Origin of the sequence: Tabrizicola sp., from assembly GCF_022842145.1 — a bacterium.
Taxonomy (GTDB): domain Bacteria; phylum Pseudomonadota; class Alphaproteobacteria; order Rhodobacterales; family Rhodobacteraceae; genus Tabrizicola.
This window is the reverse complement of sequence record NZ_JALHQD010000001.1, coordinates 556,269-611,329: the sequence shown is the minus strand read 5'-3', so window position 1 is coordinate 611,329 and position 55,061 is coordinate 556,269. Positions and strand designations below refer to the sequence as shown.

Annotated in this window: 56 protein-coding genes (2 of these 56 cut by a window edge); 35 read left to right on the top strand and 21 right to left on the bottom strand. The window is 65.1% G+C overall.

The genetic code is table 11. The annotated features are described in order from the left end of the window. The first annotated feature begins 109 nt into the window (after window positions 1–109). The 11 genes from Q0C42_RS03170 (at window position 110) to Q0C42_RS03120 (ending at window position 11,010) form a co-directional block, all read left to right on the top strand. The gene (locus Q0C42_RS03170) at window positions 110–844 is read left to right on the top strand and encodes a FadR/GntR family transcriptional regulator (protein ID WP_295071839.1); all 735 of its coding nucleotides are present in this window, start codon (window positions 110–112) and stop codon (window positions 842–844) included. A 118-nt stretch (window positions 845–962) separates the two neighbouring features. Then, window positions 963–1,931, top strand: a complete 969-nt coding sequence (locus tag Q0C42_RS03165; protein WP_295071836.1) for a substrate-binding domain-containing protein — start codon at window positions 963–965, stop codon at window positions 1,929–1,931. 63 nt (window positions 1,932–1,994) lie between these two features. After that, window positions 1,995–3,524, top strand: coding sequence for a sugar ABC transporter ATP-binding protein (locus Q0C42_RS03160; RefSeq protein WP_295071833.1), 1,530 nt, complete (start codon window positions 1,995–1,997; stop codon window positions 3,522–3,524). Further along, a complete protein-coding gene (locus Q0C42_RS03155) occupies window positions 3,521–4,510 on the top strand; it encodes an ABC transporter permease (protein ID WP_295071830.1) in 990 nt (329 codons plus the stop codon). Before Q0C42_RS03160 ends, Q0C42_RS03155 begins: the two co-directional genes overlap by 4 nt. A gap of 16 nt (window positions 4,511–4,526) precedes the next feature. Beyond that, window positions 4,527–5,303: an SDR family NAD(P)-dependent oxidoreductase gene (locus Q0C42_RS03150; RefSeq protein ID WP_295071827.1), complete on the top strand. Its 777-nt coding sequence runs from the start codon at window positions 4,527–4,529 to the stop codon at window positions 5,301–5,303. After that, window positions 5,303–6,403, top strand: a complete 1,101-nt coding sequence (locus Q0C42_RS03145) for a mannonate dehydratase (RefSeq protein ID WP_295071825.1) — start codon at window positions 5,303–5,305, stop codon at window positions 6,401–6,403. The genes Q0C42_RS03150 and Q0C42_RS03145 overlap by 1 nt, the downstream gene beginning before the upstream one ends. Beyond that, complete coding sequence (locus tag Q0C42_RS03140) at window positions 6,400–7,281, top strand: SMP-30/gluconolactonase/LRE family protein (protein ID WP_295071822.1); 882 nt, start codon at window positions 6,400–6,402, stop codon at window positions 7,279–7,281. The genes Q0C42_RS03145 and Q0C42_RS03140 overlap by 4 nt, the downstream gene beginning before the upstream one ends. Further along, window positions 7,278–8,273 carry a hypothetical protein gene (locus Q0C42_RS03135; RefSeq protein WP_295071819.1) on the top strand — a complete coding sequence of 332 codons (996 nt, stop codon included), beginning with the start codon at window positions 7,278–7,280 and terminating at the stop codon, window positions 8,271–8,273. Before Q0C42_RS03140 ends, Q0C42_RS03135 begins: the two co-directional genes overlap by 4 nt. Continuing rightward, window positions 8,270–9,115: a 3-methyl-2-oxobutanoate hydroxymethyltransferase gene (locus tag Q0C42_RS03130; protein WP_295071816.1), complete on the top strand. Its 846-nt coding sequence runs from the start codon at window positions 8,270–8,272 to the stop codon at window positions 9,113–9,115. Before Q0C42_RS03135 ends, Q0C42_RS03130 begins: the two co-directional genes overlap by 4 nt. A 3-nt stretch (window positions 9,116–9,118) precedes the next feature. Then, window positions 9,119–10,108: a sterol desaturase family protein gene (locus tag Q0C42_RS03125; protein WP_295071813.1), complete on the top strand. Its 990-nt coding sequence runs from the start codon at window positions 9,119–9,121 to the stop codon at window positions 10,106–10,108. Between the two features lie 65 nt (window positions 10,109–10,173). Beyond that, window positions 10,174–11,010, top strand: a complete 837-nt coding sequence (locus tag Q0C42_RS03120; protein WP_295071810.1) for a ParB N-terminal domain-containing protein — start codon at window positions 10,174–10,176, stop codon at window positions 11,008–11,010. A gap of 3 nt (window positions 11,011–11,013) precedes the next feature. Here Q0C42_RS03120 and Q0C42_RS03115 read toward each other — a convergent pair whose 3' ends face one another. Both Q0C42_RS03115 and Q0C42_RS03110 read right to left on the bottom strand, forming a co-directional pair. After that, window positions 11,014–12,954, bottom strand: coding sequence for an ATP-binding protein (locus Q0C42_RS03115; RefSeq protein ID WP_295071807.1), 1,941 nt, complete (start codon window positions 12,952–12,954; stop codon window positions 11,014–11,016). Window positions 12,955–13,178: 224 nt separating this feature from the next. After that, window positions 13,179–13,379 (bottom strand): SlyX family protein, encoded by a 201-nt coding sequence (locus Q0C42_RS03110; protein WP_295071804.1) that lies wholly within the window; start codon window positions 13,377–13,379, stop codon window positions 13,179–13,181. Between the two features lie 70 nt (window positions 13,380–13,449). On the opposite strand from Q0C42_RS03110, the gene hisS reads away from it, so the two are divergent. Genes hisS through hisG form a run of 3 tightly spaced genes read left to right on the top strand, consistent with a single transcriptional unit; the run spans window position 13,450 to window position 16,708 of the window. Further along, window positions 13,450–14,919: a histidine--tRNA ligase gene (gene hisS, locus Q0C42_RS03105; protein ID WP_295071802.1), complete on the top strand. Its 1,470-nt coding sequence runs from the start codon at window positions 13,450–13,452 to the stop codon at window positions 14,917–14,919. Further along, entirely contained in the window at window positions 14,916–16,013 is a 1,098-nt protein-coding gene (locus Q0C42_RS03100) for an ATP phosphoribosyltransferase regulatory subunit (protein WP_295071799.1), read from the top strand. The genes hisS and Q0C42_RS03100 overlap by 4 nt, the downstream gene beginning before the upstream one ends. Continuing rightward, on the top strand, window positions 16,010–16,708 hold the full coding sequence (gene hisG / locus Q0C42_RS03095; protein WP_295071796.1) for an ATP phosphoribosyltransferase: 699 nt from the start codon (window positions 16,010–16,012) through the stop codon (window positions 16,706–16,708). The genes Q0C42_RS03100 and hisG overlap by 4 nt, the downstream gene beginning before the upstream one ends. Window positions 16,709–16,771: 63 nt before the next feature. Here the strand turns inward: hisG and Q0C42_RS03090 are convergent, their stop codons facing one another. Next, window positions 16,772–17,629, bottom strand: coding sequence for a DMT family transporter (locus Q0C42_RS03090; RefSeq protein WP_295071793.1), 858 nt, complete (start codon window positions 17,627–17,629; stop codon window positions 16,772–16,774). Window positions 17,630–17,728: 99 nt separating this feature from the next. On the opposite strand from Q0C42_RS03090, the gene Q0C42_RS03085 reads away from it, so the two are divergent. Then, the gene (locus tag Q0C42_RS03085) at window positions 17,729–18,085 is read left to right on the top strand and encodes a hypothetical protein (RefSeq protein WP_295071789.1); all 357 of its coding nucleotides are present in this window, start codon (window positions 17,729–17,731) and stop codon (window positions 18,083–18,085) included. Here Q0C42_RS03085 and Q0C42_RS03080 read toward each other — a convergent pair. Next, window positions 18,082–18,504, bottom strand: coding sequence for a DUF1489 domain-containing protein (locus tag Q0C42_RS03080; protein ID WP_295071786.1), 423 nt, complete (start codon window positions 18,502–18,504; stop codon window positions 18,082–18,084). The genes Q0C42_RS03085 and Q0C42_RS03080 overlap by 4 nt on opposite strands. Before the next feature lie 110 nt (window positions 18,505–18,614). Between Q0C42_RS03080 and Q0C42_RS03075 the strand changes: the two genes are divergently transcribed. After that, complete coding sequence (locus tag Q0C42_RS03075) at window positions 18,615–20,885, top strand: adenosylcobalamin-dependent ribonucleoside-diphosphate reductase (RefSeq protein WP_295071783.1); 2,271 nt, start codon at window positions 18,615–18,617, stop codon at window positions 20,883–20,885. 30 nt (window positions 20,886–20,915) lie between these two features. Further along, window positions 20,916–21,707, top strand: coding sequence for a hypothetical protein (locus Q0C42_RS03070; RefSeq protein WP_295071781.1), 792 nt, complete (start codon window positions 20,916–20,918; stop codon window positions 21,705–21,707). A gap of 92 nt (window positions 21,708–21,799) precedes the next feature. Here the strand turns inward: Q0C42_RS03070 and Q0C42_RS03065 are convergent, their stop codons facing one another. Beyond that, on the bottom strand, window positions 21,800–22,684 hold the full coding sequence (locus Q0C42_RS03065; protein WP_295071778.1) for an NAD(P)-dependent oxidoreductase: 885 nt from the start codon (window positions 22,682–22,684) through the stop codon (window positions 21,800–21,802). A 96-nt stretch (window positions 22,685–22,780) separates the two neighbouring features. On the opposite strand from Q0C42_RS03065, the gene Q0C42_RS03060 reads away from it, so the two are divergent. Next, a complete protein-coding gene (locus Q0C42_RS03060; protein ID WP_295071775.1) occupies window positions 22,781–23,770 on the top strand; it encodes an MDR family oxidoreductase in 990 nt (329 codons plus the stop codon). Window positions 23,771–23,916: 146 nt separating this feature from the next. Here Q0C42_RS03060 and Q0C42_RS03055 read toward each other — a convergent pair whose 3' ends face one another. Continuing rightward, window positions 23,917–24,549: a hypothetical protein gene (locus Q0C42_RS03055; protein WP_295071772.1), complete on the bottom strand. Its 633-nt coding sequence runs from the start codon at window positions 24,547–24,549 to the stop codon at window positions 23,917–23,919. 532 nt (window positions 24,550–25,081) lie between these two features. Here Q0C42_RS03055 and rpsD point away from each other — a divergent pair. The 6 genes from rpsD to Q0C42_RS03025 all read left to right on the top strand — a co-directional run bounded on the left by rpsD (window position 25,082) and on the right by Q0C42_RS03025 (window position 30,930). Further along, entirely contained in the window at window positions 25,082–25,702 is a 621-nt protein-coding gene (gene rpsD / locus Q0C42_RS03050) for a 30S ribosomal protein S4 (protein WP_295071769.1), read from the top strand. A 69-nt stretch (window positions 25,703–25,771) separates the two neighbouring features. Further along, the gene (locus Q0C42_RS03045) at window positions 25,772–26,305 is read left to right on the top strand and encodes a TIGR00645 family protein (RefSeq protein ID WP_295071766.1); all 534 of its coding nucleotides are present in this window, start codon (window positions 25,772–25,774) and stop codon (window positions 26,303–26,305) included. 10 nt (window positions 26,306–26,315) lie between these two features. Further along, entirely contained in the window at window positions 26,316–27,731 is a 1,416-nt protein-coding gene (locus Q0C42_RS03040) for a saccharopine dehydrogenase C-terminal domain-containing protein (protein ID WP_295071763.1), read from the top strand. A 309-nt stretch (window positions 27,732–28,040) separates the two neighbouring features. Then, entirely contained in the window at window positions 28,041–29,126 is a 1,086-nt protein-coding gene (gene hisC, locus Q0C42_RS03035) for a histidinol-phosphate transaminase (RefSeq protein ID WP_295071760.1), read from the top strand. Continuing rightward, window positions 29,123–30,043, top strand: coding sequence for a prephenate/arogenate dehydrogenase family protein (locus tag Q0C42_RS03030; protein WP_295071757.1), 921 nt, complete (start codon window positions 29,123–29,125; stop codon window positions 30,041–30,043). The genes hisC and Q0C42_RS03030 overlap by 4 nt, the downstream gene beginning before the upstream one ends. A gap of 5 nt (window positions 30,044–30,048) precedes the next feature. Then, window positions 30,049–30,930: an extensin family protein gene (locus Q0C42_RS03025; protein WP_295071754.1), complete on the top strand. Its 882-nt coding sequence runs from the start codon at window positions 30,049–30,051 to the stop codon at window positions 30,928–30,930. Between the two features lie 8 nt (window positions 30,931–30,938). Here Q0C42_RS03025 and Q0C42_RS03020 read toward each other — a convergent pair whose 3' ends face one another. After that, a complete protein-coding gene (locus Q0C42_RS03020; RefSeq protein ID WP_295071751.1) occupies window positions 30,939–31,967 on the bottom strand; it encodes a DUF2125 domain-containing protein in 1,029 nt (342 codons plus the stop codon). Window positions 31,968–32,030: 63 nt separating this feature from the next. Here Q0C42_RS03020 and Q0C42_RS03015 point away from each other — a divergent pair, with 63 nt between their 5' ends. From Q0C42_RS03015 to Q0C42_RS03005, 3 genes are all read left to right on the top strand, one after another. Further along, complete coding sequence (locus tag Q0C42_RS03015) at window positions 32,031–32,558, top strand: gamma-glutamylcyclotransferase (protein WP_295071748.1); 528 nt, start codon at window positions 32,031–32,033, stop codon at window positions 32,556–32,558. A gap of 69 nt (window positions 32,559–32,627) precedes the next feature. Continuing rightward, complete coding sequence (locus tag Q0C42_RS03010) at window positions 32,628–33,803, top strand: biopolymer transporter ExbB (RefSeq protein ID WP_295071745.1); 1,176 nt, start codon at window positions 32,628–32,630, stop codon at window positions 33,801–33,803. A gap of 1 nt (window position 33,804) precedes the next feature. Then, window positions 33,805–35,412 carry a peptidoglycan -binding protein gene (locus Q0C42_RS03005; protein ID WP_295071742.1) on the top strand — a complete coding sequence of 536 codons (1,608 nt, stop codon included), beginning with the start codon at window positions 33,805–33,807 and terminating at the stop codon, window positions 35,410–35,412. Window positions 35,413–35,669: 257 nt separating this feature from the next. Here the strand turns inward: Q0C42_RS03005 and clpA are convergent, their stop codons facing one another. From clpA to Q0C42_RS02990, 3 genes are all read right to left on the bottom strand, one after another. Then, window positions 35,670–37,988: an ATP-dependent Clp protease ATP-binding subunit ClpA gene (clpA, locus tag Q0C42_RS03000; protein ID WP_295071739.1), complete on the bottom strand. Its 2,319-nt coding sequence runs from the start codon at window positions 37,986–37,988 to the stop codon at window positions 35,670–35,672. A 159-nt stretch (window positions 37,989–38,147) separates the two neighbouring features. Further along, window positions 38,148–38,912 (bottom strand): hydroxyacylglutathione hydrolase, encoded by a 765-nt coding sequence (gloB, locus tag Q0C42_RS02995; RefSeq protein ID WP_295071737.1) that lies wholly within the window; start codon window positions 38,910–38,912, stop codon window positions 38,148–38,150. Further along, window positions 38,913–39,335 carry a GFA family protein gene (locus Q0C42_RS02990; RefSeq protein ID WP_295071734.1) on the bottom strand — a complete coding sequence of 141 codons (423 nt, stop codon included), beginning with the start codon at window positions 39,333–39,335 and terminating at the stop codon, window positions 38,913–38,915. A gap of 61 nt (window positions 39,336–39,396) precedes the next feature. Here Q0C42_RS02990 and Q0C42_RS02985 point away from each other — a divergent pair, with 61 nt between their 5' ends. After that, window positions 39,397–40,167 carry a methyltransferase domain-containing protein gene (locus Q0C42_RS02985; protein ID WP_295071732.1) on the top strand — a complete coding sequence of 257 codons (771 nt, stop codon included), beginning with the start codon at window positions 39,397–39,399 and terminating at the stop codon, window positions 40,165–40,167. 152 nt (window positions 40,168–40,319) lie between these two features. Here the strand turns inward: Q0C42_RS02985 and Q0C42_RS02980 are convergent, their stop codons facing one another. Further along, window positions 40,320–40,865, bottom strand: a complete 546-nt coding sequence (locus Q0C42_RS02980; protein ID WP_295071729.1) for a L,D-transpeptidase — start codon at window positions 40,863–40,865, stop codon at window positions 40,320–40,322. Between the two features lie 410 nt (window positions 40,866–41,275). On the opposite strand from Q0C42_RS02980, the gene Q0C42_RS02975 reads away from it, so the two are divergent. The 6 genes from Q0C42_RS02975 to Q0C42_RS02950 all read left to right on the top strand — a co-directional run bounded on the left by Q0C42_RS02975 (window position 41,276) and on the right by Q0C42_RS02950 (window position 46,593). Next, window positions 41,276–41,836 (top strand): F0F1 ATP synthase subunit delta, encoded by a 561-nt coding sequence (locus Q0C42_RS02975; protein ID WP_295071727.1) that lies wholly within the window; start codon window positions 41,276–41,278, stop codon window positions 41,834–41,836. Then, window positions 41,836–43,374: a F0F1 ATP synthase subunit alpha gene (gene atpA / locus Q0C42_RS02970; RefSeq protein WP_295071724.1), complete on the top strand. Its 1,539-nt coding sequence runs from the start codon at window positions 41,836–41,838 to the stop codon at window positions 43,372–43,374. The genes Q0C42_RS02975 and atpA overlap by 1 nt, the downstream gene beginning before the upstream one ends. An 18-nt stretch (window positions 43,375–43,392) precedes the next feature. Continuing rightward, window positions 43,393–44,259, top strand: coding sequence for a F0F1 ATP synthase subunit gamma (locus Q0C42_RS02965; protein WP_295071722.1), 867 nt, complete (start codon window positions 43,393–43,395; stop codon window positions 44,257–44,259). A 20-nt stretch (window positions 44,260–44,279) separates the two neighbouring features. Next, window positions 44,280–45,722 carry a F0F1 ATP synthase subunit beta gene (atpD, locus tag Q0C42_RS02960; protein ID WP_295071720.1) on the top strand — a complete coding sequence of 481 codons (1,443 nt, stop codon included), beginning with the start codon at window positions 44,280–44,282 and terminating at the stop codon, window positions 45,720–45,722. A gap of 9 nt (window positions 45,723–45,731) precedes the next feature. Beyond that, the gene (locus Q0C42_RS02955; RefSeq protein WP_295071717.1) at window positions 45,732–46,124 is read left to right on the top strand and encodes a F0F1 ATP synthase subunit epsilon; all 393 of its coding nucleotides are present in this window, start codon (window positions 45,732–45,734) and stop codon (window positions 46,122–46,124) included. Between the two features lie 121 nt (window positions 46,125–46,245). Then, a complete protein-coding gene (locus Q0C42_RS02950) occupies window positions 46,246–46,593 on the top strand; it encodes an H-type lectin domain-containing protein (RefSeq protein WP_295071715.1) in 348 nt (115 codons plus the stop codon). Here the strand turns inward: Q0C42_RS02950 and Q0C42_RS02945 are convergent. The 8 genes from Q0C42_RS02945 to Q0C42_RS02910 all read right to left on the bottom strand — a co-directional run bounded on the left by Q0C42_RS02945 (window position 46,590) and on the right by Q0C42_RS02910 (window position 53,687). Continuing rightward, window positions 46,590–47,459: a phosphatase PAP2 family protein gene (locus Q0C42_RS02945; protein ID WP_295071713.1), complete on the bottom strand. Its 870-nt coding sequence runs from the start codon at window positions 47,457–47,459 to the stop codon at window positions 46,590–46,592. The two genes, Q0C42_RS02950 and Q0C42_RS02945, sit on opposite strands and share 4 nt — an antisense overlap. A gap of 151 nt (window positions 47,460–47,610) precedes the next feature. After that, the gene (locus tag Q0C42_RS02940; RefSeq protein WP_295071711.1) at window positions 47,611–48,630 is read right to left on the bottom strand and encodes a ribose-phosphate pyrophosphokinase; all 1,020 of its coding nucleotides are present in this window, start codon (window positions 48,628–48,630) and stop codon (window positions 47,611–47,613) included. Window positions 48,631–48,743: 113 nt separating this feature from the next. Continuing rightward, window positions 48,744–49,760 (bottom strand): low specificity L-threonine aldolase, encoded by a 1,017-nt coding sequence (locus Q0C42_RS02935; protein WP_295071708.1) that lies wholly within the window; start codon window positions 49,758–49,760, stop codon window positions 48,744–48,746. Beyond that, window positions 49,760–50,212: a YcgN family cysteine cluster protein gene (locus Q0C42_RS02930; protein ID WP_295071705.1), complete on the bottom strand. Its 453-nt coding sequence runs from the start codon at window positions 50,210–50,212 to the stop codon at window positions 49,760–49,762. Before Q0C42_RS02930 ends, Q0C42_RS02935 begins: the two co-directional genes overlap by 1 nt. 39 nt (window positions 50,213–50,251) lie before the next feature. Further along, window positions 50,252–51,175: a bifunctional riboflavin kinase/FAD synthetase gene (locus Q0C42_RS02925; RefSeq protein WP_295071703.1), complete on the bottom strand. Its 924-nt coding sequence runs from the start codon at window positions 51,173–51,175 to the stop codon at window positions 50,252–50,254. 36 nt (window positions 51,176–51,211) lie between these two features. After that, window positions 51,212–51,655, bottom strand: coding sequence for a MaoC family dehydratase (locus Q0C42_RS02920; protein ID WP_295072816.1), 444 nt, complete (start codon window positions 51,653–51,655; stop codon window positions 51,212–51,214). A 118-nt stretch (window positions 51,656–51,773) separates the two neighbouring features. Then, window positions 51,774–52,664, bottom strand: coding sequence for a TIGR01459 family HAD-type hydrolase (locus Q0C42_RS02915; protein WP_295071701.1), 891 nt, complete (start codon window positions 52,662–52,664; stop codon window positions 51,774–51,776). Between the two features lie 105 nt (window positions 52,665–52,769). Then, the gene (locus tag Q0C42_RS02910) at window positions 52,770–53,687 is read right to left on the bottom strand and encodes a manganese-dependent inorganic pyrophosphatase (RefSeq protein ID WP_295071699.1); all 918 of its coding nucleotides are present in this window, start codon (window positions 53,685–53,687) and stop codon (window positions 52,770–52,772) included. Between the two features lie 294 nt (window positions 53,688–53,981). Between Q0C42_RS02910 and Q0C42_RS02905 the strand changes: the two genes are divergently transcribed. After that, window positions 53,982–54,143 carry a hypothetical protein gene (locus Q0C42_RS02905; RefSeq protein WP_295071697.1) on the top strand — a complete coding sequence of 54 codons (162 nt, stop codon included), beginning with the start codon at window positions 53,982–53,984 and terminating at the stop codon, window positions 54,141–54,143. Between the two features lie 39 nt (window positions 54,144–54,182). On the opposite strand, the gene Q0C42_RS02900 is transcribed toward Q0C42_RS02905, so the two are convergent. After that, a protein-coding gene (locus tag Q0C42_RS02900) for a DMT family transporter (RefSeq protein WP_295071695.1) crosses the window boundary here: on the bottom strand, window positions 54,183–55,061 show its 3' portion. Its footprint extends 12 nt past the window's final position; the window shows 879 of its 891 coding nt (coding positions 13–891); the start codon falls outside the window, past its right edge — the gene reads right to left on this strand; the stop codon is at window positions 54,183–54,185. Beyond that, a protein-coding gene (locus tag Q0C42_RS02895) for an MBL fold metallo-hydrolase (protein ID WP_295071692.1) crosses the window boundary here: on the bottom strand, window positions 55,037–55,061 show its 3' end. It continues 713 nt past the right edge of the window; 25 of the gene's 738 nt are visible here — the last part of the coding sequence; its start codon lies beyond the right edge, outside the window — the gene reads right to left on this strand; its stop codon occupies window positions 55,037–55,039. The genes Q0C42_RS02900 and Q0C42_RS02895 overlap by 37 nt, the downstream gene beginning before the upstream one ends.

Sequence of the window (55,061 nt, the reverse complement as noted above, 5' to 3'; positions counted from 1 at the left end):
AACGGCTTTTCGGGCACGCCTCAACTGTTTCCGCACACTAGCGCGAACCGGATTGACAGAATCCGAATCCTGGACCAACAAATAGAAAAGTGAAACGGAAGGGCTCATCGTGCTGGCCGACGACAGCAACACACAGGTTGGACCTCCGGGGGCAGACGTCCCCCGCGTCTCCGCCGTGGACCGCCTTGTCGAACAGATCCGCGAGATGCTGACCGACCGCGGCCTGCGGATCGGCGATCCCGTCCCCACCGAACGCGACCTGGGCGAGATGTTCCAGGCCTCCCGCAACACCGTCCGCGAGGCGCTGGTCGTCCTGCGCGCCTACGGGCTGATCGAGACTCGCCCCAAGGTTGGTGCCGTGGTCGCCGCCGGGCATGGCGAGGCGATCAAGCGGCTTTTCTCCGTCCACAACGGCATCTCGCCGGACAGCTTCCGCGATCTGCAAGGCTACCGCCGGATCATTGAACTGGGCGTCGGCGACGAGGTGATCCTGAAAGCCTCCGACGCGGACATCGCCGCCCTCTCCCAGGTCAACGACCGCCTCATCACCGCCAGCACCGTCCCCGAGGCCGCCCAGGCCGACTATGATTTCCACGAGGCGATCATCGCGCTGGGCGGCAACCGCACCACGCTAGCCGCCTACCGGATGCTGTCCCCCGTGATCGTCGAGGTCATGCAGATCGGCAAATCCGCCCGCCCGGTGCAGACCGACACCCACGCCGCCCATGCCGAAGTCGTCGCCGCCCTTCTGGCCCGCGACCGCATCGCCTACGCCTACCTGATGAGCCGCCACCTGGAATTCGGCCTGCGCTTCGTCGCCGGCGCCAGTGACCGACGGACCTGAACCGCCGCGCAGCCCGCCCCTGTGGACTGCGCATCCAAGGCCGGAACGAAGCTCTCGCGCCCCGGCATCCAAGGAAGAGAGCGCAACGAACAACAGACCATTCGGGAGGAGTTCAATCATGATTACCAGACGGGGTATCCTGCTGTCGTCCGTGGGCGCAGCAGCCGCAGCCACCATCGGCCTGCCCAAAGCCGTGTTTGCCCAGGACCGCGCCATCGCCGGCATCGTCTTCCAGCAGGACCAGTACATGCGGACCGTGCTCATGGGCATGGCCGCCGCGGCCGAGGCTTCGGGGGTCGAGCTTCTGGAAGCCAACAGCGACAACAAGCTGGAAAAGGAAAGCCAGCTGATCGACACCTACATCGCCCGTGGCGTGCAGGCCATCGCGCTGACGCCCCTCTCGGCTGACGGCTCGATCCCGGCGATCCAGAAGGCGGTCGATGCCGGCATCACCGTCATCACCTTCGGCACCACGGTCAACAGCGACCTGCCCAAGGCCTCGATCACCTCGTCGAACATCGACCTCGGCAATGCCACCGGCGACGCCGCCAGCGCCTTCCTCAAGACCCTCGCCCCCGACCGCAAGGTCAAGATCGCCACGGTGGCCTTCAAGTCGCTTCTGCCCGAGCAAAGCGATGATCGCGTCAACGGCTTCCTCGACAAGGTGAAGGACCAGGTCGAAGTCGTCGCCCAACAGGACGCCTGGCTGGCCGAAAAGGCCGTCGCAGTCGCCTCGGACATCCTGACCGCGAACCCCGATATCGAGATCATCTACGCCGCCAACGAAGGCGGCACCATCGGCGCGGCCCAGGCCGTGAAGAAGGCCGGTCTCGAAGGCAAGGTCTTCGTCTTCGGCATCGACGGGACCGAGCAGCTTGCGAACATGCTGCTCGACCCCGACAACGTCCTGCAGGCCGTCACCGCCCAGCAGCCGTTCGAGGTTGGCCGCCTCGCGCTGGAGGCCGCCAACGCTGTCCTCGACGGCAAGGAAGTCGAAGCCAACCAGTCCGTCCCGGTGCTGCCGCTGACGCGCGGCAATCCCGACGGGGTCAAGGCCTTCCTCGAACAGCTGAAGACCCTCGGCTGACCTGAACCGGACCGGCCCGCGCTCCCCGGGCCGGTCCACCCTTACCCCAAGGCCGCATGACCCATGCTTGACGCTTCCCTCCCCACCGACCGGGGCCGGCTGGAATTCAACGCCGTGTCCAAGGCCTACGGCCCGACGCTGGCGCTGGCGCGGTTCAGCCATGACTTCACGCCGGGGAAGGTCCATGCCCTGATGGGCAAGAACGGGTCCGGCAAGTCCACCCTCGTGAAAATCCTGGCCGGAGTGATCCAGCCCTCCGAAGGCACCCTCCGCGTCAACGGCACCGATACCACCTTCGCCTCGCCGCACGATGCTTTCGGCGCGGGGGTGGTGACCGTCCATCAGGAACTGTCACTGATCCCCTCGCTGACCATCGGCGAGAACATCTTCCTCGGCCGCCTGCCGATGACCCGTCGCCTTGGCGTTCGCGTGATTGACTGGGCCCGGATGCACCGCGAGGCCGCGACCCTGCTCGCGGAGATGGGCCTCGACCTCGACACCCACGCCACCGTCTCCACCCTGTCGGTCGGCCAGCAGCAGGTGATCGAGATCGCGAAGGCCATGTCCTTCCGACCCTCGATCCTGCTCCTCGACGAACCCACCTCGGCCCTTGCCACGCGTGAGGTCGACCTGCTTTTCACCCTCGTCCGCCGCCTGCGCGACCGCGGGGTGACAATCCTCTACATCACCCACCGGATGAACGAGCTCTTCCAGATCGCCGACACCTGCACCGTCCTGCGCGACGGCAACTTCGCGGGCTCCATCGACATGGCCGGGGCCACCCCCGACCGCATCGTCGAGATGATGTTCGGCGAAACTGCCAAGGCCAAACGCCCGGCCCGCCAGGTGATCGACCGTAGCGGTTCGCCGCTTCTGGACGTCAAGGGTCTGACCCGACACGGCGTCTTTGCCGACATCAGCTTTCAGGTCCACCCCGGCGAAATCCTTGGCATCGCGGGCCTCCTCGGCGCGGGCCGGACCGAAGTGATGCGCGCCGTCTTTGGTGCCGACCCGGTGGATGCAGGCTCCGTGACAGTCGCCGGTCGCAGCTTCCAGCGCCCAGACCTCCAGACGATGAAGAACGCCGGCCTCGGCTACACGCCGGAAAACCGCAAGGAAGCCGGCCTCGTTCAGATTCTCTCCACCCATGACAACCTCTGCCTTGCCAGCCTCGCGCGCATCTCCTCGGCCGGGATCGTCAGCCGGGCGGGGGAGCAAGGCTTCGTCGACCGCCAGATCAAGGACCTTGCGATCAAGGTCCCCGACCCCTTGCTGCCGGTGTCGTCCCTGTCGGGCGGCAACCAGCAGAAGGTCGTCATCGGCAAGTGGATGAACACCGCTCCCAAAGTCATGTTCTTCGACGAACCCTCGCGCGGTGTCGATGTCCAGGCCAAGCGGCAGATCTTCGACATCATCTGGCAGAAGGCCTCCGAAGGCTTGGGCGCGGTCTTCGTCTCCACCGAACTGGAAGAAGTCCTGGAAGTCGCCGACCGCATCCTCGTGATGCGCCAAGGCCGCATCGTGGCCGAGGTGGACCCGACCGAGATCACCCTGAACGACCTCTACGCCCTCTGCATGAAGGATCAGACATGAGCGACGCGCCTACCACCGCGCAACGGGCGAACGGGGGGCTGATGCCCTTCGTGCGCACCTACACGATGGAACTGATCCTCTTGGCGCTGGTCGTCTTCCTGATCTTCACCGCACCGGGCTTTGCCTCCTTGGCGAACACCCTGAACGTCTTGCGCACCGTCGCCATGCTGGGGATCATCGCCTTCGGCATGACCGCCGTCATCATCGCGGGGGAGATCGACCTGTCCGTCGGGGCAGGGGCCGCCCTTGCCGGCTGCATCGTCGCCTGGTTCGGCGTGACCTACGCCGAAGCCTGGGGTGGCACGGCTGCTTTGGGGATCGGCTTCCTCGCCGCCCTGATCGTCGGCTTCTTCACCGGCTTCATGACCGGCAAGTTCCGCCAGTGGTTCAACGTGCCCAGCTTCATCACCACGCTGGCCCTCTTCACCGCCCTGCGCGGGGCGGCGAACCTGATCACCGGCGGCTTTCCCCTGTCGAACCTGCCCTCAAGCTTCGGCTTCTTCGGCGGCGGCTATCTCTTCGGCATCCCCTTCCCGGTCTACCTCTTCGCGCTGACTTTCGTCGCCATGCACTTCCTGATGAACCACACCAGCTTTGGCCGCTCGGTCTACGCCGTCGGTGGCAACATGGAGGCCGCGCGGCTTTCCGGCATCGACGTCTGGAAGGTCAAAAGCCTGACCCTCGCCCTGACCGGGGTCCTCACCGCCGTTTCCGGTACCCTCATCGCCTCGCAGATCGGCTCCGGCACCGGCACCACCGCCACGGGGATGGAGCTTGACGTCATCGCCGCCGTCATCATCGGGGGTACCTCCCTTTTCGGTGGCAAGGGGCGCATCTGGGGCACCTTCGTTGGCGTCATCTTCCTCGGCTGCATCTCGAACGGGATGACCCTGCTGAACGTCTCGGAATACTGGCAATACGTGGTGCGGGGGGCGATCATCCTGGGCGCCGTTCTCCTGAACCAGATGCTCGACCGCAGCCGCTGAAGGAAAGGGCGGAAAGATGGAATTCGCAGGCAAAATCGCACTCGTCACCGGCACCTCCGGCATCGGCCGCGCCTCGGCGCGACGGCTGGCGCAGGGCGGCGCCAAGGTCCTCGCCCTCGGCATCGACCCCGAGGTCAACGCCGAGTTCGACGCCCTCGCCAAGGCTGAAAACCTGCCAATGGAAACCCGCCTCTGCGACGTTTCCAACGACACCCAGGTCGCCGCCGCCGTCGCCGACTGCATCGCCCGCCACGGCCGTCTCGACATCATCGTTAACGCCGCCGCGATCCACCCGTTCGGCACCGTCCTCACCACCGACCCCGCCACCTGGGACCGCTGCATGGCCGTCAACGTCGGCTCGATCTACCTCACCGCCCGCCACGGCCTCCCGCACATGACCGGGGGTGGAGCGATCGTGAACATCTCCTCGGTCCAGGGCCATAACTGCCAGCAGAACGTCGCCGTCTACGTCGCCACCAAGGGCGCCATCCACGCCCTGACCCGCGCGATGGCGCTGGACCACGCCGACCAGCGCATCCGCGTCAACTCCGTCTCCCCCGGCTCGGTCCGCACACCGCTCCTGTCACTCGCCGCCCGCACCTACGGCGGCGAGGGTGTGACCGAGGCTGAGGCCTTCGCCCGCTTCGGCGCCGCCCACCCCATCGGCCGCATCGGCGAACCCGAGGAGGTGGCCGAACTGGTCGCCTACCTCGCCTCCGACAAGGCCGGTTTCATCACCGGATCGGATTTCCGCATCGACGGCGGCCTCACCGCAGGGATTGGAGTGAAGTGATGAAGATCGGACTGGGCCTCTACCGCGAAATGCTGACCCCCGACAATTTCCGCTTCGCCGTCCAGGCGGGTGCCACCCATGTCGTCGCCCACCTGACCAACTACTTCGCCGGCCGCGACCCCAAGATCCACGGCGGCGATCCCCGGCAAGGCTGGGGCGACTGCTCCACCGACACGCTCTGGACCTACGAGGAACTCTCCGCCCTCGTGGCCGCCCTGAAAGCCGAGGGCCTCGAACTCGCCGCCCTCGAAAACTTCTCGCCCCGCTTCTGGTACGACGTCCTCCTCGACGGCCCCGAACGCCCCGCCCAGATCGAGGGCCTCAAACGGCTGATCCGCGACGCGGGCCGCGCGGGCGTCCCCTGCATCGGCTACAACTTCTCCATCGCTGGAGTCTACGGCTGGACCCGTGGCCCCTACGCCCGCGGCCGCGCCAATTCCGTCGCCCTCGGCATGGCCCCTTCGGAACTGGATGCCCCCATCCCCGACGGCATGGTCTGGAACATGCGCTACCGCCCCGAACGGCCCGGCGCACCCCCCGTCTCCCTGACCGAAACCGAACTCTGGGACCGCCTGCAACACTTCCTCGCCGAAATGGTCCCCGTCGCCGAAGAGGCCGGCGTCACGCTCGCCGCCCACCCAGACGACCCACCGCTGGACCTCCTCCGCAACACCCCGCGCCTCGTCAACCGGCCCGAGAAATACGACCGCCTGATGTCCCTCGTGGACAGCCCAAGGAACGGCCTCGAACTCTGCCTCGGCAGCTTGCAGGAAATGCCCGGCGCCGACATCTACGCCCACGTCCGCCGCTTCGCCCGCTCTGGCCGGATCGGCTACATCCACTTCCGCAACGTGCGCGGGAAGGTCCCCCGCTACGTCGAGACCTTCGTCGACGACGGCGACATCGACATGGCCGAGATCGTCCGCATCCTGCGGGACGAGAACTACCAGGGCGTGATGATCCCCGACCACACGCCCGAAATGACCTGCGACGCCTCCTGGCACGCCGGGAAGGCCTTCGCGCTCGGCTACATGAAGGCCCTCGTGCAGAACGCCCACGCCCTTGGCCCGGCGCGCAGCTTGATGGCGGCGGCGGAATGAGCGTCGAGGTCGCAACCCCCATCGGCGACCGCTGCGGCGAGGGCGCGGTCTGGTCCGCCCCCGACCGCGCGGTCTACTGGACCGACATCAACCGCTTCCTGATCCACCGCTTTGACGAGGCCTCCTCCGCCACCCGCTCCTGGCTCTTCGACGAACCCGTCGTGGCCCTGTCCCTCACCACCGACCCCGGCCGGATGCTGGTCTGCCTCGCCTCCAAACTCATCTGGTGGTGGCCCGCCACCGACCGCCGCCAGGACCACGGCTTCCGGCTGGAGGGCTTCCCGAGGGTCCGCCTCAACGACGGCCGCACCGACCCCTTGGGCAACTTCTGGGTCGGCTCGATGAAGAACAACGTCCTCCCCGACGGCGAACTCGGCGACCCCGGTCCGGGCGAGGGCAAGCTGTTCCGCATCGCCCCCGATGGCAGCGTCACCATTTTCGTGGAAGGCCTCGGCATCTCCAATACGCTCTGCTGGTCCCCCGACCGCCGCACCTTCTACTTCGGTGATACGCTCGACAACGTCCTCTGGGCCTACGACTACGACGCAGGCCAGATCACCAACCGCCGCGACCACTTTCGCGGCTTTGACCGGGGCCTGCCAGACGGCTCGGCCATCGACTCCGCCGGTGACCTCTGGAACTGCCGCTTTGGCGGCGGCTGCATCGCCCGCGTCGGCCCAGATGGCGCACTCAAAGGGACAGTCGACATCGGCGTTCCCAACGTCACCACATGCGTCTTCGGCGGCGCTGACCTCAAGACGCTTTACATCACCACCGCCTCCATCGTGACACCCCCCGGACACCGCCTTGCAGGCAGCCTCTTCCGCACCCGCGTCGACACCCCCGGCATGGCCGAAAACCTGATGGCCGTCCGATGACCCAGCGCCACGCCATCGCCTGGGCGCATGGCATGGCCTCGGTCCAGGCCCTTGGCGGGATGCTCGGCCCCGTCACCTTCCTCCTGCCCGACGGCCGACAGGTCTCCCCCCTCCACGTTGCCCCCTGGTTCGACGACCCGACCCGCAAGGACCAACCGCCCATCCTGCAGGACCTGCGCGGCGAATGGCCCTGCGTCCCCTTCGGCACCGACGCCCCCCGCAGCCTGTCCGAAGGCTGGTCCGCCACCGGCGAAACCTTCGACGGGGCAGGGGTCCCGCACGGCCATTCCTCCAACGCCGAGTGGGTCTTCACCGAAACCGCCCCCGACCGCATCACCCTCACCTGCGACTACGCCAACACCCACCCCATCCGCCGCCTCACCCGCACCATTGCCGCCGACCCGCAGGCCCCCGCCCTGAACATCACCCTCACCGTCGAGGCCCGCCGCCCCTGCCGCCTGCCCATCGGCCTCCACCCGACGCTCCGCCTGCCGACCACTGCCCAAGCCCGACTCGATCCGCCCGCCTTCCGCCAGGGCCGCGTCTTCCCCCTCGACGTCGAGCCCAGTCAGGGTCTCCTGCAACCCGGCTCCACCTTCGCCTCTCTCACGGCAGTCCCAACCCGCACGGAGACCACCCTCTCTCTCGCCGCCCTCCCCCTGACCGAGAACACCGAAGAACTCGTCCAGCTTACCGGCGTCTCGGGAGGCTTTCGCCTCCACCACCCCGACAACTGGACCGTGACCCTCGACTGGGACACCGCCCACTTCCCCTCGCTCCTCCTCTGGATCTCCAACCGGGGCCGCGCCTACGCCCCCTGGAACAGCCGACACGTCGCCCTGGGCGTGGAACCCGTGAGCGCCGCTTTCGACCTCGGCCCCGCCGTCTCCACCGCCCCGAACCCGATCAGCTCCATGGGCATCCCCACCGCGCAAGCCTTCTACCCGGGCGAACCCTTCATCACCCACTACCGCATCGGGGTAGGCACATGACCCCGATCTACACCTTCGGCGGTCAGCCCGCCCGACGGAACCTGACGCTCCGCGACATCCGCAAGGCGAAAGCCGAACACCGGAAGCTGACCCAAGCCAACGCCACCCGCGACATCGCCGAGGAAGCCGCCGCCGTCGCCGCCTCGGGCATCGACCTCCTGAGCGTCACGTCCCTGCGCTACGACGAGGCCCGTGCCGCCGCCCCCGACCAGTACATCATCGCCACCATCGGAGCGGCGCACCTCGTCACCCCCGACGAGGTCCTGCGCGAAGCCTTCCGCGTCGCCACCGCCGGGGCCGACTGCATCTACACCATCCGTAGCCTGCAGATCATCGAGATGCTCGCCCGCGAGGGCCTATCAATCCAGGGCCACGCCGGCCTGATCCCCCGCAAGTCCATCGCCACCGGCGGCCTCCGCGCCATGGGCCGCACCGCCGACGAGGCCCTATCGATCCTTGAAGACGTCCGCCGCCTGGAAGACGCCGGGGCCATCGCCGTAGAACTGGAATGCGTCGCCGAGGACGCCGCCGCCGCCATCAGCCAGCGCACAAAACTCATCACCCACGGCATCGGCTCCGGCCAGGGCACCGACGTCGTCTTTCTCTTCACCGCCGACATCTGCGGCGACACCCCGAAACTCCCCCGCCACGCCAGACCGTTCGGAGACCTCAAACCCCTCCGCGCCGCCCTCGACACCGAACGCCGCCGCGCCCTCACCGCCTTCGCCGACGCCGTCCGCACCAGCCAGTTCCCCGACGCCGCCACCTCCATCCCCATGCCGCCCGAGGAGCGCGAAAAACTCGCCGAAGCCCTCGACCGCCTCCGCCCCCTCCACGGATAACCCATGCCCGACGAGCCCCCCCGCCGCGAGATCTGGAACCACCACCCGCAGTTCCCCATCCCGGACTCCGCCCTCTTCCACTGGCCCCCGAACCCCCGCGCCGCCCTCTGGTGGTTGACCAAACGCTGGGTCCAGCTGACCTCCGGCACCCTCTTCCTCGCCACCGCGGTCCTGGTCTACACCCTCCTCCAACCAAGCCCCGAAACCATGCAGACCCTCGCCCCCGGCTGGGTCCTCGCCATCTGGGCCCGCAACCTCCTCCTCCTCACCCTCTACGCCGGCACCCTCCACCTCTGGCTCTTCACCTTCACCCTCCAGGGCGACCGCCTGAAATACGACGCCCGCCCCCTGATGCGCGACAACGGCTCCTTCGCCTTCCGCGACCAGATCCTCGACAACATGTTCCACAGCCTCACCTCCGGCGTCGCCGCCTGGACGCTGTTCGAGGTCCTCTACTGGTGGGGCACCGCAAACAACGTCATCCCCACCTTCGCCTTCACCGGCAACGAACTCTGGTTCCTCGCCTGGCTCCTCGCCGTCCCCATCTTCACCTCCGCCCACTTCTACTTCGTCCACCGCCTCCTGCACTGGCCGCCGCTCTACGCCCGCGTCCACGCGCTCCACCACCGTTCCATCAACATCGGCCCCTGGTCCGGCCTCTCCATGCACCCCGTCGAAAGCCTCCTCTACGCCTCCGCCGTCCTCATCCACTTCATCGTCCCCTCCCACCCGGTGATCTTCCTCGTCCACATCTACATCAAGATGATCGGCCCCTCCTTCTCCCACGCCGGCTTCGAGGGCCTCCTCGCAAAGGACACCCGCCTCATCAACGCCGGCGACTTCCACCACCAGCTCCACCACCGCTTCTTCGAATGCAACTACGGCACCGCCGAGGTCCCCTGGGACCGCTGGTTCGGCTCCTTCCACGACGGCACCGACGCCGCCACGGACCGCATAAAGGACCGCCGTCGCCGCATGACGCGCAAACCCTGACCGCCCGCCCGCCTCACGCCGCCTTAACCCCCATGCGCTTCCCTCCTGCCAAAGGAGCATCACGCATGGACCCCCTCCACCACCTTCCCCTCACCTCAATCGACCCCCACGCCCTCCTCCGCGACCGCACCACGCTGGACCCCGCAGCCCTCGCCCAACTCCAGCACTCCATCGCGACCGAGGGCCTCCGCACCCCGATCGAGGTCTGGGCCCTCTCCACCCCCCGCCCCCATGCGGCCGGAACCCACACCTACGGCCTCATCTCCGGCCTCCGCCGCCTCACCGCCGCCGGGCACCTCGGCCTCCCCACCATCCCCGCCTTCCTCCGCTCCCCCCAATCCGTCGCCCAGGCCCTCACCGCCATGGTGACCGAGAACGAGGTGCGCGAGCCCGTCTCGCCTTGGGAAAAAGCCGCCCTCATCCTGAACGCGGTCACCGAGTCCCACTTCGACACCCCCGACGCCGCCATCGCCGCCCTCTTCCCCTCGCTCCCCCGCTCCTCCCGCCAACGCCTCCGCGCCCATGCGACAGTGGTCGAGGCGCTCGGCCCCCTCCTCACCGCCCCCGAAACCCTGACCATCCGCCAACTCGACACCCTCGCCAGCGCCGTGATGGGCGGGCATGAGGACCTCCTCACCGCCACCCTCCACCCGCACGCGGGCAGGGGACCCGAGACCCAATGGTCCGCCCTCCGCCCCGTCCTGATGGATATCGCGCGCGAGCCCGTGGACCCCACCACCCGCCGCCCCCGCAGGCTGCTGCGCCTCCGCCAAGGCCTGACGATCACCCGAGAGCCCACCCCCACCGGCTGGCTCCTCCGCTTCACCGGCCCCCAGGCGAGGTCCCCCGGCCTGATCGACGACGTGCTGGACAAGGTGGAGGAGTGGTTTGGGAGGGGGTGATTGCTACTGAAGCGTCGGGTCCAGTAGAAGGTCCGCTTGGACTGGTTCGGCAGCCTTCAGCGCTTCAATCATAAATGGCGCATCCATCAGCTTTGCATGCAAGTTAAGCATTCGCTTTTCGGCCTGTCCGATAAAGGTATTGTACAGCATTGGACGAATAATTGTCCGATCCCCCACTCGCAAAGGCTCAGACTCTTGTTTTTCGATTGAATCACCAAGTAAGTATCCCGTTACGTAAGTGTCTGAAGAAATGAGCCCCTTATTTCTCAGCTCTTTAACGTAATCCCAAACTTGGTTCTTTTCCCGCGATCCAAGTGGAACGCCCGGCCGCTTGAGTTCAACAATGATTAGCGTATCGACTCCGCTCTGATTGTGTTCATGGTCAAAGCTTGGCCGGTCGTAGAAGCCAACCGTGCTATCTGGAAGAACAACAAAATCGGGTCTCCGAAGCGAACCCTCTTCACTCAATCCGAAAAGCTGATTTACAACCCGGGTCATTCCCTTATTCGACGTAAACTCTATACTCTCGAACTGCGGACCAAATATCCATAGTGATTGCCCGAATAGTGGCTGCAGGTCTTGGACTTCTCTAGTTAAGGTGGACGCAGTCTTCTGGCGAATCTCCTCAATCAGCTTGAGCCGCCGAGCAATCTCGTCCAAAGCCTCTTTCGCTGCCTTGATTGTCCACTCCTCAAGAAGACTGTTCCAGGAGTCCAGATCATTTGGGGACAGACCATGCAGCTTATCGAGCAAACTGTACTGTGATTGTGCCAACTCCATGTTCGCTAGAATGTCCATAACTTGGGCAATCTGTGTGTCTCCAAGACTTGGACACCGCTCAATGAGGGCATCCAGCATCCCTGTCCATCTGTCTTGGCTTAACTTTGGTAAAGCTTGGACCTTAGTCGCTTGGCTTTGAAGAATCTGGTTGCGAGTAATGCTGCGCTTTGCACTAAGTAGCTCCGCCAGCTCAGCGCGAATCCTCTCATGGATCGCTGGTTTAGCAATTTTCCAGTTTGCGCTCTCATCTCGGAACGCCGACCAGTCGGGAAGGACGTCTTCTGGTTTGAGAAAGGTCGCTTCGACAACGAAAGAGTATCGCTTTGCTTCTTCTTTCCTGCCGTCAATGACTTTGTCAACAAAGGCTGCCCAACTTGCCTCTCCCACAAGTCGGTTGTTGACCCACCACGCAATGCCATGTTGCTTAGAGGTGCGGTCTGCCCGACTGGAGTCGAGCACCCGAACTATGGCGATGCCAAGGCCTTTGACATCAACTTTCAGTTCCTGAATTTGATCCTGTGGTACATCCGAGAATGTCACTGAAATGCCATCAACAGTGACTTTAAACTGAGGATCAAGCAGGAATCTTGTGCTGAGGATACTGCGAACCTCCTCGGGAGCAAGAGAACTTCCAATAGGGCTCAAACCAAGTATCTCTGTTCCGCTGTCGAAATCTCCCGCAGTCTCTTCTTCCAAGTCAATCTCAATTGGGTTGAGTGTTCCCTGTGAGACGGAAAACGTGCAGCGCGTGCCTTCCTTGGTCGTGATTACTTTATAGGGAGAGGAAAAATGGAAAGCGGCATGGCGGCCTCTTCCGTTGTTTCCGTAAACTCGTCTCGGTCGCGCACCCGGCAATCCCGAAGGTGGTTCTGCCATGTTCCCCTGATGGGTAACCCTGTCGTAGTCGAGCGTTCTCCAACGCTTGGAGAACTCGCTCTTAGTCATTCCGCATCCGTTATCCCGGATTGAGAAAAAGGCCTTCTTGCCGCGCTCTGGCCAAGAAATATGAACTTCTGTGGCGTAAGCGTCCCAAGCATTTGCAACAAGCTCAACAAGCGCAGTCGTTGGGTCCGACATGATGGAACCAGCGTACTTTCCAAGAAATCGCTCATCGAAAAGAGTGCCTTGCAACTCACTCAAATTCTTAACCCTCAGCTCTTCCATTGGATCACACCGTATATCAGAGGGAACTCAACTCCAAGATGTTTGCGAGGAGGCAAGTGCCGCACAGTATCACAATGTTCGCGTAAAGTTCCAAGACCGTTTGTGTCGAATAATCAGTTTTGATCTCTGTAAGGACAGCGCCAAACCCTTAACAAACCCCTAACGCCCACAGCTAACCCCTTGGAATCCTTTGCGGCCTCCACCTGCCCACGCGTGGGCACCCCTCACCAGTGCGGCGGGCGGACGTTCGCCTCCACAGAGCCCCCTCCCGAAGCCTCCTCTGCCGCCGCCCGCTCCATCAGAAGCCGGACCCGCCGCTCCAGCCCCGCGATCTCCCCCGCCTGACGGGCCACCACGTCCGACAGGTCCTCCACCGCCCGCATCAGATGGGCCACCCGTTCCTCCAGCTCATCAACCCGGTCCATCACACCCCCCGCTTGCCCGTTCCTCACCCACGGGATACACGGACCCCGATCAAAAGCGAAGGTCCCGCCCATGGCCGACAAACCCCGCCGCCCCCGCGCCGAGACCCCGAAGGGATTCCGCGACTATTTCGGGGCCGAGGTCACCGAACGGAAAGCCATGCTCGACCGCATCGCCGCCGTCTACCACCGGTACGGGTTCGACCCGCTGGAGACCTCGGCCGTCGAAACCGTGGAGGCCCTCGGCAAGTTCCTCCCCGACGTCGACCGCCCCAACGAGGGCGTCTTCGCCTGGCAGGATGAGGACGCGGACTGGCTGGCCCTGAGGTACGACCTCACCGCCCCTCTCGCGCGCGTCGCCGCCCAGTACCGCAACGACCTCCCCTCCCCCTACCGCCGGTACGCGATGGGCCCCGTCTGGCGGAACGAGAAACCCGGCCCCGGCCGCTTCCGCCAGTTCTACCAGTGCGACGCGGATACGGTCGGCTCTGCCTCTGTCGCCGCCGACGCCGAAATCTGCGCCATGCTGGCCGACGCCCTGGAAGAAGTCGGCATCCCCCGCGGCGACTACGTGGTGAAGGTGAACAACCGCAAGGTCCTGAACGGCGTGATGGAAGTGGCGGGCCTTGCCGGGGACGACAAGGACGCCGAACGCGGCATCGTTCTGCGAGCCATCGACAAGATCGACCGCCTGGGGCCAGACGGCGTCCGCGCCCTCTTGGGAGAGGGCCGCAAGGACGACAGCGGAGACTTCACCAAAGGTGCAGGTCTTTCAGCTGAACAGGCCGAAATCGTGATGGGCTTCACCACCGCCAGGCGCGACACGGGTGCTGCAACGGTCGCCCGGCTGCGCGAGCTGGTGGGGGCCTCGGTCATCGGGTCAGAGGGTGTCGATGAACTGGAAGGGATCGCCGCCCTTCTGGATGCGCAGGGCTACGGGCCGGACCGGATCGTGCTGGACCCCGGCGTCGTGCGGGGGCTCGGCTACTATACCGGGCCGGTCTACGAGGCCGAGCTGACCTTCGAGATCCTGGATGAAAAGGGCCGCAAGCGCCAGTTCGGCTCGGTCGCCGGGGGTGGGCGGTATGACGGGCTGGTCAAGCGCTTCACCGGGCAGGATGTGCCGGCGACCGGGGTTTCCATCGGGGTGGACCGGCTGCTGGCCGCGCTTCGGGCCAAGGGGCGCAGCACGGCCGAAAGCGCGGGCCCGGTGGTTGTAACCGTGATGGACCGAGACCGGATGGCCGATTACATGGGCATGGTCGGCGAGTTGCGGCAGGCCGGGATCCGGGCCGAGGCCTATCTGGGCAACCCGAAGAATTTCGGCAACCAGCTCAAGTATGCCGACAAGCGGCAGTCTCCCGTCGCGGTGATCCAGGGCGGGAATGAGGCCGAGAAGGGCACGGTCATCCTCAAGGACCTGATCCTTGGCGCGAAGATCGCCGAAAGCGCGACGCTGGAGGAATGGAAGGACCGCCCGGCACAGGTCGAGGTGCCGCGGACTGAATTGGTGGCGGCCGTCCGAAAGATGCTGGGCCAATGACCCAGAAGGCGGCGATCCGCGCAGAAGGCGAGCGGCTGCTCGCGGCGTTCGTCGCCGCGGGTGCAGTGCCCGTCGAAGCGGATATCCTGCTGCCAGCGGGGACGCTGCTGGACCTTTACGGCGAGGATATTCGGGCGCGGGCCTATGTGACGGACGATCCGGTTCGCGGCGAGATGATGCTGCGGCCGGACTTCACGGTGCCCGTCGTTCAGGCGCACATGGCGCATGGAGCGGAGCCGGCCCGCTATGCCTATCTGGGCGAGGTCTTCCGCAAGCAGATGCGCGGTTCGGGTCGCGCCAGCGAGTACCTGCAGGTGGGGTATGAGGTCTTCGACCGGGCCGCACCGGAGGCGGCGGATGCCGAGGTGTTCGCGCTGTTCCGTGACCTGCTGGCGGGTTTGAACCTGCGCCCGGTCACCGGGGATATCGGCATCCTGATGGCCGCCGTCCGGGGGCTGGAGACGACCGAACGGCGCAAGGCTGCCTTGCTGCGGCACGTCTGGCGGCCGGTGCGGTTCAGGGCGCTGCTGGACAGGTTTGCCGGGCGGGCTCCAGTTCCTGCGGATCGGGTCAGGCTGCTGGAGCGGTTGAAGGCGGGCAGTCCGTCGCAACTGATCGAAGAGGCAGGCACCTTCGTCGGACTGCGTTCGGCGGAGGAGATCGCTGCGCGGGCCGAGGCGCTGGTGGCCGATGCGGAAACTCCGCCGATCAAGGCGACCGAAGCGGCTTTGCTGTACGATCTGCTCAGCTTGGAGGCCCCTGCCGCCCATGCGCTTAGCCACCTGCGCGGGATTACCGCGATGCTGCCGGCCATTGGCCCGGCCGTGGACCGGTTCGCGGCGCGACTGGACGCTTTGGCAGAGCGGGGCGTCGACGTGGCAACCCTGGCGTTTGAGGCCAGCCACGGCCGAACGGCGCTGGAGTACTACGACGGCTTCGTCTTCAGCTTCCTGGCTGACGGACTGCCTCCGGTCGGCTCGGGCGGGCGATATGACGCCCTGACGGCCGTGCTGGGTGCAGGTGCCTTCATTCCCGCGGTGGGCGGAGTGATCCGGCCCGGTCTGGTCGCGCGGCTGAAGGGGGCGGTGCAATGATCCGGATCGGGGTGCCGTCCAAGGGGCGGCTGATGCAGGACTGCTTCGACTGGTTCAGCGCGCGCGGCGTGGCAATGCGGCGAGCGGGTTCGGACCGGGAGTATTCCGGGATCGTCGAGGGGGTGGAGGGCGTGGTCCCGGTGCTGCTCTCGGCCGGCGAAATCCCGCGTGAACTCGCTGCGGGGCGGATCCATCTGGGTGTCACCGGGTCGGACCTGGTGCGCGAGCAGTTGGGCGAGGATGAGGTGGCCGAGATCGCGAAGCTGGGCTTCGGACAGGCGGACCTGATCATCGCGGTGCCGAACGTCTGGATCGATGTCGAGACGGTGGACGACCTGGACGCGGCGGCGGCGGGGTTCCGCCGCGCGCATGGTCACCGGCTGCGGATCGCGACCAAGTATCACCGGCTGGTGCGGGATTTCCTGCAGTCGCAAGGGGTTGCGGATTACCAGCTGGTCGACAGTCAGGGCGCGACCGAGGGCACGGTTTTGAACGGAACCGCTGAGGCGATCGCCGACATCACCTCGTCGGGTGAGACGCTGCGGGCAAACCACCTGCGCATCCTGTCGGATGGGCTGATCCATTCCAGCCAGGCGCTTCTCTGGGCCAGCCGGGTGGCAGAGTGGTCAGCAGCGGACCGTGCCACTTATGCCGGTCTTGCGGCGAAGCTGGGCGTTCCGGCGCAGCCCTACTGACCGCTCTTCGAAGACTTCGTCACTCCTCGCTCCGGTGGCGAGGAGACGAAGTCGAACGAGGAGCTACCGTCGCGCCAGCATGACCCCGACCCCGGCAAGCGCCATCCCGGCCCAGGCAAAGGGCGGCATCGCCTCTCCCAGCAGGGGCCAGGCGAACAAGGCGGACAGCGGCGGGACAAGGTAGAAAAGGGCAGAGACCCGGGCGACCTCTCCCGCGCGGATCATTGCGAGCAGCAGCGTGATCGAGATCAGCGAGTTGCCGACCACCAGATAGCCGAGGACCGCCCAAAGCTCGGGCGTCCAGTCGGCCTGCATCCCCTCGGTGCCAAGGGCCAGCGGCAGGGTGAAGGCCGCGCCCACGGCGTACTGGATCAGATTGGCGGGCACCGGATGCGTCGTGATGCCGAAGCGCTTTTCGTAAAGTGTGGCGGCGGTCATGCCGATCAGGCCCCCGACAGCCGCCAGCAGGCCCAGTGGCGGCTCATGCGCGATGCCGGACCGGGCGAGGATCACCGTGACCGCTCCACCCAGACCCAAGGCAAGGCCGATCCAGCGCAGGCGGCTGACGGCCTCACCGACCATCCAGGGCGCGATCAGGCTGACGAGGATGGGTTGCAGGCAGACGATGATCGCGACCCCGCCCGCCGAGACGCCGGATTTGAAGGCGATGTAGCACAGGCCGAAATAGCCGACCTGGATCAGGAAGCCGACGACCGCGATGTCCCAGGCGGCGCGGCCTTTCGGGAACTGCGGCTTCAGGATCGGGATGAGGGGAAGGAGCACGAGGACGGCGATGCAATAACGCAGGGCCAGTAGCGTGAAGGGCCCGGCGTGCAGGAGGCCGATCTTGGCAATAGCAAAGCCGGCCGACCAGAGCAGGAGGAAGATGAATGGCGCGGCAAGGAGAAGCGGACGGGACATGGCGCCAGTCATGATCCCTGTTCGGGGGAATGAAAAGGCCGGTTGACGTTGCGTGAGGCCGCCTAGTTACTGCGCTGCACCCAACCTGGAGATGGCCTTATGATCCCCCGTTCCTGTCTGACCCTGTCCCTGTTTCTCGCCGTGATCGCCGGCGCGGGCCAGGCAGAGACCCTTGCCACCACTGACCAGATCAACGCCGCGATTGCGGGCAACACGGTGCAGGGCAGCATGTCCGCCTCCGGTGCCTATACCGAGTTCTATGCCAAGGACGGCACGATCAAGGGCGACGGCTACACCGGAAAGTGGATGGCCGAAGGTGAGGGGATGTGCTTTTTCTACGGCGAGAACTGGGATTGCTGGGACGTGCGGCTGGACGGGACCTCGGTCACATGGGTGCAGGACGGCAAGGACGGCGGCACCGGCACCATCGTCGCGGGGAATCCGAACAACTTCTAGTGCAGGCCCAGTTCGGCCAGCGCCTGTGCCAGGGCGGGCGGCAAGGGATCATCCTTGCCGCGCCCCTTGGGCAGGTCCCGGGGGGAATCCTTCGGGTCAAGATAGCGCCAGCCCTGGAACGGGCGGCGCGGCGCTGCCTCTGTGCGGACGACCTCGGCGTCCAGCACCAGGGCGCAGCGGGGAATGCCGTCGCCCAAGTTGACCTCTTGCAGGTCTGTGATCCGCTGGCGGGCGAGGATGACTCCCTTGATCACCCAATAGAGTGACCCGCCCTCCAGCACCTCGGCCTCACGCTTGGGCCACATGCGGGTGACGTGGATCGCCTGGCCGGGCGGCCAGTTCCGTCGCTGGGAGGATTGCCAGTCGAGCAGGTCCTCGACGGAATCAGCGCCGACGCAGAGTTTCAGGATGTTGATCATGCCCCGATCATAGGGCCTGGCGCGGGGGCTTCAAGTTGACCCGAGGGGGGGAGGGGCGTATCTTGGGCCCTTCGTCCACCTTATCCACAACTTCAAGGAAGATTCGCCCCATGTCGCGTTTCCACGCCCCCATTGCCGAGTCGATCTGGGACATGAAGTACCGCTTCAAGGAGGCGGACGGGACGCCCATCGACGGCAGTGTCGAGGACACCTGGCGGCGGATCGCACGGGCCTTGGCCGAGGTCGAGGCAGACCCGGCGAAGTGGGAAGCGGAGTTCTACGCGGCGCTGGAGGGGTTCAAGTTCCTTCCCGCCGGCCGGATCACCGCGGGGGCCGGGACGGGGCGCAGCGTCACCCTCTTCAACTGCTTTGTCATGGGCACGATCCCGGACACGATGGAGGGGATCTTCACGGGCCTCAAGGAAGCCGCGCTGACCATGCAGCAGGGCGGCGGAATCGGCTATGACTTCTCGACCATCCGTCCCAAGGGGGCGGAGGTGAAGGGCGTGGCGGCGGATGCCTCCGGTCCCCTCAGCTTCATGGACGTCTGGGACGCGATGTGCCGGACGATCATGTCGGCGGGCTCCCGTCGCGGCGCGATGATGGCGACGATGCGCTGCGACCACCCCGATATCGAGGCCTTCATCGAAGCCAAGCGCGACCCGGCCCGGCTGCGGATGTTCAACCTGTCGGTGCTGGTGACCGATGCCTTCATGGCGGCGGTCAAGGCTGACGGCCCGTGGGAGCTGGTCTTCGCTGGCAGCGTCTACCGGACGGTCGAGGCGCGCGATCTTTGGAACAAGATCATGCGGTCCACCTTCGACTATGCCGAGCCCGGCGTGATCTTCATCGACCGCATCAACGCGATGAACAACCTTGGCTATGTCGAGACCATCGCCGCCACCAACCCCTGCGGCGAGCAGCCCCTGCCGCCCTATGGCGCTTGCCTCCTCGGCTCGATCAATCTGGCGACGCTGGTCTGGTATCCGTTCGAAGACAAGGCGCATGTCTGCAAGACCGAGCTTGGCAAGCTGGTGCGTACAGCGGTCCGGATGATGGACAACGTGGTCGACGCCTCGCGCTTCCCCTTGCCGGAGCAGGCGGCAGAGGCGCAGGCCAAGCGGCGGATCGGGCTGGGGGTCACCGGGCTTGCGGATGCGCTTCTGATGTGCGGCCTTCGTTACGGCTCGGACGAAGCGGTGGCCGCGACCGAAGACTGGATGCATGCCATTGCGCGTGAGGCCTATCTGGCTTCGGTCGATCTGGCGAAGGAGAAGGGCGCGTTCCCGCTGTTTGACGCTGAAGGCTTCCTCGCCAGCGGCAACATGGCCCAGATGGACAAGGACGTCCGCGAGGCCATCGCCCAGCACGGCATCCGCAACGCGCTCCTCACCTCCGTCGCGCCCACCGGGACGATCAGCCTTTACGCCGGCAACGTCAGTTCCGGGATCGAGCCGGTCTTCGCCTATGCCTACACCCGCAAGGTCCTGCAGAAGGATGGCTCCCGCACCGAGGAGGAGGTCGTCGACTACGCCGTCCGCCTCTGGCGTCAAAAGCATGGCGACGCACCCCTGCCCGACCATTTCGTGAACGCCCAGACCCTGCCGCCCCTCGACCACGTCCGCATGCAGGCGGCAGCGCAGAAGTGGGTGGATTCCTCGATCTCCAAGACCATCAACTGCCCGGTCGACATCAGCTTTGACGACTTCAAGGAGGTCTACATGGCCGCTTGGGATCAGGGCTGCAAAGGCTGCACCACCTACCGCCCGAACGACGTGACCGGCTCCGTCCTGACCGTCAGCGAGAAGCAGACCGCCCCCGTGGCCTCGCAGCCGGTGACGGGGGGCGAGGTGGTGTATCTCTCCGACCCGCTGGACCGCCCCGCCGCGCTGGAAGGCCAGACCTACAAGGTCAAATGGCCGGGCTCGGAACACGCGCTTTACATCACCATCAACGACATCGTCATCGCCGGCCACCGCCGCCCGTTCGAGGTCTTCATCAACTCCAAGAACATGGAGCATTTCGCCTGGACCGTGGCCCTGACCCGGATGATCTCGGCCGTGTTCCGGCGCGGCGGCGATATCTCCTTCGTCGTGGAGGAATTGAAAGCCGTCTTCGACCCCCGCGGCGGGGCCTGGATGGAGGGGCGCTACATCCCCTCGATCCTCGCCGCCATCGGCGGAGTGATCGAGCGCCACCTGATCGACATCGGCTTCATCGAGGGCGAGGGGCTGGGCCTGAAATCCGACCCCAAGGCGGAGCTGATGGTGGTGGGAGAGGCCCCACGCGGCAAGGCCTGCCCGTCCTGCGGCAGCTATGACTTGCGCATGGTGGAGGGGTGTTTGACCTGCGGGTCGTGCGGGCATTCGAAGTGTGGGTGAGGGTTAAGCGATTGCGGAGAGTTTGCTGAAATGTTTGGTGGCAGCGGGCGGAACGGCTTTGCGCTTGGCCTAGTGATTGGAGTTGGTCTGACATTTGCTCTTTGTGTTTGGCTTATAGGACCCGACTATCAAACATGGTTGGATCACAATGGTGTACTGGTTGAAACTAAGGACACCCTCGCACAATGGGTGATGGCTCTCATTGGGCTAATTGCAGCAGGCATAAGTCTATATGCAGTCTTCCTGATCAAGGATACACTGACCCAAACCATTCAAACTAATCAAGCGGCGGTCGCTGCCGCCAATGCCGCGAATGAGGCCAACCGCATTATGCGCTCAGAGCAACGCCCTTGGGTGACTCTGCAGCGGGAAGCATACTGTGATGTGCAAATTTCTGATCGAGGCATCTATTTGGAATGGACGTTTGATCTTGTTAACAAGGGCAAGTCACCCGCATACGATGTAGCTGTCCACTATGAAGCGATCCGCAGGCCGCACTTTCAGCAGATGTGGGAGCAACTCAAGATATTTTCTACACACTGTATCGAGCACCGTCGAGGGATAAGAAATCCAGTCATTTTTCCGGGAGAGACAACTTCATTTGTATCACCCCATCGAGGTGGTTTTTCGTATCGTTCCGACAAAGGAAGTATTACTTCAGGGCACCCTATGCTGATAGTATGCGTTACCTACCGCCTTAGTCTCGAGTTGGATGAAAAGGGGGTGGAGGCTTGCATTTTTGGCTTCGATCCTGACGATGAGTCCAATGAGCCAGTTCGCGCCAAAATGCTCGAGTACAACACTGCACGTTACATCCAGTAGATGGTCCACCGGTTCCATTCTGATCGGATACAAAACAGTCACCACTAAAGACGTCTACACGACTGGTTGTCTTCCAGAATCCGAATAGCTCCTTATTTCACCCCATTCGCCCGTGCGACGAAATCCGTCAGGTGCGGCACATAATCCTCCGGCCCCGCTCCGCCCCGTGCCACCGCCCCCGCAAAGCTGTTCTTCGCGGCACTCGCCATCGTGGTGGTGACGGTGGCGGCGTTGGCCATGCTCTCCAGATAGCGCAGGTCCTTGTAGGCGTTCGACAGGGTGAAGCGGTGGGCCTCGCGGTTGCCCTCCAGCGCGTAGCCCATGAAGGTCTGGTAAAAGCCGCAGTCCATCCGGCCGCCACGGATAACGCTGTCGAAAGTGGCGGTGGAGATACCGACCTTGGCGGCCAGCGCCAGCGCCTCGGCATAGATCGCGGCGTAGCCGAGGGAGAGGAAGTTGTTCAGCAGTTTCATCCGGTGGCCGTCGCCGACCCGGCCGATGTGGACGATCTTCCCGGCCCAGGTGGCGATGACGGGGTGGATGCGGGCGAAGACCTCGGGCTCGGCGCCGACCATGCAGTCGAGCGTCCCCGCCCAGGCCTCTTTCGGCGTGCGGGAGAGGGGGGCGTCGGCGAAGTGGACGCCCTTGGCCGCAAGGTCGGTGGCAAGGCGTTCGGTGACGGTTGGGTCAGAGGTGGAGCAGTCGACGATCACCGCGCCGGGTTTCAGGTGGGGGGTCATCTTTGCCACGGCCTCGGCAACCTGGGGCGAGCCGGGGAGGGTGAGGAATATGATCGTCGACCGGGCGGCAAGGTCTTCGATGGTAGCCTCGGTCGCGCCCCGAGTCAGAAGGTCGTCCACCGGCGCGCGGTTGCGGTGGGCGGTGACGGTGAGGGGGTAGCCCTTCTCGACGATGTTCTTCGCCATGCCGTGGCCCATCAGGCCGGTGCCGATGAAGCCGATGTGTTCCTGGGTCATTCGAGTCTCCTTTGAGGGGACAGTGCGGCAGTGGCGTCGGGTTGACAATCCGGCTTCCGCCGGGCCGACTGAGGCCGATCAAAAATGGAGGCGAACATGTTCCGCGCACTGGTTCTGGAGAAGGAAGGCGACGCAGCCGTGGCCCGTGTCCGCGAGCTGGACGACAGCGCGCTGCCGGCGGGGGACGTGACGGTGGCGGTCGAGTATTCGACGCTGAACTACAAGGACGGGCTGGCCTTGTCTTCCAACGGCGGGGGGATCGTCCGGGCCTGGCCGCATGTGGCAGGGATCGACTTTGCGGGGGTGGTCGAGGCGTCTTCGGTTGAGCGGTACAAGCCGGGCGACAAGGTGGTGCTGACCGGCTGGCGGGTCGGGGAGGTGCATTGGGGAGGCTACTCCCAGAAGGCGCGGGTCAAGGCGGACTGGCTGGTGCCGCTGCCTGCGGGGCTGACGACAAGGCAAGCGATGGCGGTGGGGACGGCCGGGTTTACGGCGATGCTGGCGGTGATGTCGCTGGAGGAGCATGGGCTGACCCCTGACAAGGGCGAGGTGCTGGTCACGGGAGCCTCGGGCGGCGTGGGGTCGGTCGCGGTCGCTTTGCTGGCGAAGCTGGGCTACCAGGTCGCGGCGGTGACGGGGCGGGCGGAGACGGAGGGGTATCTGCGCGACCTTGGGGCTGCCCGGATCGTGGCCCGGGAGGAGCTGGCGGAGACGGTGAAGCGGCCCCTGGAAGCCGAGACCTGGGCGGGGTGCGTGGATGCGGTCGGGGGGGCGATGCTGGCGCGGGTGCTGGGGCAGATGAAGCACGGGGGGTCGGTCGCGGCGGTGGGGCTGGCGGGGGGGGCTTCGCTTCCGGCCTCGGTCATCCCGTTCCTGCTGCGGGGGGTGAACTTGCTGGGGATCGATTCCGTGACGGTCCCCTATGTGCGGCGGGTGGTGGCCTGGGAGCGGGTGGTGACGGACCTGCCGATGGGGAAGCTGGAGGCGATGGTCCGGGTGGCGGGGCTGGGGGAGCTGCCTGCCTTGGGCGCGGCGATCCTGAAGGGGGGCGTGCAGGGGCGGGTGGTGGTGGATGTGAACCTCTGAGGGGTGCCCACGCGTGGGCAGCTGGGGGCCGCAAGGGATTCCAATGGGTTAGATGTGGGCGTTAGGGGTTTGTTAAGGGGTGGGGGTGCAGTTTCATCACTTCCAGCAGGACGAACCACTTTCCATTTACGACTGGAGCGTGAGTCTTACTCTGAATCGACCGTGCAAGGATAAATCCTGAAGGCCCGTTTCATCTTGGCCGCCTGCAGCGCCTGCGCCAGCCGGTCGCTGATGAAGAAGCATCGATCCATCCTGGGGTCGACCCAGAGATCGTGCCCTTCAAGGACAGAGCGTCGGACCACGATCTCATCACCTTTGAGGGGTGCATCCGGCGCGTGATAAAATGGTGACCCTCGAAAGGGTCTGACCTTTGACTTTTCCAACACCACGGTGTCCTTCGCGGTGCCGTAGTTCAGGCAAAAGACCTGATCCGTCACCAGTCGGGTCTTGTCATGCTCATAAAAGGCGCAAGGATAGAGGGCGCCCTGCCCCAGGTCGTATTGTCGCAGAATCTCTGCTGCATCGGCGCGGACAAACTGGTAGCCCGCATGCATGTGGGGCTGAATTGTCTCCTTGAACTTCCACGGATTGACATGGAAGAGGCTTCTAGGAAACTTTTCGGCGGGCAAAGGAAGGCCCAAGTCGTTTTGCTTCCAGGTTTCTTTTCGAGCCTTGAATTCTACCGAGTTTGGCGGCTCTTCATGCCGAAGGGCGCCCCAGAAGCCTCGCACGAGCTGGGATTCTTGCGGCGCGTAGGAAACCCAGATCTTGTCAGTCATCGGCATGGACCCTGAGGCGGCATGTTTGTCAGCATACTCCTACATCCACGGAATTAACCCGCAAATAGATAGTCACTCTCGATCCCCCGAGCGGACGGAGGAAGTGTGGGTGAGAAGGCTTTTCGGGTCGAGTGGTGGTGCGCCCGACGGAGGGCGGAAACGGGCCTCTTTTGGTGCCGGTTGATCACAGAGGTTGGTGCGCTGTAGCGCACCCTACGGGCATGGCATTCTCGCGCAGATGGGGGTCCGGTTGGGGTGGCAGGGTATTGGTCGCCGTTTTGCGGGGATGACAAGGGGGCGCGAGGGTGACGGGCAGTGTCTTGGGGGTGAATGGATGACAGGGAGTCAGGGCACGCCCCAACCTACGGGGCCGGTGGTGTTGACTCCCCCGGTTCGCCCTGTATAAGCCGCCCTCGTCCCGGAAGCGATTCCGGGGCTTTTCATTGGTGTTGGTGGCCTTCGCAAGAAGTCGCCTGTCGCCGGGGAGACCCGGAAAGGACAACGCCCTTCGTAACATAGAAGGAGATCAGCGGTGACCAAACGCACCTCTGCCAAGTACAAGATCGACCGCCGCATGGGCGAGAACATCTGGGGCCGTCCGAAGTCCCCGATCAACAAGCGCGAATACGGTCCGGGCCAGCACGGCCAGCGCCGGAAGAACAAGCTTTCCGACTTCGGCACGCAGCTGCGCGCCAAGCAGAAGCTGAAGGGTCACTACGGCGACCTGACGGAAAAGCAGTTCCGCAAGATCTATGCCGAGGCCGAGCGGGTCAAAGGCGACACGGGCGAGATGCTGATCGGCCTGCTGGAGCGTCGTCTGGATGCGGTGGTCTACCGCGCCAAGTTCGTTCCGACGATCTTCGCCGCCCGCCAGTTCGTCAACCACGGCCACGTCCTGGTCAACGGCAAGCGCGTGAACATCGCGTCCTACCGCGTGGCGGAAGGTGACGTGATCTCGGTCCGCGAGAAGTCGCGCCAGATGGCCCTGATCCTGGAAGCGATCCAGCTGACCGAGCGTGACGTGCCGGATTACATCGAAGTCGACAACAACAAGCTGACGGCAAAGTTCGTCCGGACCCCTGGCCTGGGCGATGTGCCCTTCGCCGTGAAGATGGAACCGAACCTGGTCGTCGAATACTACGCGAAGAACTGATCCTGCCCCTTATCGGCATGGAGGGGCCCGCCACATCTGGCGGGCCCTTTGCGTTTTCGGGAGCGAGTGATGGCTGAAAAGTCCAGTGTCGAAACCACGTTCGAGAAGAGTCTCTTTGCCAGCCGTTGGCTGATGGCTCCGATGTATCTGGGCCTGGCGGTGACGCTGGCGATGCTGACGGTGATCTTCGTCAAGGAGCTGGTTTATTATCTGCCGCAGGTGCTGGAGCTTTCGGCCGAAAAGATGATCCTGGTGGCGCTGACGCTGATCGATCTGACGCTGGCGGCGAACCTGCTGTTGATCGTGATGTTCTCGGGCTATGAAAGCTTCGTGTCCAAGTTCGATTTCGACGCGGGCGCGGACAAGCCGGGCTGGATGGGCAAGGTCGACTTCGGCGGGCTGAAGATGAAGCTGATCGCGAGTATCGTGGCGATCTCGGGGATCCATCTTCTGAAGCGGTTCATGGAGATCAGCGATCTGGATACCGCGACGACCTTCGGCGAGACGGAAATGTTCTGGCTGGTGGCGATCCATCTGACCTTCGTGGTCTCGGGCGTGCTGATGGCGCTGATGGATTGGCTGCAGGCCAGATCCTACAAGTAAGGAGGCTGCGATGACTTACTCCGTGCATGCGCGCGTCGAGGGCGCGCTGGTGATGATCGGATTCGGATCGATCGGGCGCGGCGTGCTGCCGCTGATCGAACGGCACATCGGGTTCGACCGCGCGCGGTTCACGGTGATCGAGCCGTCGGGGGAGTTTGCGCATCTTCTGGCAGAGCATGGCATCCGGCATCTGCAGGTGGCGCTGACCCCGGACAACTTCGCAAAGGTGCTGCGCGGGCTTTTCCCCGAGGGCAAGGGGATGATCGTCAACCTCTCGGTGGACGTGGATTCCATCGAGCTGATGAAGCTGGCCCAGGAGCTGGGTGTCCAGTACCTGGATACGGTGGTGGAGCCCTGGCCGGGGTTCTACTTCGGATCGACCCTGCCGAACGCCGAGCGGACGAACTATCCGCTGCGCGAACGCGTGCGGGAGCTGGGGAAGGCCTATGTCGGTGGCCCGACGGCGGTGTCCTGCTGTGGCGCGAACCCTGGAATGGTGTCGTGGCTGCTGAAGGAGGCCCTGCTGCGGTTGGCGGCGGATACCGGGGTGACGGCCGATCCGCAGACCCGTGAGGATTGGGCGGCGTTGATGCAGGGGCTGGGCGTCAAGGGTATCCATGTGGCGGAGCGGGACACTCAGGTCTCGGCGCGGCCAAAGCCGGTGGGGGTCTTCGTGAACACCTGGTCGGTTGATGGGCTCTTGTCCGAGGGGTACCAGCCGGCAGAGCTGGGCTGGGGCACGCATGAGAAGAAGCTGCCGCCCAACGGCCATGCCTTCGCCCACGGGCCGGGTTATGCGATCTGGATCGACCGGCCCGGCGCGGATACGCGGGTGCGGTCCTGGTGTCCGGGCGTGGGTCCGCAGTTCGGCTACGTCATCACCCACAACGAGGCACTGTCGATCCCGGATTACTATACGGTCTGGGATGGGGAAAAGGCGGTCTACCGCCCGACCTGCCACTACGCCTACCACCCCAGCAACGACGCGATCCTGTCGATGCACGAGATGAACGGGGCGGGCAAGCGCCAGCCCGAGCAGCACATCCTGACCGCGGACGAGATCGTTGCGGGCGGGGACGACCTGGGCGTGTTCCTTTACGGCCATGCCAAGGGCGCGATGTGGTACGGCTCGCGGCTGTCGTGCGACGAGGCGCGCCAGTTGGCGCCGTACCAGAACGCGACGGGGATGCAGGTCACCAGCGCCGTCTTGGCCGCGATGGTATGGGCAGCTGAAAACCCGAACGAGGGCTTTGTCGAGGCTGACGAAATGGACCATGTCCGTTGCCTTCACGTCCAGCGTCCCTACCTTGGGTCCGTCGAGTGCCACTACACCGACTGGACCCCGGTCCAGAACCGGATCAACAGCTTTGCCGAGGACCGCGATGACGCGGATCCCTGGCAGTTCACCAACTTCCTTGCCGTCTGACCGCGGCTTTCGAATCGAGCGCCTTGCGGCGCACGCCTTTTGTCTCGTCGTCGGGCTTCGCCTCCTCCTCGGAGATTGCCTCCGGCGGGGATATTTGGGCAAAGATGAAACGCCGCCTTTCATCTTTGCAAAAATATCCCGGGGAGCTCGAGGGGCAGCGCCCCTCGTCAGCCGAGGAGGAGGCGAAGCCCGACGACGAGACGAAAGACTTGCGCGAATGCGCTCTGCGTCACAACCGCTGGTCCGGGTGGAAGCCTCTGGCCTTGAGGCGCTTTGGCGGGTAAAGGGGGCCACAACCCGGGGGTCCAGATGAACGACCAGATCAAGCCGCAGCCAGGCATCCTTGACATCGCTCTTTACGAGGGTGGCAAGGCGCATGTTGCCGGCGTGGCCAACGTCGTGAAGCTGTCGTCGAACGAGAATCCGTTCGGGCCGTCGGACAAGGCGAAAGAGGCGTTCTCGCGCACGGTCCATTCGCTGCACCGCTATCCCGTGACCGACCACGCCGACTTGCGCGCCGCGATTGCTGAGGTGCACCGTCTGGACGCGACGCGCATCATTTGCGGCGCGGGTTCGGACGAGATCATCACCTTCCTGTGTCAGGCCTATGCCGGGCCGCGGGACGAGGTGGTGTTCACCGAGCATGGCTTCCTGATGTACCGCATCTCGTCGCTTGCGGTGGGCGCGACGCCGGTGGAAGTGCCGGAGCGCGAGCGCACGGCGGACGTCGATGCGATTCTTGCCGCGTGCAACCGGCGCACCAAGCTGGTGTTCCTTGCCAACCCGAACAATCCGACTGGCACGATGGTTTCTGCTGCCGAAATTGCCCGGCTGGCCGAAGGTCTGCCGCCTCAGGCGCTGCTGGTGCTGGACGGGGCCTATGCGGAATATGTCGAGGGTTATGACGGTGGGGCGGCGCTGGTCGATGCGCGGCAGAACGTGGTGATGACCCGGACCTTCTCGAAGGTTTACGGGCTTGGCGGGTTGCGGATTGGCTGGGGCTATGGCCCCCGCCACGTGATCGACGTCCTGAACCGCATCCGGGGGCCGTTCAACCTGTCGACCACCCAGCTTGAGGCCGCCGAAGCTGCCGTACGCGATCAGGATTTCGTGGCCAAGTGCCGCAACGAGAACACCCGGATGCGCAGCTGGCTGGCCAATGCTTTGGCCGAGATCGGGGTGCCCTCGGACACGTCGATGGCGAACTTTGTCCTCGCGCGCTTTGCCAGCCAGGAAGAGGCCGAGGCCTGCGACGCCTTCCTGCAAAAGCAGGGGCTGATCGTGCGCCGGGTCGCGGGTTACAAGTTGCCGCATTGCCTGCGGATCACCATCGGCGATGAATCTTCGTGCCGGCAGGTCGCCCATGCGGTGGCGCAGTTCAAGGGTGTGCGATGATCTACCAGCGCGTCGCCCTGATCGGTCTGGGACTGATCGCGTCCTCGATGGCGCATGCGATGCGGGCGGGCGGGCTGGCCGGGGAAATCGTGGGCTACGCCAAGTCCCCCGAGACGCGGGCGGTGGCGAAGGAGCTGTTCTGCGACCGGGTCTGCGACACGGCGGCCGAGGCGGTTCAGGGTGCCGACCTGGTGGTTCTGGCGGTCCCCATCGGCGCGATGGAGGCCGTTGCCGCCGAGATCGGGCCGCATCTGAAGCCGGGCGCGACGGTGACGGACGTGGGATCGGTCAAGCAGGCGGTGGTTGACGCCGTGGCGCCGCATCTGCCTGCGGGCGTGCATTTCATCCCGGGACACCCGATGGCGGGGACGGAGTATTCCGGTCCCCGGTCGGGTTTTGCGACGCTGTACCAGAACCGCTGGTGGCTGCTGACGCCCGGCGAGGATTGTGATGCGGAGGCGCTGGCGCGGTTGCGCAGCCTGATCGAGGGGATGGGTGCCAAGGTCGACACGATGGACGTAGGCCATCATGACCTTGTCGTGGCCGTGGTCAGCCATGTGCCACACGCCATCGCCTATACGATGGTCGGTGTGGCCGACCACATGCGGCGGGTGTCGCAGTCCGAGGTCATCAAGTACTCCGCCGCCGGTTTCCGGGATTTCACCCGGATTGCCGCATCGGACCCGGTGATGTGGCGCGACGTGTTCCTGACCAACAAGGAAGCCGTGCTGGATATCCTCGGCCGCTTTGCCGAGGAGCTGTTCGTGCTGCAACGCGCGATCCGGATGGGCGACGGCGAGCATCTGCACGCCTATTTCACCCGCACCCGCGCGATCCGTCGCGGGATCATCGAGGCCGGGCAGGACACCGCCGCGCCGGACTTCGGCCGGGTGCCTCCGCCGGTCCCGGAGGGCTGAACCGGATGCGGGGCCTGCTCTTGGCAGTGTCGATTGTGCTGGCCCAAGGCGCGTCGGCGCAGGAGCTGGACCGGTCGCCCCGCCCGCTGGCCAATCCCAGGCAGATGGTCGCCGCGCCCGAAGCCGTCGTGGCGCCAGTGGTGGTGGCAGAGGCGGCGATGCCCGCCGAAACCGTCACGATTCCGGAAAATGCTCTGCCGCGGTCTTTGCGCCCCCTGCCTCGGCCAGGAGCGCTGGCCGAGCGGATTGCAGGTCTGAAGGCAACGTCGAACGCGCCGGGGTTGGACCTGTCCGGGCAGGAGCCGCAGGACGATGTCGACCTTGCCGCGATCCCGCCGCCGACGAAGAAGGAAGAGCGGCGGAAGCGGCGGGAACGGGCTTCGATGAAGGGCGCGGTGTGCGGGGTGCCGGCAATCAAGGGCGAGGAGATCGCCCGGATCAGGTCCAATGTCGGCGGCTGCGGGATCGAGGACCCGGTGATGGTGACCTCGGTTTCGGGGGTGCGGCTAAGCCAGGCGGCGACGGTGGACTGCTCGATCGCCAAGGCGCTTAATTCCTGGGTGGACGAGGTGGCGCAGCCCGCGTTCGACGGCAGGCTGGTCGAGTTGCAGATTGCGGCGCATTACATCTGCCGCAGCCGGAACAATGTCCGGGGCGCGAAGATCAGCGAGCATGGCAAGGGCCGCGCGGTGGACATCTCGGCCTTCATCCTGTCGAACGGCAAGGTGCTGACCGTCTCGCAGGACTACAACCGTCTGCTGCGGCGGATCTACAAGGCCGGGTGCAACTACTTCATGACCACGCTGGGGCCTGGATCGGACGGGTACCATGAGGACCACTTCCACTTCGACACTTCGGCCCGCAAGGGCGGGCGGTACTGCCGCTAACCTGACGCCTATCCGCTTGGTGGAACCATCAGCGGCGCGGGGCCGAGGGGGAAGGGGCCAAAGCTCATCCGGCCATCTTCCAGGACCAGCGACAGCGACAGGACCTTGAGGTCGGGGGACTGCGCGGCCAGCGCCTGCATCCCGCGCAGGATCGTCGGCGCGACCTGGGGCTGCACCACTCCCGCCGCGACCAGAAGGGCGGGCAGGCGGTCCCAGTTTGTCACATCGACCGTGACCCGGCCCGCGGCGTAGCCGTTGCCGTCGGCCTCGACCACGCCCTCGGCCGAGGCAGCCAGGACACCCCAGGTTAGGTTGAAGTGGTTGATCTCCACCCGCCGCAGATAGGGGCGTGACTGGCCGGCATTGCGGTCAAGCGGGGCCGAGAAGGTCAGGAATAGACTGCCCCAGAGCGCCTCGATCACTTCGGGCAGGTCCGAGGGTGGCAGGTCGGGGATCGTCACGGCCTTCACGGCGGCCAGGAAGCCGGGATCGGGGGTCAGGGGCGCGAGGTCGAAGCCAAGCTCGTAGCCGGTCGGCCCCAGCGCGTCATCGGCACGGAGGCCCAGGGTGAATTCGCCGAGGTCCAGGGTCCAGCCCTGGTCGGAGGCGAGGTTCAGCGAGGTTCCGGCCAGCCGGATCTCGGCCAGCGGCAGGTCGGTCGAGGGCTTGGCGCGGAGGCTGGCCATCAGCGCCTCTGACCCCGCAGTCACCACCTGGTCGGGGAGGGTTACGACCTGTTCGGGCGGCAGGGCGGCGATGATGTGCCAAGGCTTCCAGGTCATCGCGAAGACCTGGACGAAGGGCGCCTGCCAGCCCGCGCCGGAGACCGGATCGGACAGCTTCAGCTCGTCGATGGTCAGGTCGAAGCGGTTGGGGAAACCCGCAACGGAAATGCCGGCGTTTTCGGCCACGATCCCCTGCCGGGAGGCATCGGCGAAAAAGCTTGTGACCCCGTCCCGCACCGCGTTCGAGCCGACGAACCAGTAGCCCGACCACAGCGCCGTGGCCGCGATCATCAGGAAGAGAAGCTTGCGCATCCGGCGGCCCTTTTCATTGCCCGTTCTCCGGTGTTTACAGGGCCAAAGGCAACAGGACCAGTCATGCAGGAACCGCTTTGGGTCTTCGGCTACGGATCGCTGATCTGGGACCCCGGCTTTCCGGTCGCGGAACGCCGCATCGCCCGGCTGGACGGCTGGCACCGCAGCTTTTGCATGCGGTCGATCCATCATCGCGGCACCGTGGAGAACCCCGGCCTTGTGCTGGCGTTGGACCGGGCTGACGGCGCAAGCTGCACGGGCGTCGCCTTCCGGGTCGAACCGGGCGAGGAAAACGCGACGCTGTTCGCGCTTCGGGAACGGGAACTTGTTTCCTCGGCCTATCTGGAGCGGACACTCGCCGTCACCACCGACGCCGGGGCGCTGGACGCAGTGGCCTATGTGATCGACCCCGACCACGTGCAGTACTGCCATCTTGACCGCGAGGAACAGGCGCAGATCATCGCGCAAGCCTGCGGCGGACGGGGTCGGAACTGCGAATACCTGTGGTCTACGGCAGCGCACCTGGCGGAACTGGGCATCCGCGACCCCGATCTTGACTGGCTGGCAGAACGCGTTCGTGAACTGGCCTGACCTTTTGCTTGGCACTCCGCCGCAGCCTCTCTAGACTCGGCGGCCAGGGCAGGGGAACCAGAGGGCAGTATGTCCCAGACAGACACCGGACGTGCCGAGGTCGCCACGACTTTCAGCCAACCGATCCGGGCGATCACCACGATGCTGCTGGTCTGCCTGCTGGTCGGGGCGGGGGCCTGGCTGATTCACGGCACGGTCATCGACATCGTCAGCACCAGCCCCTTTCTGAACGGGGTGATCGGCTTTGTCTTTCTGGTCGGCGTGCTGTCGTGCTTCTGGCAGCTGTGGATTCTGGCGCAGTCGGTCTACTGGATCGAGAACTTCGTCCGCGGCACCCCGGGGACCGAGGACATGGCCCCGCCGCGCTTGCTGGCACCGCTTGCGGCGCTGCTGCGGACCCGGACGGCGCGGCTGTCCATTTCGGCCTCGTCCTCACGGTCCATCCAGGAATCGGTCGTCCAGCGCATCGACGAGGCGCGCGACATCACACGCTATCTGATCAACCTTCTGGTCTTCCTGGGTCTGCTTGGCACCTTCTGGGGGCTGGCGACGACGGTCCCGGCCGTGGTCGAGACGATCCGGTCGCTGGCGCCGCAGGAAGGCGAAAGCGGGCTGGACGTGTTCGGCAAGCTGATGGGGGGCCTGGAAAGCCAATTGGGCGGGATGGGTACGGCGTTTTCCTCGTCGCTGCTGGGTCTGGCCGGGTCGCTGGTCCTGGGCATGCTGGAACTGTTCGCCAGCCACGGGCAGAACCGGTTCACCCGTGAGCTGGAGGAATGGCTCTCCTCGATCACCCGGCTTGGCTATGCCGGTGACGGAGAGGGCGCGGACCAGAATGCGCTGGGACTGCTGGTCGACCACATGGCGCAACAGATGGAGGAGTTGCAGGCGCTTCAGACCCAGACCGAGACGAACCGCTTTCACTCTGAAATGAAGATCAACGAACTGGTCAACGCGATGACCGCGCTGACCGACCGGATGGATGCCGAACGCGGCCAGACCGCCCTGCTGCGGCGGATCGCCGAGGGGCAGGAGAAGCTTTTGGAGTCCTTGCAGTCCGGCGAGGGCGGCAGCGGATCCGACCCCGAAAGCCGGATGCGGTTGCGGTCGATCGATGTGCAACTGCTGCGTATCCTTGAAGAAATGTCGGCGGGGCGGCAGGAGACGCTGACCGACCTCAAGTCCGATATCTCCCAGCTGACCGCCGCGATCCGGCAACTGGGCCGCAGCGCCGGGCGGGTCTGAGATGGCCACGAGAAGTCGGCATCGCGACAGCTCGATCATCTGGCCAGGCTTCGTCGATGCGGTGACGACGCTGCTGATGGTGCTGATGTTCGTCCTGACCATCTTCACCGTGATGCAGTCCGTGTTGCGGGAAACGATCACCACGCAGGACACCGAGCTGGATTCGCTGACTGCCCAGGTCGCACAGCTGGCCAATGCGCTGGGGCTGGAGCAGGCCAAGGCCTCGGACCTTGAAACACGGGTGGCCGAGTTGCAGTCCGGTCTTGCGGCGGCCCAGGCCGAGGGCGACCGGCAGGCGGGCCTGATCGCGTCATTGACCGCGGACCTGACCGCACGCGAGGGCGAGTTGACAGCGGCCAGGTCGCGAATCACCGATTTCGAGGCGCAGGTTGCGGCCCTGTTGGTCGAACGCGACCGGGCGCGCGGCGATGCGGAACGTCTGACCGCGTCCGTCGCCGACCTGGAGGCTGCGCAGGCCAAGCTGGTCTCGGAAGGGGAGGCGATGGCATTGGCGCTGGCCAAGGCGCGCGACGAGGTGGATGCGACGGCCGAGGCCGCGCGTCTTGCCGCCGCCCGCCGCGATGCGCTGGAGGCGCTCTTGGCGCAGGAGAAGGCCAAGGGTGCCGCGGATGCAGCGGCGCTTGCGACGGCACAGGCGGAGGTGACCGAAGCCGAGGCGGCGCGGCTGGCCGATGCGGCTGCGCTGCAGGCCCTGCGCGACCGGTTGGCCAATGCGGACACCGAGTTGACGGCGATGACGCTGGCCCTGGAAGAAGAGCGGAAGCGGGCGGAAGAGACGCTGACCTTGCTGGCGGCCTCGCGGACCGAGGCAGCGAAGGGCGCGACCGCCAAGGATGCGGCACTTTCGGCGGCTGAAACGGCGCTGCTGGCGGAACAGGAGAAGGTGCTGGCCGCCGCGCGGGAGGTGGAGCTTCTGAACCAGCAGGTCGCGGCGCTGCGCAGCCAGTTGGGCAGCCTGCAGGCGCTGCTGGACGACTCGCAGGCCCGCGACGAGGCGGCGAAGGTGCAGCTGGAAAGCTTGGGGAAGGACCTGAACGCGGCCCTGGCCCAGGTGGCGGCTGAGCAGCGGAAGCGGGCCGATCTGGAAGCGGCCCAGGCGGTGCGGCTGGCCGAGGAGAACCGCGACCTGGCCCGGTTCCGGTCCGAATTCTTCGGCCAGTTGTCGAACCTTCTGGAAGGCCGCGAAGGGGTGCGGGTGGTCGGGGACCGCTTCGTGTTCTCCTCCGAGGTGCTGTTCAACCCGGGGTCGGCGGATCTGGCCTTCGAGGGGCGGCTGCAGATTGCCGGGGTGGTCAGCATCCTGGACGAGGTTCGCGCCGAGATCCCGGAGGGGATCGACTGGATCATCCGGGTCGATGGTCACACCGACGACGTGCCGGTCAACCCGGGCGCGGCCTTCGCCGACAATTGGGAACTGAGCCAGGCGCGGGCGCTGTCGGTGGTGCGCTTCATGCAGGACGAGCTGGGCTTTCCGCCGGACCGGATGGCGGCGACTGGGTTCGGGGAATACCGGCCCGTGGCGGTCGGAGGCGACGAAGTATCGCGCGCGCTGAACCGGCGGATCGAGTTGAAACTGACCGAGCGGTAGGTGCGGTCGGTCCACGGTGGACAGGTGCCATCCTTTTCAAGGGCTTCCGCGGGCGAGGGTTTTGTAACCTTGGGACGGCTCCTCGTGCGACTTCGTCTTCTCGTCGCGGAGGGTGCCGCGACCACAAGACGTCGCAAGGGGAAGTGCCTCCGGCGGGGATATTTGGGCAAAGATGAAAGGCCAGCATCGCGATTGGTCGGGACCGCATAGGAAAGCCCCCGCCGGTGAGGGCGGGGGCTTTGCTGTCTTGTGATGCCTTACTCGGCGGTCAGAAGCGGGGGCTTCTGGCCGGTGAGGCGCGGCTTGGCGGGTTCTTCGATATCGAGGACGATGGCGTCATCCTTGGTCTTGACCTTCACCACGCCGCCTTTGACGAGCTTGCCGAACAGAAGCTCTTCGGCAAGGGGCTTCTTGATGTACTCCTGGATCACACGGCCCAAGGGACGCGCACCCATCTTCTCGTCGTAGCCCTTTTCACCGAGCCAGGCGGCAGCCTCCGGCGACAGCTCGATGTGGACGTTGCGGTCCATCAGCTGGGCTTCGAGTTGCAGCACGAACTTCTCGACCACCTGCATGATGACTTCCTTGCCCAAGGGGGCGAAGTTGATCACGGCGTCCAGACGGTTGCGGAATTCGGGCGTAAAAGTCCGCTCGATCGCGGCGGTATCTTCCCCGGTGCGGCGTTCGCGGCCAAAGCCGATGGCGGATTGCGACTGCTCCCGCGCGCCCGCGTTCGAGGTCATGATCAGGATCACGTTGCGGAAGTCCACCGTCCGGCCATTGTGGTCGGTCAGCTTGCCGTGGTCCATCACCTGCAGCAGGATGTTGTAGACATCCGGGTGCGCCTTTTCCATTTCGTCCAGGAGAAGGACGCAATGCGGATGCTGGTCCACGCCGTCGGTCAGCATGCCGCCCTGATCAAAGCCGACATAGCCCGGAGGCGCGCCGATAAGACGGGAAACGGCGTGCTTTTCCATGTATTCCGACATGTCGAAGCGGATCAGTTCCACGCCAAGGGACGAAGCGAGCTGCTTTGCCACCTCGGTCTTGCCGACGCCCGTAGGCCCGGCGAAGAGGTAGTTTCCGATGGGCTTTTCCGGTTCGCGCAGGCCGGCACGCGCCAGCTTGATGGCCGAGCAGAGCGCGGTGACCGCCTTGTCCTGACCGAAGACCACGCGCTTGAGCGTCTTTTCCAGATCGCGCAGGGTTTCCGCGTCGTCCTTCGACACGGTCTTCGGGGGAATGCGGGCGATCTTGGCGACCACAGCCTCGATCTCTTTCACGCCCAGCGATTTCCGGCGCTTGGCGTCGGACAGAAGATGCTGTGCGGCCCCAGCTTCGTCGATCACGTCGATCGCCGAGTCCGGCAGCTTGCGGTCGTGGATGTAGCGCGCGGCCAGTTCCACCGCCGACTTGATCGCGTCGTTGGTGTATTTCAGGTCGTGGTGTTCTTCGAAATGCGGTTTCAGACCCATCAGGATCTTGATCGCATCCGGGACTGAAGGCTCGTTCACGTCGATCTTCTGGAAGCGACGGGAAAGCGCCCGGTCCTTTTCGAAGTGCTGACGGAATTCCTTGTAGGTGGTGGACCCCATGCAGCGCAGCTTGCCGCCCTGCAGCGCGGGTTTCAGAAGGTTGGACGCATCCATCGCGCCGCCACTGGTCGCGCCGGCGCCGATCACGGTGTGGATCTCGTCGATGAAGAGGATCGCGTCGGGATGGTCTTCAAGTTCCTTGACGACCTGCTTCAACCGTTCCTCGAAGTCGCCGCGATAGCGGGTGCCAGCCAGAAGCGCGCCCATGTCGAGGCTGAAGATCGTGGCCTTGGAGAGAACCTCGGGCGTCTCGCCGTTGACGATCTTGCGGGCGAGACCTTCGGCGATGGCGGTCTTGCCGACGCCGGGGTCGCCCACCAGAAGCGGGTTGTTCTTGCGGCGGCGGCAGAGGACCTGGATCGCACGCTCCACCTCGGGCTCGCGGCCGATGAGGGGGTCGACGTCGCCCTTGCGGGCCTTCACGTTCAGGTCGACGCAGTATTTCGACAGCGCCGATTCCTTGGCTTCGCCAGCCTCGGCCTTGGGCGTCTCATGCGGTTCGTCCGCGCCCTGAACGGGGCGGGCTTCGCCGTAGGACGGGTCCTTCGCCACGCCATGCGCGATGAAGTTGACCGCGTCGTAGCGGGTCATGTCCTGTTCCTGCAGGAAGTAGGCGGCGTTGGATTCCCGTTCGGCAAAGATCGCGACCAGGACGTTCGCGCCGGTCACTTCGGTGCGGCCCGAGGACTGGACGTGGATCGCCGCGCGCTGGATCACGCGCTGGAAAGCGGCGGTGGGGACGGCTTCGCTGCCTTCGACATCGGTCACCAGCGTCGACAGGTCGTCGTCGATGAAGTCGGTCAGGGTCTTGCGAAGGTCTTCCAGATTTACGGCGCAGGCCTTCATCACGCGGGCTGCGTCGGGTTCTTCGATCAGGGCCAGCAGAAGATGCTCCAGCGTGGCGAGTTCATGACGGCGCGAGTTGGCCAGGGCCAGAGCGCTGTGGATTGCCTGTTCAAGCGTGGTCGAAAACGATGGCACTTCAGTGCTCCTGTCCTGCAGGTCAGCCGGGCGCCCGGGCCCGATACTGACCGTGGCCTCATAAGCTTAAAGTTCGGTTTTCTTCACCGCACTTCAAGCGCAATCTTCCAGATTTTGGGGTTTCCCCCGGATCATCACGCCGATTGTGATATGAGAGGGTCAGAACTTGTCTTTTCTGGCCCGGATTTCGGCAAACACGGTGACATCATCGGCATCTGGCAGGCCGACTGCTGTCTTCAGGGCGGGCAGGTGGGCCCGCAGATAGGGGTTCGTCGCCAGCTCGGTCGCAAGCGACGAAGGCACGGTGGGACGGCCTTGGGCGCGGAAGGATGCGACCTCGGCAGCGCGTGAGATAAGCTGCGGATTGTCGGGTTCAAGGGTCAAAGCGAAGCGCAGGTTCGAGGTGGTGTATTCGTGGCCCGAACAGACCAGGGTCTCGGGCGGAAGCTGGGCGAGTTTCGCGAGGCTTGCGTGCATCTGGCGGGCGGTGCCTTCGAAGAGCCGCCCGCAGCCGCCGGCCATCAGGCTGTCGGCGGTGAACAGAAGGCGGCTTTCGGGAAAGTGGAAGGCGATGTGGCCGATGGTGTGACCGGGGACCTCGATCACGCGGGCGGTCTCGCGGCCGACCGAGAAGCTGCAGTTGGCGTCCAGTGCAACGTCGAGCCGGGGCAGGCGGTGGGCGTCGGCGCTGGCGCCAAGGACCATCGCGCCGGTCCGGGCGCGCAGGGCGTCGACGCCCTGGATGTGATCATCGTGGTGATGGGTGATCAGGATGTCGGTCAGTCGCCAGTGGTGGGCGTCCAGAGCGGCGAGGACCGGGCCCGGCTCGGGCACGTCGATGACGGCGGTCTGGCCGGTGTCGGGGTCGTGGATGAGGTAGGCGTAGTTGTCGGTGAGACAGGGGATGGTGACGAGGTCCAGCATTCAGTTGCCCTCCAGAAGGGTCGGGCCGAGGGGATGCCCCAGCCAGTGCGGGCGGTCAGGCCACCAGTGGATGTGATCGGGGGCCGGGAAGGCGGGATCGGCAAAGCCGCCGACGGCGATGCCGATGGTGCCGCGCAGGTAGTCGCCAGAGCGGAAGAAGCGCCCGCCACCGCAGGTTGGGCAGAAGCAGGCAGTGCGGGTGGGGTCTTCCGGCGTGCTGTAGGTCCAGGTGGTGAAGGGGCCGTCGATGCGGACCCCGGTCTCGGCGAACCAGGCCGAGAGTTTCATCACGCTGCCGGTGCTGCGCTGGCAGCGGGTGCAGGTGCAGCCGTGCACATGGACCGGATCGCCGGTGACATGAAGGCTCAGCGCCCCGCATTCGCAGGAGGCCACTCGTTCGGCTGGCGGAGCGGTTTCGGGCATGGTCTGGGGCTGCAATGTGCGTATGATCCGGCCAATCTGACCCCGGCGGAGCCGCTGTGCAATGCATCTTGATGTGCTGGACCTGAGGAATTTCTACTACCGTACCCAGCTGGGCCGTGTGGCGCAGCGGGCGATCCGGGATCAGGTCGTGCGGCTGTGGCCTTCGAAGACTGGCGAGACGGTGGCGGGGTTTGGCTTCGCGGTGCCCTTGCTGCGGCCCTATCTGACCGAGGCGCGGCGGGTCGTGGGGCTGATGCCGGGGCCGCAGGGCGTGATGCCCTGGCCGGCGGGCATGGAGAATGTGAGCGTTCTTTGCGAGGATACGGCATGGCCGCTGCCGACGGGTCTTGTTGACCGGCTTGTGCTGATGCACGGGCTGGAGACCTCCGAAAATCCCTCGGCGGTGCTGGAGGAGTCCGCCCGGGTGCTGGGGCCGGGGGGGCGTGCCCTGTTCATCGTGCCGAACCGGGCGGGGTTGTGGTCCAGGCGCGATGCGACGCCTTTCGGCTTTGGGCGGCCGTATTCGGTGGCGCAGCTGGAGGCGCAGCTGAAGCGCCACGGGTTCACGCCGGAGCGCAGCTGCTCGGTCCTTTTCGCCCCGCCGTCCAGCACGCCGTTCTGGCTGCGCTCGGCCGATTTCTGGGAGGGGGTCGGGCGGCGGATGCCCTGGCTTGCGGGTGGCGTGCTGATGGTCGAGGCGTCAAAGCAGGTCTATGCGCCGACCCAGGGCGGGCTGCGGGCGGCGGTGAAGAAACCGCTGCGGGTGCTGGAGGGGGTGGGCAGCGCGAAACCGGCGTTGAACCGCGCGAAATGTGGGGACATTGGCGACTGACGGCTTGCACGGGTGATCCGTGCCGGACGGTGGGCGGATCGCCCACCATGCGCCGGTCGGCGACGGGCGGGGGAACGGCCAAGCGGACTCGAGGGCGGCCGCGCAGGCAGATGATCCGGAGCGCAGGGGTAGGGTGGGCGATCCGCCCACCCCTAGATCACCCGGACCTGGGTGCCGACGGGGCACAGTTCGAACAGCTGCGCGATGTTCTCGTTGAAAAGACCGATGCAGCCGTCCGAGGACCGTCGGCCGATCTTCCGCGTGTCGTGGGTGCCGTGTATGATGTAGGCGGGCCAGGACAGATACATCGCGTGGGTACCCAAGGGGTTTTCAGGTCCGGGGCCGATGGGTTTCCAGTCCGGGTAGCGTTCCATCTGCGAGGCGGTGGGGGTCCAGCTGGGGCCGACCTTCTTGCGGACGATCTCGGTAAAGCCGCGCTTGGTCAGCTCGTCGGAAATCGGGACCGAGGTCGGGAAGATGCGGTAATCCGCGCCATCCGCGCTCCAGAAGTGCAGGGCGCGCGATGTGGTGTCGGCGACAATGGTGGCGCGGCCCAGGTTCGGGAAATGGTCGCGCCAGTCCTGCATGGCGAAGCTGGAGATGTTGTTGCTGACGGCGTGCGTGTCGGCGCGTGCTGCCGTGCCGAGGACGGTTGCTCCGAGGGCCGCGCCCAGAAGTCCGCGTCGGGAGATGGTCATGTTGCTGGCCTTTCGCTGTCTCGGTTGGGACGCACCCTCCGGGCTGAAGGCGATAGGGTCAAGCGACGGGAGGCGCGTCTGACGCCTATGTGAGCCGATGTGAAAGCGCCGAATCTGGGCGGTCCGTTTCTGGGACGCGGTCTTTTCGTCCCGGTTTCCGATCAAGATCGCATGATGAGGAAACGCCGCGGCCAAGTATGTCAGGCGCCACCTTCGCTGTGTTTGCGCCAACAGCGACAATCTGGCTTGTCCGCGGGCTCAAGAAACCGTGTGCAACCCGGTTGCGGGGTGGGAAAGCCTCTGCTAAGGACCCCGCGACGGATGGTGCCGCCCAGACGATTGTCGAGGTATGCGCCAAAGGGACGCCCGGTTCGCAAGAGCCCGGGGCACAGGACAGCGGAAGGGTTGACGTGTCAGAACCAGCTTCGATCTCTCTGGGCATCGCCGCGCGCTACGCGTCGGCCTTGTTCGATCTGGCAAAGGAAAGCGGCGCGCTGCAGGCCCTGGAGTCTGACGCGACGGCGCTGTCCGAGACTCTTGCCGCCAGTGCAGAGCTTCGGGACGTGATCGCCTCGCCGGTGGTCAGCCGGGACGACCAGGGCCGGGTCATCGCCGCGATTGCCGCCAAGCTTGGCCTGAGCATGCTGATGTCGAACACTCTGGCGCTGATGTCGGACAAGCGCCGCCTTTTCGTGCTGCCGCAACTGGTCACCCAGCTTGCCGACATGATCGCCGAGGAGAAGGGCGAAATGACCGCCGAGGTCACCGCCGCGCGCGCCCTGTCGGCCGCACAATCGAACAAGCTTGCCGAGACGCTGAAAGCCCGCGTCGGCAAGACCGTGAAACTGAAAACGACCGTCGATGAATCCCTTATCGGCGGTCTGGTCGTCAAGCTGGGCTCGACCATGATCGACACTTCGGTCAAGGCAAAGCTCGCGGCCCTGCAAAATGCAATGAAAGAGGTTGGGTGATGGGAATCCAGGCTGCTGAAATCTCTGCGATCCTCAAGGAGCAGATCAAGAACTTCGGCAAGGATGCGGAAGTGGCCGAAGTTGGCCGCGTGCTGTCGGTTGGTGACGGGATTGCCCGCGTCCACGGGCTGGACAACGTCCAGGCCGGCGAGATGGTGGAATTCCCCGGCGGTATCCGCGGGATGGCGCTGAACCTTGAAGTCGACAACGTCGGTATCGTTATCTTCGGGTCCGACCAGGACATCAAGGAAGGCGACACCGTCAAGCGCACCAAGTCCATCGTGGACGTGCCGGCCGGCAACGCCCTTCTGGGCCGCGTCGTCGACGCTCTGGGCAACCCGATCGACGCCAAGGGCCCGATCGCCGCGACCGAGCGCCGCATCGCCGACGTGAAGGCTCCGGGCATCATCCCGCGCAAATCGGTGCACGAGCCGATGGCGACCGGCCTCAAGGCCATCGACGCCATGATCCCGGTTGGCCGCGGCCAGCGCGAACTGATCATCGGCGACCGCCAGACCGGCAAGACCGCCGTGGCACTGGACACGATCCTGAACCAGAAGGCCTACAACGACGCCGCCGGTTCGGACGAATCGAAGAAGCTGTACTGCATCTACGTCGCCATCGGGCAGAAGCGGTCGACGGTCGCCCAGCTGGTGAAGAAGCTGCAGGAAACCGGCGCGGACGCCTATACCATCGTCGTCGCTGCCACCGCTTCGGACCCAGCCCCGATGCAGTTCCTGGCGCCCTATTCGGCGACCGCGATGGCGGAATTCTTCCGCGACAACGGCCGCCATGCGCTGATCATCTATGATGACCTTTCCAAGCAGGCCGTCGCCTACCGCCAGATGTCGCTTCTTCTGCGCCGTCCGCCGGGGCGTGAAGCCTATCCGGGCGACGTGTTCTACCTGCACTCGCGTCTGCTGGAGCGTTCGGCCAAGCTGAACAGCGACTTCGGTTCGGGTTCGCTGACCGCGCTGCCGATCATCGAGACCCAGGCGGGCGACGTGTCGGCCTATATCCCGACGAACGTGATCTCGATCACCGATGGCCAGATCTTCCTGGAAACGGAACTCTTCTACCAGGGCGTCCGTCCTGCCGTGAACACCGGTCTGTCGGTGTCGCGCGTGGGTTCCAGCGCCCAGACCTCGGCGATGAAGTCGGTTGCCGGCAAGGTGAAGCTGGAACTGGCGCAGTACCGCGAAATGGCGGCCTTTGCGCAGTTCGGTTCCGACCTTGACGCCTCGACCCAGCAGCTTCTGAACCGCGGCGCGCGTCTGACCGAGCTGATGAAGCAGAACCAGTACTCGCCGATGACCAACGCCGAGATCGTCGTCGTGATCTATGCGGGCACCTCGGGCTATCTGGACAAGATCGCGGTCAAGGACGTCAGCCGGTTCGAGTCGGGCCTGTTGCGCCACCTGCGGTCGGCGGGCAAGGGTTTGCTGGAGGACATCACCAAGAACGACCGCAAAGTGGCGGGCGATCTGGAGAAGGCGATCCGTGCGGAACTCGACGCTTTCGCCAAGACCTTCGGCTGAGCCTGAGAGAACAGGCAGATGCCCAGCCTCAAGGACCTCAAGAACCGGATCGGAAGCGTGAAGAACACGCGCAAGATCACGAAGGCGATGCAGATGGTCGCGGCGGCGAAACTGCGCCGCGCCCAGGAAGCTGCCGAAGCCGCACGGCCCTTTGCCGAGCGGATGACGGCGGTGATGTCGGCCCTCGCGGCCGGTGTCGGCACGGGAGAAGGCGCACCGAAGCTTCTGGCCGGAAACGGTCAGGATCAGGTGCACCTTCTGGTCGTGATGACCAGCGAACGTGGCCTTTGCGGCGGCTTCAACTCGTCGATCGTCAAGCTGGCCCGCCTGCGGGCGAACGAGCTGGTGGCGGCGGGCAAGACGGTGAAGATCCTCACCGTCGGCAAGAAGGGCCGCGAGCAGCTGAAGCGCGACTGGGCGAGCAGCTTCGTCGGCCATGTCGACCTGAGCGAGGTGAAGCGCGTGGGCTATGCCAATGCGCAGGCCGTCGCACGTGAGGTCATGGCGGCTTTCGAGGCTGGCGAAGCGGATGTGGTGACGATCTTCTACAACCGCTTCCAGTCGGTCATCAGCCAGATCCCGACGGCTCAGCAGGTCATCCCGGCCAAGTTCGAAAGCACCGGCGCCACGGCGCTGTATGATTACGAACCCTCGGAAGAGGCGATCCTTGCCGACCTGCTGCCGCGCGGCGTCGCGACGCAGATCTTCACCGCTCTCCTGGAAAATGGTGCCTCGGAGCAGGGCGCGCGGATGTCCGCCATGGACAACGCGACCCGCAACGCCGGCGACATGATCAACCGACTGACGATCCAGTACAACCGGAGCCGTCAGGCCGCGATCACCAAGGAACTCATCGAAATCATTTCGGGCGCCGAGGCGCTCTGACGAACCCGGAGTAGAAGACAATGGCAAAAGCCCCGAAAGCATCCGCAGGCGCCGGCAAGGTGACGCAGGTCATCGGCGCCGTCGTCGACGTGCAGTTCGATGGCGCGCTTCCCGCGATTTTGAACGCGCTGGAAACCACCAACAACGGCAAGCGTCTGGTCCTGGAAGTTGCCCAGCACCTGGGCGAGAACACCGTCCGCTGCATCGCGATGGACGCGACCGAAGGTCTTGTCCGCGGCGCCGTGGTTGCGGACCTTGGTCTGCCGATCTCGGTTCCGGTGGGCGACGGCACCCTTGGCCGCATCCTGAACGTCATTGGCGACCCGATCGACGAAAAGGGCCCGGTGGTCCACACTGAAAAGCGCGCCATCCACCAGCCGGCGCCGACCTTCTCGGAACAGGCGACCGACGCTCTGATTTTGGAAACCGGCATCAAGGTCATCGACCTTCTGGCCCCCTACTCCAAGGGCGGCAAGATCGGCCTCTTCGGAGGTGCGGGCGTGGGCAAGACGGTTCTCATCCAGGAGCTGATCAACAACATCGCCAAGGTGCACTCGGGCTATTCCGTGTTCGCCGGCGTGGGCGAGCGGACCCGTGAGGGCAACGACCTCTACCACGAATTCATCGAATCCGGCGTCATCAACATCGACGACCTGTCGAAGTCGAAAGTGGCGCTTGTGTACGGCCAGATGAACGAGCCTCCGGGGGCTCGTGCCCGCGTGGCGCTGACCGGCCTGACCATCGCAGAACAGTTCCGCGACCAGTCGGGAACGGACGTGCTGTTCTTCGTGGACAACATCTTCCGCTTCACCCAGGCGGGTTCGGAAGTGTCGGCTCTTCTCGGCCGTATCCCATCGGCCGTGGGCTACCAGCCGACGCTGGCGACCGACATGGGTCAGCTGCAGGAACGCATCACCTCGACCAAGGCGGGCTCGATCACCTCGGTTCAGGCCATCTACGTTCCGGCCGACGACCTTACCGACCCGGCACCGGCCGCGTCCTTCGCCCACCTTGACGCCACGACCGTTCTGTCGCGCGCCATCTCGGAACTGGGGATCTACCCGGCCGTGGACCCGCTCGACTCCACCTCCCGTATCCTTGACCCGCTGGTCGTGGGGCAGGAGCACTATGACGTCGCCCGTTCGGTGCAGGGGATGCTGCAGCGCTACAAGTCGCTGCAGGACATCATCGCCATCCTTGGCATGGACGAACTGTCGGAAGAGGACAAGCTGACCGTGGCCCGCGCCCGGAAGATCCAGCGTTTCCTGTCGCAGCCCTTCGACGTGGCGCAAGTGTTCACCGGCTCGCCCGGCGTGCAGGTGCCGCTGGAGAAGACGATCCAGTCGTTCAAGGCCGTGGTTGCAGGTGAATACGACCACCTGCCGGAAGCCGCCTTCTACATGGTCGGCGACATCGACGAAGTGAAAGCCAAGGCTGCCAAACTCGCGGCAGCTGCGGCGTAAGGGGGCAAGATGGCCAGCACGGTTCAATTCGACCTCGTCAGCCCGGAGCGGCGCCTTGCGTCCTATCCGGCGACCGAGGTCCAGATCCCCGGTGCGATGGGCGATCTGACGGCGATGGAGGGCCACGCGGCCACCATCACCTCGCTGCGGCCGGGCCTTCTGAAGGTCGTCAGCGCCGAGGGCATGAAGGCCTATGTCGTGACCGGCGGTTTCGCCGAGATCAGCGCCACGGGCGTTTCGGTCCTGGCCGAACAGGCGGTTCCGCTGGACGAGATGACCGGGGCGCAACTGGACGCGCTGGTTGCCGACGCCTGCGAGGCGGCTGCGGTCAACCCGAACAAGGACGTTGCAGACCAGGCGGTGGCCGATCTCTACGCGATGCGGGCCCAGGCCGGGATCTGACCCACGCCCAGGTTGCGAAGGAATGCAGGAAGGCCCCGGACAACCGGGGCCTTTCGTCTTTTCAATGACTTTCACCGAATTCTAAAGCATGGTTCGGTTGGGTCTGGGTGTCAGGTTACTTATGCGACGGTTCAAGGGTCCGATTGGCATCGAACAGGGGTCGACGATCCTGTTCTCGGATTACGCGCACGATGGTGCGATGTGGACAGGGTCCGGCCCCCGGGAAGTCCGACAGGCGCAGGAGTTCAGAGAGCCTTTCGTGGCCGCGCCCATCGTGACGGTGGGGATCTCGATGTGGGACATCGACCACCAGACAAACAGTCGCGCGGACATCTCGGCCGAGAACATCACCGCAAAGGGCTTCGAGATCGTGTTCCGAACCTGGGCTGACACCCGCATCGCGCGTATCCGGGCGGACTGGATGGCCATCGGCCAGGCGCGTGACGAGGACGACTGGGACGTGGCCTAGGGCTGGGGCTCGTGCCGGATCAAGCGGTTGGCGATCCAGACACCCAGCACAAAGACGGCCAGCCCCCCGACCAGGTCGATCAGGTGGTGCCCGCCATGCGAGAGGGTGGCAGGGATCATCGCGGTGTTGACGAGGGCGGCGGGCAGGAAGGCGAAGGTGCCGCGGGTGAACCAGACCACCAGAAGCGCCATGATCATGTGGTAGGACGGGAAAGCGACCACGCCCGTGATGACCTCGGGGGTGATCACCGGCGGCCCAACCTCGGCCAGGGTACGCAGATAATCGCCATAGGCGGGGCTGTAGTAGAGGCCGGTCGCCAGTCGGTGCGCTTCGGGAATCTCCTGAAAGGCCGAGGGTCCGACGCTGGGCACGACCCACCAGATCGCGACGGCGATGATCAGCGTGACGATGCCGACGAGAAGGAAACGGTGCAACGCCAGTTCGCGCGAGAGGGCGGCGAGCAGGACGATGGTCAGGAGGACCTGGATCAGCGAGGAGTGGTAGACATAGCCCAGAGCCTTCGCGGCCACCGGATAGTCGGCCAGCCACGCAATCAGGCCGGGCCAGTGATAGCCAAGCGTCTGGTCGACCTGGATCAGGATCGGGTCGATCAGCGGGTTGGCCAGCGGGAAAAGCGTGAAGATGAAGATCGACGACACCGCCGTGAAGCCGGTGAAGATCGCCACACCGACCAGCGCGAGCGCCATGCGCGGCGAGGCTTTCACATGCCGCACGTAGGCGCCTATGGCGGCAAGACCCAACGTCGCGGCGTAGCCGCCGACGAAGGGGGACCAGTTCACCTGTCTTTGCAGAACAAGGGCCAGCGCCACGGCCAAGAGCCCGACGGCCGCGATGAAGACAAGCATCTGACGCTCGGACCCCAGGAGACGGAGATAGGCGCCCGGACCTTGCGTTTCGGCTTTAGACCACATGCTGACTTGCCCCGAACCTGCAACAATCGCAGAGCTACAGGGCCATTGCGCAGACTTTATGGCAATAGAAGCGCAAATCAGAGGCTCAACTGCGCTGGTAGAGGCCTTCGTAGATCGGGACCAGGGTGTCGGTTTCGAACAGGCTGGAAACGGACATTCCGCCCCAGATGTTGAGGATGGCCTGGGCGAACATGGGTGCGGTCGGGACGATGCGGATGTTGCCTGCCGCTTTCACCTTCTCGGTCGCCTCGATGCTGTCGGTGATCACCAGCGACTTCATGACCGAGTTCTGCACGCGCTCGACCGCCGGTCCGGAAAGGACGCCGTGGGTGATGTAGCTGTGCACTTCGACAGCGCCGGCCTCCATCAGCGTTTCGGCGGCCTTGCACAGCGTGCCGGCGGTGTCGCAGATGTCGTCGACGATGATGCACTTGCGGCCCTTCACGTCGCCGATCACGGTCATCTCGGCCACTTCACCCGCCTTTTCGCGCCGCTTGTCGACGATGGCGAGGGGGGCGTTGATCCGCTTGGCAAGCTCGCGCGCGCGGGCCACGCCACCGACATCGGGCGAGACGACCATCAGGTCCTGCATCTGGCCGCGGAACTGGTGTTCGATGTCCAGCGCAAAGACCGGCGAGGCGTAGAGGTTGTCCACCGGGATGTCGAAGAAGCCCTGGATCTGCGCGGCGTGCAGGTCCAGCGTCAGCACGCGGTCGACACCCGCTTCGGCGATCATGTTCGCTACCAGTTTCGCGGTGATCGGCGTGCGGGCCTTGGCGCGGCGGTCCTGACGGGCGTATCCGAAATAGGGGATCACGGCGGTGATCCTGGAAGCAGAAGACCGACGCAGGGCGTCGGTCATGATCAGAAGCTCCATCAGGTTGTCGTTCGCCGGGTTCGAGGTCGACTGGATGATGTACATGTCCTCGCCGCGGACGTTCTCGAAGACCTCGACGAAGATTTCCTGGTCATTGAACCGCTCGACCCGGGCCTCGACGAGGCTGACGCTCATCCCCCGATGCATCGACATTCGGCGCGCGATGGACTTGGCAAGCGAAAGGTTTGCGTTCCCGGCGATGAGCTTCGGTTCGGTGACTGCGGGCATGGCGGCTCCGTGGCAGCGGATTCGGAATGCCTGTCGCTTATCACCAGCCATAGCGGTTGCAAACGTCCGCCACCGCTAAACGCGCGAATTTCATGGCATGTGCAGCAAATGGGTCAGAAGGCGTTGAGGAAACGGTCGACATCGGCTTCCGTGGTGGACCAGCTGGCGACAAGCCTGGCGCGTTCCCGGCCTTCGGGGGCGTTGAAACGGTAATAGGCGGCACCCGCCGCCTCGAGCCGGTCGTGGTGGCCGACGCCCCATTCGGGGAAAAGCATGTTGGCATCTGCCGGCGGGACATGGGCCTGACGATCCCGCAGTCCCTGCACCAGTCGCTGACCCATCGCATTGGCATGGGCGGCAAGTCGCAGCCACAGGCCGTTGGTGAGGTAGGCCTCCATCTGGGCGGAAAGGAAACGGTGCTTCGAGAAGAGATGCCCGCCGCGCTTGCGACGGAGCTCCAGCTCCCAGGCCTTGTCCGGGTTGAAGAGGACGACGCCTTCCACCCCAAGGCAGCCGTTCTTCGTGCCGCCAAGGGAAAGCACATCGATGCCGGCCTTCCAGGTCATCTCGGCCGGGGTCGCGTTGGTGGCGACCAGCGCATTGGCAAACCGCGCGCCGTCAAGGTGGCAGGGCAGGCCCTTCGCCTTTGCCATCGCGGTCAGTCCGGCGATCTCGGCGGGCGTGTAGACGGTCCCGGCCTCGGTGACGTTGGTCAGGGACAGCATCCCGCGCTGGACGCCGTGGACACCGCTTTCGCCGGTGGTGGCAAGGGCCTGGCCCAGGGTATCCGGGGTGATCTTGCCGTGCTCGCCGGGGACAAGGACCAGTTTGGCGCCAGAGTAGAACTCGGGTGCGTTGCATTCGTCTTCGGCGATGTGGGCGAGGCGGTGGCAGAAGACCGCGTCCCAGGGCTGGACATGGGTGGCGATGGCAAGCGCATTGGCGGCGGTGCCGGTCGCGACAAGGCGGACCTCGGCCTGCGGAGCCTCGAACAGCTCGCGCACCAGTTCGGTCACCCGCTCCATCGCGGCGTCGGAGCCATAGCTGCGCTCATAGCCCTCGTTGGCCTTGAGGATCGCGGCCATGACCTCGGGGGCCGCGCCGGAGGTGTTGTCGGAAGCAAAGCGCATCAGGGGGTTTCCTCGATCAGATAATCTTCCCAGTCATCCTCGGGGACGTCGAGTTCGGACAGGGTGAGTCCCTTGATGGACTGTTCGGCAGTATGCGTGCTGTTGGGATCGCCGGTCAGCAAGGGGTGCCAGTCCGGCAGTCGCTTCTTGTGGAACAGCAGCTTGTAGGCGCAGGTCGAGGGCATCCAGTAGGCGATCTTCGGCAGGGTCTTGGGCGTCAGGACCACGCACTCCGGCACGTGCATCTTCCGATTCGGGTAATCCATGCATTGACAGGTGTCGCCGTCGAACAGGCGGCAGGCGACGCGCGTGTAGGCGACTTCGCCGGTGTCCTCATACTCCAGCTTGTTCAGGCAGCACTTGCCGCAGCCGTCGCACAGGGCCTCCCATTCGGCTTGCGTCATCTTGGTCAGGGGAACGGTTTCCCAGAAGCGGGGGCGGAGTTGGGTCATGCGGCCAACCTGGGGCGGCAAGCCGGAAAAGGGAAGGGGCTACAGCGCGGCAAGGATCGAGCGGGCGCGGGCGCTGTCGGCGTCCATCTGGGTGATCAGCGCGGGAAGGCCGTCGAACTTCAACTCGGGACGGAGGTAGTCGACCAGAGCGATCGACAGGTGCTGGCCGTAAAGGTCGCCCTTGAAGTCGAAGAGGAAGGTTTCAAGGTTCGGGCGGTTTTCGCCGAACATTGGTCGGACGCCAAGGCTGGCTACGCCGTGGTGGCTGCCCTTGTGGGGGCCGGTCAGGATATCGACCAGCACGGCGTAGACCCCGATCCTGGGCAGGTGCAGGCCATCGACGGACATGTTGGCGGTGGGATAGCCAAGTTCGCGCCCCCGCTTTTCGCCATGCAGGACCTCGCCCTCGATCCGGTGCCAATGGCCCAGCATCGCGGCGGCGTCGCGCGGGCGGCCATCGGTCAAGGCTCGGCGAATGTTGGTCGAGGAAATCTCGGTGCCGTTGTCGGCGACGAGGGGGGCGATTGTGGTGCGGATTCCTCTTTGCGTGCAGAAGTTTGCAAGGTCGTCCGCGTTGCCCGAGCGCCCCTTGCCGAAGCAGAAGTCGGCGCCAACCACGACGTGGCTGATGCCGAGGCCCTGGTGGAGGACGTCGGTGACGAAGGCATCGGGGGTCAGGCCGGCAAGGGTTGCGTCGAAGGGAAGCTGGTAGAGGTGCTGGACCCCAAGACGGGCCAGGCGGTTGGCGCGGGCTTCGGCATTCATCAGGCGGAAGGCCGGGCTTGTGGGCGCGAAGAACTGGCGCGGGTGCGGCTCGAAGGTGATGATGCCAAGGGGTGCAGTGCCGCGGGCAAGGTCGATCACCGATTGGTGGCCACGATGCACGCCGTCGAAATTGCCCATCGCGACGGAGGCGCCGCGGGCCTGCACGGGTAGGCCCTGCCAGTGAAAGTGCTGCTGCATCCTGCCCTTTGCGGGCCCCAGAGTGCCCGTATACCGTCAGTCGAACTTGCGGCTGGGCGCCAGAACCAGCGCTTCACCCTTCAGGACAACGGTTTTACCCACCGAGGCCAAGGTTTCAAGGGTCACCCTGCGCTTTGCGTGATCGATAGCGGTCACGGTGACCTCGGCCCGGACCATGTCGCCGGGTCGGACGGGGGCCATGAACTTCAGACTTTGGCCAAGATAGACGGTGCCGTGGCCCGGAAGCTGTTCGCCGATGACGGCGGAGATGAGGCCAGCGGTGAGCATGCCGTGGGCGATCCGGCCCTCAAAAATGGTGTCCTGGGCGTATTGTTCATCCAGGTGGACGGGGTTCCGGTCGGTGGAGACTTCGGCAAAAAGCTCGATATCCCGGTCGGTTACCACCTTCATGAGGTGGCGGGACATGCCGATTTCGATGTCTTCGATGCAGATCGTGCCGCGCGGCATGTTGTCGAGCATTGGGTTCGAATCCCTTCCGGTCATCGCGTGACACTAGCACATGCTGCGATGCAGCACAATCCGTCGCGCAATAATTGTTCAATTACATCGGAAAATAGGACCGAAAGTTACCGCGCCGTCAGCGCAGGCGGCCCATCGCAAAGGTCGCGGAAAGCTGCCGCGAGGTCAGCCATGCCGCCAGTTTCCCGGCATCGGGAGTTTCGACGTCAGCGCCGAACTGGGCCGCCTCTAGCCCGCCGGTAATGAAGAGCGTGTCGAGGCCTTCCGAGATACCGCCTTGAATATCCGTCGAAATCCCGTCGCCGATGCACAGGATCTGCGGGTCGGCGGAAGCGCCGGCGTCGGCAAGGCGACGGCGGGCAAGGTCGTAGATCGGGGGATGGGGCTTGCCGAAGTAGAGGGTGGCGCCACCCATCGCTTCATAGGCCTGAGCCAGCGCGCCGGCGCAGTAGAGCCGCTTGTCGCCAAGATCGACGATGATGTCCGGATTGGCGCAAAGCATCGGCAGGCCAAGGGTCTTTCCCATCAGAAGTGCGGCGCGGTAGTCATCGGGAGTCTCGGTCATGTCGTCGAAAAGGCCGGTGCAAACGATGCCCTCGGCCTCGTTGAGGGGGACGCGGGTGATCGGGGGCTGGGTGGTTGCGAAGGCAGCGATATCCTCGGCGAAATCGGTGAAGAAAACTTCATCCTTGGGCGCGCCGATGTGGTGGACTTTCCGCCCGACGGCCCCCGTCAGCATCGCCATCTGCGCGGCGTCGCCCGAGGTGACCACGATGTCCCAGACGTCGCGGGGCACGCCAAGTGCGTCCAACTGCTTGATCACGCTGGATTTGGGCCGCGGAGCGTTGGTCAGGAGAACGACCTTGCCACCCGTCGCGCGGAAGCCCTGCAGGGCCGCGACGGCGGCCGGGAACGCCGCCTTGCCGTTGTGCAGGCAGCCCCAGAGGTCGCAAAAGACGGCGTCGTAGCGGCCGGTCAGGTCTGCCAGAGAGCGGATGATCTCGGTCATTGGTGGCCCTTTCGAAGCAAAACCAGCGGTCTACGGTCCGTCTACACCGCGTATTCCGTCCATGCATACGCGCGTATGCACGGACGGTTGCGCAACAGCGTCAAATCAGAGCTTCAGCGCCGGGATGATCTGCTTCTTGCGGCTCATGATCCCCGGAAGAACGACGGTATCGCCGGTCACCTTGGCACCGAAGGAAGCTTCGGCCATCTGCTTGACCAGATCGTTCGGGACAAGAAGCGTCGCTTCCTCACGGATGATGTCCACGACGAACAGCAGCACCTGGTCTGCTCCGTCCTCTTTTGCGACACCTTCCATCGAGCGCATCAGGCTGTCCTTGCGGTCAAGGACTACCTTGGGCGCGGTGGTTTCCAGCACAGACACGCGCAGCTCTTTCCCGGCGACGGTGTATTCCTTGGAATCCATGCGAAGGAGTTCGGCATCCGAGAAGGCCGAGACGTCGGACTTGGCCTCGAACATCTTTGCGGCAAGGTCGGGGATCGAGACGCCGAGGTCGGCGGCCAGCTTTTCCGCCACGGCGCGGTCGTGCGGCGTGGTGGTGGGCGAACGGAATTCCAGCGTGTCGGACAGGATGCAGGACAGCATCGCGCCCTTGATGTGCTTCGGTGCCTTGGCCAGCGTGTCGCCCATCAGGTCGTGCATGATGGTCGCGGTGCAGGCGAGCGGGCGGATGGTGATGTCGATCGGGTTCTTCGTCTTGATGCCGCCGACCAGCATATGATGATCGATGATGCCCTGGATCTTCGCCTCGTTGATCGAGGGCGGCAGTTCCGCCGGGTTGTTGGTGTCGACGATCACGACGGAGTCGTCGGCAGTGACATCCTGGATGATCGCAGGCTTCTCCAGACCCCAATGGCGCAGCACGAAGGCGGCTTCGGTGTTCGGCTCGCCCAGCAGGACGGGTTTCGCCGGAGTACCGGTTTCGGACAGGTACCAGGCCCAGATGATGGGCGAGCCGGTGGAATCGGTGTCGGGGGATTTGTGGCCGAAGACGAGGGTGGTCATTTTTGGTGCCCTTGGACGCTTGGGGGACGGTTCGGGCGCGGTATAGGCCGGACCGCACGGATTGTCACGCGGGGGTGTTCGTGGCATAATTGCCGCCTTGGCAGAGGAGTGCAGCGCGATGGACAAGACAGCCTGACGCCCCCGTGGGGGCCGCGAGCGGGGTCGGTGATCCGGCCCGGACGAAAGCCCTTCGACCAAGGAGTGCCCTGAGAATGGACAAGACCGTTTCGGCTTGAGTGCCGTTCGCGCCGGTTCATGACCGGCTGACAGCCATTTCCAAGACAGGGGCAGATCATGCCGCACACGAAGACTGGAAAGCCCGCTTTGGCGGGATTGAAGCCGTTGCCGAAGGCCAAGGGGTTCGACCCCGCGGCGCTGAAGGCGACCAAGGGGCCGCAAAGCCTGAAGCTGGTGCCGAAGCGGGGGATGATCCCCGGCAAGTCGGGGCAGCGGTGACAGGGGAGGGGGCACCTGACCGGGCGCCCCCGTTCCGGGTCAGGCCGGGGCCGGTTGTCGGGCCGTCCAGAGAATATGGCCTAGCGAGGCTGCCATCACCATCGCTCCGCCGATCAGGGTCGGGGTGGTCGGAGTCTCAAGGAAGATCAGCCAGACCCAGACCGGGGTCAGCGCGGTTTCCAGCGCGCCGATGAGGGCGGTTTCGACCGGCGTGGTATGGCGCGAGCCGATGACGAAAAGCGCGAAGCCAAGGGTGGAGTTGATCAGGCCGAAGGCGATCATCAGCAGGATGTTCGGGCCGTCGATCCCGGAGAGGGTCGAGAACGGGACCATCGCCAGCGGGGCCCAGATGGCGGACAGCGTGCCTGCGGCCAGCATTGGGGCGTCGGGATGGCCGCGGGCGATCAGGATCATCCCGGCGACGGCGAGGACCATGCCGAAGGCCATGAGGTCCCCCAGAAGCGCACCGTCGTTGCCAAGGCCGACCATGACCGCGGCCCCGGCCAAAGCGAGGGCGGCGGCAAGGATACCGGCGCGGCCAGGCGTTTCCTTCAGGATCAGCCAGCCAAGGAAGGCGGCGACGAAAGGGAGCGTGGCGTAAATGATGGCGACATGGGCGATCGAGGTATTCCGCAGGCTGCCGACGAAGAGGAGCATCGCAAGGCCGGAGAAGAGTGCGTAGGCCCAGCCCGCCCGACCGAGGCGGAGGAAATCGTGGAAACCCTCGGCCCCCTTCAGCCACCACAGGACGACCATGAGGCCTGCCGCGCCGGCAAGTCCGCGCCAGAGGATCAGCGTGGGCGTGTCGACGGTGATGGCGCGGGCGAAGAGGCCGGAGGTGCTCCAGGCCAGCGTCGCACCGAGAAGCATCAGGATGCCCTGGCGGTGGGCTGTCACAACGGTTGCGGGGCTTTGGGA

Bases quoted from the DNA above. Each gene is read 5' to 3' on its own strand.
- Q0C42_RS03075 (WP_295071783.1), top strand. From the start codon at position 18,615: ATGTCGCGTTTCCACGCCCCCATTGCCGAGTCGATCTGGGACATGAAG.
- Q0C42_RS03055 (WP_295071772.1), bottom strand. From the start codon at position 24,549: ATGACTGACAAGATCTGGGTTTCCTACGCGCCGCAAGAATCCCAGCTC.
- Q0C42_RS02910 (WP_295071699.1), bottom strand. From the start codon at position 53,687: ATGACCACCCTCGTCTTCGGCCACAAATCCCCCGACACCGATTCCACC.
- Q0C42_RS02940 (WP_295071711.1), bottom strand. From the start codon at position 48,630: ATGCCCGCAGTCACCGAACCGAAGCTCATCGCCGGGAACGCAAACCTT.
- Q0C42_RS03080 (WP_295071786.1), bottom strand. From the start codon at position 18,504: ATGATCAACATCCTGAAACTCTGCGTCGGCGCTGATTCCGTCGAGGAC.
- Q0C42_RS03150 (WP_295071827.1), top strand. From the start codon at position 4,527: ATGGAATTCGCAGGCAAAATCGCACTCGTCACCGGCACCTCCGGCATC.
- Q0C42_RS02955 (WP_295071717.1), top strand. From the start codon at position 45,732: ATGGCCAGCACGGTTCAATTCGACCTCGTCAGCCCGGAGCGGCGCCTT.
- Q0C42_RS03115 (WP_295071807.1), bottom strand. From the start codon at position 12,954: ATGGAAGAGCTGAGGGTTAAGAATTTGAGTGAGTTGCAAGGCACTCTT.
- Q0C42_RS02905 (WP_295071697.1), top strand. From the start codon at position 53,982: ATGCCGCACACGAAGACTGGAAAGCCCGCTTTGGCGGGATTGAAGCCG.
- Q0C42_RS03155 (WP_295071830.1), top strand. From the start codon at position 3,521: ATGAGCGACGCGCCTACCACCGCGCAACGGGCGAACGGGGGGCTGATG.
- hisS (WP_295071802.1), top strand. From the start codon at position 13,450: ATGGCCGACAAACCCCGCCGCCCCCGCGCCGAGACCCCGAAGGGATTC.
- Q0C42_RS02925 (WP_295071703.1), bottom strand. From the start codon at position 51,175: ATGCAGCAGCACTTTCACTGGCAGGGCCTACCCGTGCAGGCCCGCGGC.
- Q0C42_RS02990 (WP_295071734.1), bottom strand. From the start codon at position 39,335: ATGCCCGAAACCGCTCCGCCAGCCGAACGAGTGGCCTCCTGCGAATGC.
- hisG (WP_295071796.1), top strand. From the start codon at position 16,010: ATGATCCGGATCGGGGTGCCGTCCAAGGGGCGGCTGATGCAGGACTGC.
- Q0C42_RS03090 (WP_295071793.1), bottom strand. From the start codon at position 17,629: ATGTCCCGTCCGCTTCTCCTTGCCGCGCCATTCATCTTCCTCCTGCTC.
- Q0C42_RS03125 (WP_295071813.1), top strand. From the start codon at position 9,119: ATGCCCGACGAGCCCCCCCGCCGCGAGATCTGGAACCACCACCCGCAG.
- Q0C42_RS03070 (WP_295071781.1), top strand. From the start codon at position 20,916: ATGTTTGGTGGCAGCGGGCGGAACGGCTTTGCGCTTGGCCTAGTGATT.
- Q0C42_RS03040 (WP_295071763.1), top strand. From the start codon at position 26,316: ATGACTTACTCCGTGCATGCGCGCGTCGAGGGCGCGCTGGTGATGATC.
- Q0C42_RS03140 (WP_295071822.1), top strand. From the start codon at position 6,400: ATGAGCGTCGAGGTCGCAACCCCCATCGGCGACCGCTGCGGCGAGGGC.
- Q0C42_RS03060 (WP_295071775.1), top strand. From the start codon at position 22,781: ATGTTCCGCGCACTGGTTCTGGAGAAGGAAGGCGACGCAGCCGTGGCC.
- Q0C42_RS03100 (WP_295071799.1), top strand. From the start codon at position 14,916: ATGACCCAGAAGGCGGCGATCCGCGCAGAAGGCGAGCGGCTGCTCGCG.
- Q0C42_RS03025 (WP_295071754.1), top strand. From the start codon at position 30,049: ATGCGGGGCCTGCTCTTGGCAGTGTCGATTGTGCTGGCCCAAGGCGCG.
- Q0C42_RS03120 (WP_295071810.1), top strand. From the start codon at position 10,174: ATGGACCCCCTCCACCACCTTCCCCTCACCTCAATCGACCCCCACGCC.
- Q0C42_RS03165 (WP_295071836.1), top strand. From the start codon at position 963: ATGATTACCAGACGGGGTATCCTGCTGTCGTCCGTGGGCGCAGCAGCC.
- Q0C42_RS02915 (WP_295071701.1), bottom strand. From the start codon at position 52,664: ATGACCGAGATCATCCGCTCTCTGGCAGACCTGACCGGCCGCTACGAC.
- Q0C42_RS02945 (WP_295071713.1), bottom strand. From the start codon at position 47,459: ATGCTTGTCTTCATCGCGGCCGTCGGGCTCTTGGCCGTGGCGCTGGCC.
- Q0C42_RS03085 (WP_295071789.1), top strand. From the start codon at position 17,729: ATGATCCCCCGTTCCTGTCTGACCCTGTCCCTGTTTCTCGCCGTGATC.
- Q0C42_RS03010 (WP_295071745.1), top strand. From the start codon at position 32,628: ATGTCCCAGACAGACACCGGACGTGCCGAGGTCGCCACGACTTTCAGC.
- Q0C42_RS03145 (WP_295071825.1), top strand. From the start codon at position 5,303: ATGAAGATCGGACTGGGCCTCTACCGCGAAATGCTGACCCCCGACAAT.
- Q0C42_RS03130 (WP_295071816.1), top strand. From the start codon at position 8,270: ATGACCCCGATCTACACCTTCGGCGGTCAGCCCGCCCGACGGAACCTG.
- Q0C42_RS03135 (WP_295071819.1), top strand. From the start codon at position 7,278: ATGACCCAGCGCCACGCCATCGCCTGGGCGCATGGCATGGCCTCGGTC.
- Q0C42_RS03015 (WP_295071748.1), top strand. From the start codon at position 32,031: ATGCAGGAACCGCTTTGGGTCTTCGGCTACGGATCGCTGATCTGGGAC.
- atpD (WP_295071720.1), top strand. From the start codon at position 44,280: ATGGCAAAAGCCCCGAAAGCATCCGCAGGCGCCGGCAAGGTGACGCAG.
- Q0C42_RS03030 (WP_295071757.1), top strand. From the start codon at position 29,123: ATGATCTACCAGCGCGTCGCCCTGATCGGTCTGGGACTGATCGCGTCC.
- Q0C42_RS02980 (WP_295071729.1), bottom strand. From the start codon at position 40,865: ATGACCATCTCCCGACGCGGACTTCTGGGCGCGGCCCTCGGAGCAACC.
- Q0C42_RS03045 (WP_295071766.1), top strand. From the start codon at position 25,772: ATGGCTGAAAAGTCCAGTGTCGAAACCACGTTCGAGAAGAGTCTCTTT.
- Q0C42_RS02985 (WP_295071732.1), top strand. From the start codon at position 39,397: ATGCATCTTGATGTGCTGGACCTGAGGAATTTCTACTACCGTACCCAG.
- hisC (WP_295071760.1), top strand. From the start codon at position 28,041: ATGAACGACCAGATCAAGCCGCAGCCAGGCATCCTTGACATCGCTCTT.
- Q0C42_RS02920 (WP_295072816.1), bottom strand. From the start codon at position 51,655: ATGCTCGACAACATGCCGCGCGGCACGATCTGCATCGAAGACATCGAA.
- Q0C42_RS03020 (WP_295071751.1), bottom strand. From the start codon at position 31,967: ATGCGCAAGCTTCTCTTCCTGATGATCGCGGCCACGGCGCTGTGGTCG.
- Q0C42_RS03065 (WP_295071778.1), bottom strand. From the start codon at position 22,684: ATGACCCAGGAACACATCGGCTTCATCGGCACCGGCCTGATGGGCCAC.
- Q0C42_RS03160 (WP_295071833.1), top strand. From the start codon at position 1,995: ATGCTTGACGCTTCCCTCCCCACCGACCGGGGCCGGCTGGAATTCAAC.
- Q0C42_RS03005 (WP_295071742.1), top strand. From the start codon at position 33,805: ATGGCCACGAGAAGTCGGCATCGCGACAGCTCGATCATCTGGCCAGGC.
- gloB (WP_295071737.1), bottom strand. From the start codon at position 38,912: ATGCTGGACCTCGTCACCATCCCCTGTCTCACCGACAACTACGCCTAC.
- Q0C42_RS02965 (WP_295071722.1), top strand. From the start codon at position 43,393: ATGCCCAGCCTCAAGGACCTCAAGAACCGGATCGGAAGCGTGAAGAAC.
- Q0C42_RS02950 (WP_295071715.1), top strand. From the start codon at position 46,246: ATGCGACGGTTCAAGGGTCCGATTGGCATCGAACAGGGGTCGACGATC.
- atpA (WP_295071724.1), top strand. From the start codon at position 41,836: ATGGGAATCCAGGCTGCTGAAATCTCTGCGATCCTCAAGGAGCAGATC.
- Q0C42_RS02935 (WP_295071708.1), bottom strand. From the start codon at position 49,760: ATGCGCTTTGCTTCCGACAACACCTCCGGCGCGGCCCCCGAGGTCATG.
- Q0C42_RS03110 (WP_295071804.1), bottom strand. From the start codon at position 13,379: ATGGACCGGGTTGATGAGCTGGAGGAACGGGTGGCCCATCTGATGCGG.
- Q0C42_RS02930 (WP_295071705.1), bottom strand. From the start codon at position 50,212: ATGACCCAACTCCGCCCCCGCTTCTGGGAAACCGTTCCCCTGACCAAG.